This is a genomic window from Alteromonas sp. 5E99-2, from assembly GCF_017368475.1.
In the GTDB taxonomy this organism is placed as follows: domain Bacteria; phylum Pseudomonadota; class Gammaproteobacteria; order Enterobacterales; family Alteromonadaceae; genus Alteromonas_F.
Genome location: NZ_JAFNJE010000007.1, coordinates 115,343 through 173,013 on the forward strand (window position 1 = coordinate 115,343; position 57,671 = coordinate 173,013).

The window sequence follows — 57,671 nt, forward strand, 5'->3', positions numbered from 1 at the left end:
GTCAATGCAGTGAATAAAGAACAAAGGGTTAGTGTTTTTCTCATTATTTTTCACTCTTTTTAATATGCATATAAAGTTATATATCAATATGCGAATAAGTGCGAAGAATCGCTACTCTCTCTATGTCTACCATAGAATGATTACAAAATATTGAATCAACATGGAATAAAACACCTAGCTCATTCGTTAATAGTCGTAATAGCCGGAAATGACATCGGTGATGTGAATGATATGAGAATGAAAAGGGCGAGCAAAGCAACAGAACAAGCCTTGAATAATCAAGGCCTTCTTTCTATGCTAATGCCATCGTTATAACCAAACGTTGAAACGGTTATTACCCGTTTCTTTTAAACGAATTGATGTACCGGGTTCGCCTTGGATTGCTAAATTACACTTACCTAGGTCGTTGCTGACTTGAACTGTCTCGAAATTATTCGCAAGTATATCTATGTACCCATTTTGACAGTACAAACCGGCGGCGGTAAGTTCACCTTCTACCACAGCAACATCCAGCTGATCTCGATTTAGCGTATGTCGCCATGTTTTTCTCTGGTTCAACACCGCATCCACAGTAATCTCTTTACTGTCATCGACCATACGGAAAAGCTCTGCAACTACGTTGTCTTTCGACTCATCAGACAATTTCACCTTTTCAATGTTTTCCATTCGAAAAAAAGTGTCACGGGCATCAGAAAACTGTTTTTTGTGAACTTGATACTTCATCAAGTTATCTATGGTCATTTTGGCTAAATCCCTTGGCAACTTTGAAAGTAAGTTATTCGCCTCTAACAAACTCGCCTCGTATTCACCCCAATCTTGCGTACCGTAGTAGTAGAGGCTATGTAACCAAGCCGATAAAGCGCGCTCGGTTGTATTTTTCATGTGCCGCGATGTCATTTGATCTAGCTCAATACGGGCCTCGTCCAACTTGCCATCAATAATAAGCGCCTTTGCGGCTTCAAAGCGTTTACCGAAAAGTGTGTTGAATCCATCATTAGAATTTGCACTGGTTGCAACGCTGAAATCAACCAATAAAGTAGAAGAAGAAGACACGGTCTCATCACCCAACTTAGCCGGGGAATAATTAATGCCTTTTAAGTATTGTTCACTTTTAAAAACATAATCATCTTCTGAAGCTTCAATAATAACGTTATCAATTTTACCGTTTTTGTTAACAACAAAATCGATATACGCCCAGCCTTCATTTCTAGAAGGATTGGCTCTTTGACTCTTCGGGCCGTATTGATTGTCATCTTCCATTTTTGCAGGTGAAAACACAGGCTCAGAACTAAACGAAGGGAAAGTTAGTGAAGTGAGTAATAAGTAACTAATACATACGAATATATGTTTCATGAAATATCCTTATTGCAAATCATCATAATTAATGTCGTCGTTTAATTAAAATATACCACTTACCATCAACATTAAAGTAAAAGCCTCACTTAAAACGTCACTAAAGTGAGGTTCCTCCTTTCTAGACTCAACACTCCTTCCGTATTAAAGCTTAAATTGACTAACAATTTTCTCTAGTTCATTTGCTTTAACACTTAGCGTTTCAGATGTCAGATTATTTTGCTGAGCGATTTCTTTCAAACCGAAGGTTTCTGTAGATATATCTTCTATACGCTTACCTATATCTTCGCCCACTTCATTTTGTTCTGCTGCGGCGCTCGCAATCTGAGAATTCATATCAGTTATTACTGCTACTGATTCTGCTATATCATTAAGCGCACTTAAGGATTCAGAGACACTTGATTCTGCATTAGCACTACTGGACATACTCAATTGCATAGCTTCTACTGCCGACTTAGAGCCATTTTGCAATTTAACTATCATTTGTTGAATTTCTTCTGTGCTTCCTTGGGTTTTACTAGCCAAGTTTCTCACTTCATCTGCAACAACTGCAAAGCCTCTGCCTTGCTCTCCTGCTCTCGCAGCTTCTATTGCGGCATTCAGCGCAAGTAAGTTGGTTTGTTCAGCTATGCTCTCAATTACTTGTAAAATAGCGCTAATGTTCTGAACGTCATCTCCCACCCCTTTAACAACGTCGTTCGCTTTATTAATTTCTACAATGAGTTCGCTCATTTCTACGCTGCTTTTTTTAACTTTATCCAGTGCAGTCATGCCATGACTGTTCGCAGATTGTGCTGCATCTGCTGCACTTTTTGCGTTACTTAATACCTCGTTGGACGACGACACCATTTCATTAGAGGCAGAGGCAACTAGCTCAATGGCTGACTGTTGCTGGGTACTGACCGATTTAATATTTTCAGCCTGTTTTACCAATAGATTAGTTTCTTCATCCACGTCCACAGAAACCTTGTACACGGCTGATATGTTTCCGTGTAAGGAAGATAATAACCTATTTAGGTTCTCCGCCAATTGGCCCGTTTCAAACTTATCTTGAACTGGAACTCGTTTGGTTAAATCACCATTTCCTTCACTAAGAAGACGAATAGAATCAGATACGGAACTGAGTGGGGTTAAAATGGACTTAACAATAATAACGCTCAGCATAATCATTAGGATAATGAGCGCAATAGACAATACTATAATCGTGGTTATTAGCTTTACACTTACTTCAGTTACGTGCTTTTCAAATACTTGTGCTTCAGTTTCAATGCTATCAATATAGACACCAACACCTATCATTAAATCCCATTTTTCTAGGAAGATTGCGTACGATAATTTAGGATAGGCCGTTTCTTCATTTGGACGCGGGAAGTGATAAGTTACAAAATTATCGCCACTACCCAATTTATTTTCCTTACCGGCTCTAACCAGCTCATTGACAAGATAAACGCCATTGGCATCTTGTAAATTTTTATAACTTTTGCCCACTCCATCTGTTGTGCCTGTACCAAGAAAAACTCTTACCGAATCACTATCATAACCGAAAATATATCCTTCTTTACTAAACCTCATACGCTGAAGTAACTTTACACCTTCCTCTCGCGGAGCCCCAGATTCATACAAAGGTTTAATCGTGTTATATGCAATATCGATCGCATTCTTCAGTTCTGCTTTTTTTGCATCAGTAAGTAGCGTTGTTGCAGATTCCGTTTCGGTTTTCACCAAGGTGTTCAATTGAACATAAATAATTGAAAGTAAAGATAAGCACGTAATAATAAGGGGAAATAATGAAACTATAAATAGTCTCTTTCGAATAGAAAATTTACTGAAAAACGTACTCATACACAGAACCTTATATAATTTAATTTAAAATATAGTAGATGGATTCTGGAATATCGAATTATGTAATTAGTTTTTTAATCATTTAATTAATAAAGTGTAGTTTTTTGCTCAACCAAAAGCCATTACATCAAAAACTATTTTAGGCGCCGCTATTCCTATTCCTGTTATAGAGCCTAGCACTCACCACTTATCCCAACTAGCCACCTATTATCACTTATTCAACTTTTTCAACAAGTTAGAATGGAATACGACATTAGGAAACGGCTATGGTTTAGCACCATTCGATAAATTTAAATGACATTACCAAAATGAAACCAGTCCTCGATTTTGTAAATCAAGCTGAACTCCCACCCCGTTTATTCTTTCTTGATTGGTTGCGTGTAGCTGCCATCGCTGTACTTGTTCTCTATCATACCGCCATGGTGTACGTACCCGAGTGGGGCTTTCACTACAAAGTTCCTATTGAGGCTGATTGGCTAAAGTCAGTCACGCTTTTAACTTCACCGTGGCGTATGGGGTTGTTATGGCTTATCTCTGGAGTTGCTTTTTCTTACATGTGCTTAAGTAAAAGTTTAATTTTATTGGCACAAAAAAGAAGTAACCAATTACTACTACCATTACTCATAGGCATCTTTTTTGTTGTTCCAATACAGTTATTTGTGCAAATGAAACAAGGAGGTGATATGCCTCTTAATTTCTTAGGTTTCGTTCACGCTTTTTATTTTGAGCCTAAAAACTATTTTGATAGTTACAGCTCGGGAATATGGCCGAGATTTGATGTAAATCATTTGTGGTTTATACGCTCGCTATGGCGCTTTAGTATGCTCGCCCTTATTTTTTATCCTTTAATAAGACTAGGTAAACTGACCTTTTTCATAAAAGGCGTCAGTTCTAACCTTTTTTATTTAGTGCTTGTTTTTGCTGTACCAATAATGCTTATTCAAGTTTATGTTGAAGGGGAAGCTGTTCGCGAATGGTACGGCTTTACCTTATTTTTATTGGGCTTTTTATTGGGCAATCAAAATCAGTTTTATGACACTCTCGCGAAGCATAAGTTGATGCTCAGCGGCATTGCGATTTTTGTAATGCTCGGTTTGCAACTTGGCTTCATCTTTATATGGCAAGCCAACTTACATGAACAAAGCCCTTCGCTAAATGTGTTAATTGAGAGCATTTACACCGCAAATAAACTGTTCCCTTTACTAATGATAATGGCATTAGCTTATCACTACTTAAACAAACCCAATTCAGCAATAAAGCGGTTAAATGACTATGTGTACCCATTGTATATAGTCCATCAAACTGTAATTGTGGCGTTGGCATATATTATTGCAACCAATCAGCTAATGGTCTCAACTGAGCCAGAAAATCAATTTCTGTTAAATTTACTATTAAGTCCTTTGGTTTGCCTTATCCTGGTGATAATTATTAGTAAGTTCAATCTATTGCGGGTACTGTTTGGAATGCGTTTACCTGTTAGTGATTCCGTATACAGCAGTAAAAAAATGAGGGGGATTATCTTTGTTATATGCATACCTATCATTTGGCAGCTTGTGGTTTAAGTTTGGCTAACAGAAGCAAACTTTTCAATTTACTCTTTCTTCTATAACGAAACGTATTCATATGTTCTAATTTGAAACCTTCAGCACAGGAGTGTTCTATTTAATATTTAACTTAAGGTCGGAAAGTGACAACCAATGCAATCCAAACCAACGATGTTTCGGCTGTATTAGCTAATGTCAGAGCATGTGAACTGTGTACTAATTTGCCTCTTGGCCCTAACCCTATTGTTCAACTAAACCATAACGCCAAAATACTCATTGCAGGCCAAGCTCCTGGGCGAATAACCCATCAAAAAGGTATTCCATTTGACGACCCATCAGGTGAACGATTGCGAGATTGGATGGGGATCGATCGCAATACATTCTACAACGATACCAATATTGCTATTTTACCTATGGCTTTTTGCTACCCCGGAACCGGTAAAAGCGGCGACCTACCACCACCGAAAATATGTGCTCAACATTGGCGAGAGCAGGTGTTAACTCTGCTGCCGAACATCGAACTCACACTAGTCATCGGGCAATATGCACTGGATTGGCATTTAGGTAATCAACGCAGCAGAACGCTTACCGAAACAGTCAAACAATGGCAGAACCATTGGCCTACTGTTTTACCTCTGCCACACCCTAGCCCTCGCAATAATTACTGGTTCAAGCAAAACCCATGGTTCCCAGAGGACGTGCTGCCCGCACTGAAAAAGCGGGTAAAGATGCTTATTTGTTAATATCTACAAAGGTAATTTTAAGCGTTCACCACCGTCACTTGGGCTTTGCCAATACGTGTGTCAGTGTTGCTCAGGTTGTATTTGAATGGCCAGATACTGAGTCTTCCTCGGCACGAGTGCATTCATCTCACTGAGCAAACGCACCTCTATATGAGGGCCGGAGGCACTGGCAGGGAACAATTGACCATCGCTAGGCTGGTAAACATCAAGCACAGTATTAGCGCTAAATTGATTGAAAACCTGAGCATAAAAACCAATTATTCCTTTGAAATTAGATCCAGCATGAACTTTTCACGTATTAATCACCATGAAAAGTATCTTAAAATCATTTATTTTTATCGTATTTATGGCTTTCGGTTTGAACGCTGCAACCCATAACTTCACGCCCTACAATTGGCAGTATCGACTAGTGCTTGTCAACCTGACATCCGAACCCAATTCAGTAAGGGTTATACGACAGATAAAAGCAAAAAGAACACAACTCATAGAACGGAAGCTTCTGGTATTTGTATTAATGGGTGACAAAGTGAGCGTGTACCCTGAAGGCAAACTCGAAAATACGCTGACACATAAGGCTATTTCCGCTCGTCTCAACGATAACAAGGTATTGTTGATTGGTCTTGATGGGCAAGATAAGCACAATTACCAAAACCTTATCTTGGCGGACGTGTTTCGCGATATAGACACTATGCCGATGCGAATGGCTGAGCTGAATTAGATCAGTTTTTCATATCTGTCATAAGAACATCAAAATGTAAAATTAGAGGGTATTTCTCTGTTACTATTATCTTATATTAACACTTTTGTTAATCGACAAGATATATCGCCATATATGCCGTTAGATTATCTGCTAAACTGTTAATTCACTTAACTCGTACTTACCTTCGTAGCTAGGTAACTCAGCCAATACATCGTCAGGAGATACTTGGAAAAACTCCTTGCGTCCGTTAACGAGATTTACTCTTTTTTCTTCGAATTTATTGTGTAGGTACTTTTCGAGTGAAGGAGCGTCATCAGTAAAAGCAAATGCATGCACGTCAAATACTTCAGGAACTGATGCATCTCCTAATTCTTTAACTCGATCATAAGGGTCTGCTCTCCTAGTCATGCCAATTTTGACCACACCTTCTCCAAATGATGTCTGATTGGAAATAATGTAGATGTATCCAGCACGTGTAAGTTGTGCAAGAGAGATCGCACGTTGTTCTTTTTCCTTAAGCTTTTCCAACTCTTGTTTATGAAGTTCGTACAAAATTCTTTGCTCTTCTGAACTTGACTCTAACTTAACTAGCTCTTCTGCAACAAGCTTTTCCATGAGTTTGCGTTCTTTCCCGGCTTTCTCTAATGCGGCCTGAATTCGTTTCTCTTCTCGCTCAGATTCTCGCTTAATAAGGGCCTCTTCACGCTCTGCTTCTTTCAGGTCTTGCTTTAGATTATTGAGTTCATAGTTCAATCTCAATTCTTCTATTTTCAACTTTAAGTATTGATCTTTTAGGTAAGTTTTTACTATTGAGCCTGAAGCGTTGATGTCGTTAAAAGTATCCTTGGCACGCTGAATAAGGCGATTAATATTATTCCAGTCAACCAATGCTGTTGCAGCCTTAAACTCGTTGTCTAAACAGCGTAAACGAAGCTTAATTTCCCTATTGAATAGTTTTTTAGCTTCTGATTTCTTCCCATTCACTACAACATCATTCCCCATGCTACAAACACAGGCTTTCTTTTCACTTACCAACCGCTTTAAGGATGCTTTAATATCTTGAAGACGATATTCAATGTCTTCTACCGTCTTACCTTTTGTAAGACTCTTATACGATACGGCATCAGTCGTTCCAATACCTAAATAGTATTGAGACAAACGTTTTTCTCCTTTGCGTAAATTGGCAAGCTTGCCTTGGTAACTATCTTGTAATGAGCTGTATTCTTTTTTCAGTACAGATAGCTTCTTCTCTTCTTTTGAGGCTGGCTCATAAGTTTTTTCAATCTCAATGTCTTTTAGTTTGAGTTCGCTAAGCTTAGCGCGAGAGGTTAACAACAAGTAAATTGATGATGAAAAAAGAACTGCTAAGGCAATAGTGATATACATTGGCAACTCCTTTAAATTGAACTAGGCAATTGATTAGATACAGACTGAATATTGGATTGCTCTTTCTCAAACGCTTTGCGAATGAGTAGGCTTTCTCTGAATTCTTTTGCTTCTGCATCAAAATACCAATCACATTCAATATTTAGTTCCTCCATCGCTTTTGCTACCTCTTGGGGTGAGACTCTAAAGAATTCCTTGCGAAGATTTTCTATGTTGACTCTCTTGTCGTTAAACTTCCGATGAAGAACTTTCTCTACTTTAGGCGCATCATCAACAAAAGTTAAAGCGTGAACGTCAAACTTAAATGGCACACTTGCGTCGCCCAGTTCACTAACTCTATCCATCGGTTCAAGGCGTCGGGTCATGCCTATTTTTACGATACCTTCACCGAAGCTACCAATATTTGAGATTACGTAGATATATCCGGCTTTAGTAATCTGTGCCTGAGATGTTGCACGCTCAAACTTACTCTCTAGATTTTCTATTTCCTTTTGCATTTTCGCTATTTTCATTTCCATGCCTGCTGCACTGGCACCATGTAACTGTTGAGCTAATTTTTGAGCTTTTATCAGATCAGATTTGCGATAGTAAATATCATCTTCAAGCTCTTCAGTATCACCCCTTGATTGCTTAGATTGCTCTCGTAATAATGCTTTTTGTTTTTTCTTTTCCTGTTTTAACTCTTCTCTATGTTCAAGCTCACTATGCCAGACATCCAGCTCCTGCAACTTTAAGTTAAAGTATTCTGGTGAAATGGCTACATTAGCTGTTTCACCCAGCTTTTCGAGTTGTTCTTCTAATCGATAAAGTTTATTGATGGCAATGTCATAGCTAGAATGGCGCATTTGTTTCCTGATAACATCAAACTCAGCGTTAAACGCTTTCAATAAAAGGCTTTGGTACGCATTTACCATTTGAGTGCCTTTACTTTTGCTACCAAACCATTCCCAATTGGAATATGCAGTTGTAGCTCCGCCGCGCTTTATAACTTGAAATTGTTGGTCTAGACATTTTTCTATTTGATTTTTAAGGGATTCACGGTCATCAAACCTAAAAGTTGGGGGAAGTAAGCCTACGTCTATATATTTAAGCTTATCGTCATTTTTACTAAGTGTTTGGAGAAGTTTGTCATAGATAGGCTTACCATCACTTAGTCTCCGCTCGACTTCTTCAAAAGACTTTTGAAGTTCCTGAACAATATCGTCTATTGGCTTATCCTTGAGAGCCTTTTCTTTTCTTTCGATTTCAGCGGATAAATTCTTTTTCTTTCGAGAGGTAAAATATGCTGCAAGCAAAGTTGACATAGTTAACATTACTAGTAGCAGCCAAGTTAAATGATGAGGGTCAACTTCCTTTAACATTTATATTCCTTTATCAGACAACATCAATAATGATTTGATTTTCACCTAGAAGCCTACTTCAAACAAAAACTCTGAAGATGTCAAACGAAGGACAGGTAAATTTAATACCTTAGTAGCAATACTAATTGCACTGTCAACTTTTTATTATACAAAATAAAAACCCCTTGAGATTTACCTGAAAGACATGAAAGTCTTAAAAATAAAGCTTCAAGAGGTTCTTTATAGAATTTAACTCTACAAAATTAAATTCTTCTGGAACCTAAAACGGAATATCATCGTCAAAATCAAAATCAGGCTCTGCCATCGGCGGCTTGTTTTGAGGTTGAGCAGGAGGCTGTCCACCTTGTGGAGCTTGGCTAGGTGGCTGTTGAGCATACCCGCCTTGATTACCTTGCATGTTTTGATTTTGCGGACGATTTTGGTAACCGCCACCGCCATTACCATATTGACCTTGACCACCACCTTGACCTTGGTTGCCGCCATCACCGCGACCGCCTAGCATTTGCATTTGGTCAACTATGATTTCAGTTGTGTATTTGTCTTGGCCTTGGTTATCTTGCCATTTACGTGTTTGGAGTTTGCCTTCCACATAAATTTGAGAACCTTTTTTCAAGTATTCGCCAGCCACTTCAGCCAAACGACGGTACATAGTTAGCCTGTGCCATTCTGTACGCTCTTGCATTTGCCCTTGCTGGTCTTTCCAACTTTCACTTGTTGCTAAGCTCAAGTTTGCAACCGCGTTGCCATTTGGCATGTAGCGGACTTCAGGGTCGTTCCCCAAGTTACCAACTAAGATAACTTTATTTACGCCTCTACTCGGCATTGTATTTCTCCTAGAATATATCTTGGTTGATAGTGTAACCCACAAGATAAACGAGTTTAATTGTTTTGTTTAAAAGTCGCTAATTCCGTTCCCAAGTGTGGGTTTAGCACAGGCGTTTAAACAGGCATTAGATGTAATTAATTGGCTTCGTGAAGAATGCGTTGTAACACATCGGAGTCTACGCCTTTTTTGGCATTAACATACAAGGCTGTGTTGTTTGGACTCCATTTAGCGTCTAATACACCTTCTACATTACAAATTTTGGCAAGTACCGATGCAAAATCTAAAGGCGTATTGGTTACTTCCAACACCAACCGTTGTACTTTTTCATTGGTTTTCATTTTTGCACAAACAAGAATAATTACAGCCGTTACCGCAATACCAATTGAAAAGACCCAAGCCGCAGATAAGTATTCAAGTAATAGCCCTGCCGTTGAACCGCCAACAAACGCACCAGAAAATTGAAAACTAGAATACAACCCCATTGCCGAGCCTTTTTCACCTGGCGGCGCAAGCTGAGAAACCGCACTTGGAAAAGTAGCTTCTAAATAATTAAAACCGGTGAAAAACAAGGCACCTACCACAACAACACTTGTCAGTGTTAAAGAGCCGAACGCCAAGGCTGCAAATGCGCTGATCATACAAGCTCCAGCGAGCACAATCGCTTTTGATTCTTTATTCGCGCGGGCAATATTCATTATAAAGCCAAGACCCGCCACAGAAATAACTAAAATCGGTAAATACAATTTCCATTGCATATCCAGTTCATAGCCAACTGACGATAACACCAAAGGAAATGGCACAAACAGTAGGGTGATAGATACGTGAAGTAGAAATACGCCGACATTCAATCGCCACAATTGGGTTTTTGTCGCCAGTGCCCACAAGCCTTGCTTTTTCGGCACAACATCTAAACTTGCTAAGGATTTAGAAGACGTAGGCACTAACAGTAACAAAAGAGGAATACTGATAATTGCACCAATTGCAGTTAACCAAAAAATACCAGACAAACCAAAACTGACTGTAATTAAAGGCCCAATTAACACCGCTAAGTAGAATGAAAAACCAATAGAAATACCAATCAGTGCCATCACAACAGGCCGAGACTTTTCCCGGGAAACATCGGTGGCTAAGGCCATTACAGTAGAAGCGATAGCGCCGCCACCTTGCAAAATTCGACCAAACACTAGCATTAGTAACGTATCGGCTTGAGCGGCAACAATACTGCCTATGGCAAATATGCTTAACCCCACCACAATAATGGGTTTACGCCCAAATTTATCTGATAAGGTGCCCATAGGAATTTGTAAAATAGCTTGCATTAAGCCGTATCCGCCAATTGCAATGCCTACTAGCGCAGGTGCGTAATCAGGGAAATCTCGCGCAGAAATCGCCAGTACGGGTAAAACCATGAACAAACCCAGCATACGAAACATATATATGCTGGCAAGTACTAACGCCGTACGCACTTCTAACGCATTCACTTCAACTTTCTCTCTCTACTGCTATTCGAAAATGATATTAACATAGAAATTTGCCGATCTGTGTAAACAGAACGACGTAACAACCGATATTATTTTTCACTCTGTGGCATAATTCTTTTTTTGGCTTTTCTCGACGTGTTATGGATAAAATAGAAGTACGCGGTGCCCGCACCCACAATCTAAAAAATATTGATTTAACCTTACCTAGAGATAAGCTCGTTGTAATTACCGGCTTATCTGGTTCTGGCAAGTCTTCTCTGGCGTTTGACACACTTTATGCGGAAGGCCAACGCCGCTATGTTGAATCGCTTTCGGCCTATGCGAGACAATTTTTGTCGATGATGGAAAAACCCGATGTTGACCACATTGAAGGTTTATCCCCCGCTATCTCTATCGAGCAAAAATCGACGTCTCATAACCCTCGCTCTACCGTTGGTACAATTACAGAAATATACGATTACTTACGACTGTTATATGCAAGAGTCGGTACGCCCAAATGCCCAGATCACGACTTACCTCTTGATGCGCAAACCATCAGTCAAATGGTTGATAAGGTACTTTCTTTACCTGAAGGCGAAAAACTCATGTTACTCGCGCCAGTGGTTCAAGAACGCAAAGGCGAACATGTAAAAACACTTCAAAACCTTGCTGCACAAGGCTTTATTCGCGCCCGTATCGATGGCAATGTCTGCGATTTATCTGATCCGCCCACTTTAGATTTACATAAAAAGCACACCATAGAAGTGGTTGTCGACCGATTTAAAGTACGAGAAGACATTCAACTTCGTTTATCTGAAAGCTTTGAAACCGCACTAAATTTATCCTCAGGCTCAGCAAAAGTGGCTTATATGGATGATCCTGACAAAGAGGAAATTGTTTTTTCAGCGAATTTTGCCTGCCCAGTCTGTGGCTATAGCATTACCGAGCTAGAACCTCGATTGTTTTCCTTTAATAACCCTGCTGGCGCGTGTCCAACCTGCGATGGCCTAGGCACAAGGCAATTTTTTGACCCAGTACGGTTAATTACTAACGATGAATTGTCGTTGTCGGGAGGCGCGATAAGGGGTTGGGATAAACGCAGTTATTACTATTTCCAAATGCTGCAATCCGTTGCCGATCATTATAAATTTGATTTAACCACGCCATTTAAAGAGCTTGATGAAAACGCCAAAGACATAGTTCTCAACGGCTCTAAAGGTGAAGCCATCGCTTTTAAATACATAAATGAGCGCGGCGATATCATGGAACGTAACCACCCCTTTGAAGGTATCATTCCTAATATGGAGCGCCGTTACAAAGAGACGGAATCCAGTTCAGTACGAGACGAGCTGTCCAAATACCTTAACCACCAGCCTTGCGATACCTGTGACGGCACACGATTAAAAACAGAAGCCCGTAACGTATTTATACAAAGCACGCCACTTCCTGCTATTGCTGAAATGTCTATTGCCCAAGCTTATTCATTCTTTGAGGAATTAGACTTAGACGGACAAAAAGCCCAAATCGCAGATAAAATCTTAAAAGAAATTCTCGACCGTTTACGCTTTTTAGTTAACGTGGGTCTGAATTACTTGTCGTTATCTCGTAGCGCAGACACGCTATCAGGTGGTGAAGCCCAGCGCATTCGTTTAGCCAGTCAAATTGGCGCCGGCTTAGTGGGCGTTATGTACGTGTTAGATGAACCTTCTATTGGGTTACACCAAAGAGACAACGAACGCTTACTAAAAACCCTGAATCATTTAAAGAACTTGGGCAATACCGTTATTGTGGTTGAACACGATGAAGACGCTATTCGCGAAGCGGACTATGTCGTCGACATAGGGCCAGGTGCTGGCGTGCATGGCGGCCAAATTATTGCACAGGGTACTGTAGAAGACATCAAGGCAAGTGAAGACTCACTAACGGGTAAATATTTATCTGGCCGAGAAAAAATTGATGTACCCTCCGTTAGACACAGCGCTAAAAATGATCACTGGATATCGCTAAAAGGTGCCACGGGTAATAACTTGCAATCTGTCACTTTAAATGTGCCCTTTGGCGTAATGACTTGTGTTACTGGTGTGTCGGGTTCGGGTAAATCGACTTTAATAAACGACACCTTTTATCGCATCGCTCATACCGAGTTAAACAAGGCCACAACCTCTGAGCCTGCACCGTATACCTCGATTGAAGGGTTGGATGCACTAGATAAGGTTGTGGACATAGATCAAAGCCCAATTGGTCGTACCCCTCGCTCTAACCCTGCAACCTATGCGGGTATTTTTACCCCCATCAGAGAAATGTTTGCAGGCACTCAAGAAGCCCGTTCTCGTGGATACAAGCCAGGACGATTTAGTTTTAATGTGAAAGGCGGACGCTGCGAAGCGTGCCAAGGCGACGGTGTCATTAAAGTAGAAATGCACTTTTTACCCGATGTGTATGTGTCTTGTGACGTGTGTAAAGGTAAACGCTACAACCGCGAAACCCTTGAAGTATTGTACAAACACAAAAATATTCACGAAGTATTGGAAATGACCATTGAAGAAGCGCGAGAATTTTTCGACGCCATACCTTCTATTGCCAGAAAGCTACAAACCTTAATGGACGTTGGCTTGTCGTATGTGCGTTTGGGCCAAGCAGCCACAACCTTATCTGGTGGTGAAGCTCAGCGGGTTAAATTGGCCAAAGAGCTATCGAAAAGAGATACAGGGCAAACTCTGTATATTCTTGACGAACCCACTACAGGCTTGCATTTCCACGATATCAAACAACTGTTAGCCGTACTGCACAGACTAAGAGATCACGGCAACACTGTTGTGGTAATTGAACACAATTTAGATGTGATAAAAACCGCAGACTGGCTAATTGATTTAGGCCCAGAAGGGGGCAGTGGCGGTGGTCAAATTATTGCTCAAGGTACACCAGAAACAGTGGCTGCATCTGATGTATCTCATACTGGGCGTTTCTTAAAACCTCTACTTTAAAAAACCAGTAGAGGTCTTATTCAAAGATCTCTACTGCTTCACCCGCCATGGTGTATCCCACACTTGCAATATCACCTTGCCAGCCTGATGTAGACAGCTTACCTACAACCCAAACGGCGTCGTACAAATCTTCCAAAGGTATACCTTTTTCAAATCTGACATACACAATTTGATTTGAAGGCGGTGGTGGTACGTGTACACATGCGCCAAAATACGGTACCAATAGAAATTCTGTTGTTAACTCTGCCGAGCCTTCAAGAGGCACGATAAAGCCAGGAATTTTTACATATTGACCATTTAATTCTTCAATAACCGGAGCATTGGGCTGTGCTTGAGCCATTGCGTTATCGTGGTTGAGTAAAGGCAAAGTTAGATTATTGAAGCCTTCTGGGACTAAATCTTCCCAATACACTTCTTTTGGTGTAGCGGCTGACGCAGACACACTAAACAGTAAAAATACGACAAAAAACACTCGTGAAGCCATTAACACTACCTTGAAAAAAGAATGAGACCTGCCCATTAAAACAAAAAAGCCGCTCATTTTATAGTGAGCGGCTTTCATCATACGACAACTTTACAACATTACGCGTTATTGTAACGCTCTACGCTGTCAGTAATTTCTTGTTTAGCCGCTGCGGCATCTGCCCAGCCTTCAACTTTAACCCATTTACCTTTTTCAAGATCTTTATAATGCTCGAAGAAGTGTTCAATTTGCTTTAATAGCAAAGGAGGCAAGTCAGCAATTTCTTTCACGTCGCTATAGATAGTTGTTAACTTATCTACAGGAACTGCAATTACTTTCGCGTCAAAACCAGACTCATCTGTCATTTTCAACACGCCAACAGGACGGCAACGGATAACAGCACCACAAACCAATGGAAACGGTGTTACAACCAACACGTCTACAGGGTCGCCATCATCAGACAAAGTATTGTTTACATAGCCATAGTTAGCTGGGTAATGCATGCAAGTCGCCATAAAGCGGTCAACAAAAATAGCACCGCTGTCTTTGTCTACTTCATATTTAATAGGATCCGCATGTGCTGGGATCTCGATAATTACATTCACTTCTTCAGGTAACTTTTTACCTGCAGGAACGTCATTCAAACTCATTGAATTTTCCTTTTAATCTAAATTAGCGTTAACTGTACGCTAGTATAATAAAGGTCGTGCACAGTTAACAGTTTTGCGGTTCAAAGTGTTGAACTATTTCGTATAAGCTAAACAAGCTTCCACTTCATTTTTAGAGCCAAGTACCGTAGGGACACGCTGGTGTATATCTGTTGGCATCACGTCTAGAATTCTAGTTTCACCTGTAGATGCCATTCCACCCGCCTGTTCAACAAGAAAAGCCATTGGACTTGCTTCATATAACAAACGTAATTTACCCGGCTTGCTTGGATCGCGGTTATCAAATGGATACAAGAAAATACCACCACGAGATAAAACACGGTGTACGTCACCCACCATGGCTGCTACCCAACGCATATTGAAATTTTTACCTCTAGGTCCTTCTTTACCCACTAGTAAATCGGCAACATAAGCTTGTATGTTAGGTTCCCAATGGCGCTGATTAGACATATTGATAGAAAACTCTGCCGTGTCTGCTGGTATCTGAATGTTAGACTCAGTCAGTAAAAAGTCGCCCTGTGTTTTGTCTAGCGTATACACATGGGTACCATTACCAGTAGACATAACTAACATAGTTGATGGCCCATAAAGCACATAACCTGCTGCAGCTATTTGCGTTCCTGGCTGTAAAAAACCAGAAGGATCATCAGCTTGTATACCATCGGTCCCATGAGTAATAGAGAAGATAGTACCAATAAGGCTATTAATTTCTGTGTTTGACGACCCATCTAATGGGTCGAAGCTCACCAAATATTTACCTTCTGGGTTACAGGCTACAACGTCATCTTCTTCTTCTGAAGAAATTGACTTAACGTGCCCAGACTCGATTAACACATCTTTTAGAATCTGATTGGAGATCACATCGAGTTTCTTTTGAGTTTCACCTTGAACGTTTTCACTGGAAGTGGAACCCAAAACACCTGTTAACGCACCTTGGCCAACACGGAACGAAATTTCTTTACACCCTACCATTAGACTTTGAATTAATAATACTAACTCTAAAGGTACGTCATCTTGCTGAAGCTGAGAATTTAAACGTGTCATCCGGTGAATATGCCTTTTTCTACAAATAGATTGTGATGTCTTATTGTATCTATTAATGAGTAAAGTGTGAACGACGAATTACATCTGATAAAGTACGCGCAAGCAAAACAAAGCAAAGCAAACAATTTATATGCATCTTCACATTTTAGGCATCTGCGGCACATTTATGGGTGGTATTGCGGCACTCGCTTCGTCCCTCGGACACAAGGTTACTGGCTCTGATAGCAATGTATACCCTCCCATGAGTACACAACTTGAGAACCAAGGAATTAGCCTTTCCCAGTTAGACGACTTAGCGCAATTTGACACTAACCCCGATCTTGTAGTGATTGGCAATGCCCTATCCCGAGGCCATCCAGCAGTTGAATACGTGCTGAATAACAACATTCCTTACAACAGTGGCCCTGAGTGGTTACGAGAAAACCTACTGCGAGATCGTTGGGTGCTAGCTGTTGCAGGCACTCACGGTAAGACAACCACAACCAGTATGTTAACTTGGATTTTAGAATACGCAGGACTTAAACCTGGATTTCTCATTGGTGGCGTGGCACAAAACTTTAATCAATCGGCAAGGTTAGGTGAATCGCCGTTTTTTATCATCGAAGCAGACGAATACGACAGTGCCTTCTTTGATAAACGCGCAAAATGTGTACATTACTTACCCCGCACATTGATTATTAACAATTTAGAGTTTGATCACGCCGATATCTATGCAAATTTAGAAGCCATTCAAACTCAACTACACCATGCCGTGCGCACAGTACCTGAACATGGTTGTGTTCTTTCGTTTGCCAAAGATGAAGCCGTGCAAGACACGTTAGCCAAAGGCTGTTGGAGCGAACAACGTCAAATAGGTAAAGAGTGGCAAGTAAAAGCGTTGAAGCCCGATTTCAGTGAATTTGAAGTCAGTTATAAAAACTCCGCCCCAGTAAAGTTAGCTTGGTCACTCTTTGGTGAACACAATATGCATAACGGTGTAATGGCCATTGCTGCCGCCCATCACGTTGGTGTGAAGCCCGATATCGCAGTGCAAGGGTTATCAGAATTTATCAATGTGAAGCGCCGTATGGAGCTTCGAGGGGAAGTTAACGGTGTGCGTGTTTACGATGATTTTGCTCATCACCCAACTGCAATAAAAACCTCACTGTCGGGCCTTAAAAAGCGCAATGAGAAAGGCCGTATTATTGCGGTTATAGAGCCTCGTTCGAACACAATGAAAATGGGTATTCATAAAGACGCATTAGACGCCTCGTGGCAAGACGCCGATGAAGTATGGGTAAAAGTCGATCCGTCAATGGCGTGGTTTACGCCAAATACAGACGTGAATGCTTCAACTATAGTTAACACCAGAACCAAAACCGACGATATTGTGTATGAAGTAGTACGCACTGCCAATGCCGACGACACAATAGTGGTAATGAGTAACGGCGGCTTTGACGGAATACATCAAAAATTATTAGAGGCACTATGAATACAACCCAGGGCTTTCACAGTCAGCTAACATTAGCCATAACGGGCGCTTCTGGAGCGCCTTATGCGTTGCGCTTATTGTCTAAATTAACTGAACAAAACGTTCAGGTATTTGTACTTATATCACCCGCAGCACAAGTGGTGTTTAAAGAAGAGTCTGATTTAGCCCTTCCCTCTCACCCAGAAAAAGCGGAAGCCTTTCTAACACAGTATTTCAAAGCAAAGCCCGAACAACTTAAAGTGTATGGTAAAGACAACTGGTTTTCTCCTGTAGCATCGGGTTCTGCGGCACCCAAGCAAATGGTGGTATGCCCTTGTTCAACGGGTACACTTTCGGCTATTGCCACAGGGGCCAGTGATAACTTAATCGAGCGCGGTGCCGACGTGGTGTTAAAAGAACGAGGTCAGCTTATTTTAGTTACGCGGGAAATGCCTCTTTCGACCTTACATCTAGAAAATATGCACAAGCTATCGCAAATGGGCGTAACTATTATGCCTGCGTCTCCGGGCTTTTATCACAAGCCTCACTCTATTGACGACTTAGTTGATTTTGTTGTTGCACGTATTCTTGATCACCTTCAATTAGAACAAAAATTAGTTGCCCGCTGGGGATACAAGCATGAAGAAAAATAATCGCTCATCAAATAAAAAATCCCTCGCTCTATTACTCCTTGCCAGTGTGTTTAGCCAAAACCTCTTCGCTTGGGGACAAACAGGGCACAGAGTCACAGGCGCTATCGCACAGGATTATTTAGACCCTATTGCAGCATCTTATGTAAAGGCTATTTTGCCCAATGAGACCTTAGCAGAAGCGTCCACTTGGCCTGACGAAATGCGCTCTAACCCGTCTGACTTTTGGCAAAAACAAGCTGGCCCTTACCACTACGTAACTGTACCGAAGCAGGCCTACTCCAATCAGCATGCGCCTTCTCAAGGTGACGCTGTTACTGCATTAAATGCTTTTAAGAAAACCTTGTTAAATTCAGCATCTAGCCTTGAAGAAAAACAACTGGCTTTGCGTTTTATTGTACATATTATTGGTGATTTGCATCAGCCATTGCATGCAGGAAACGGCACAGACAAAGGCGGAAACGATGTAAAAGTGCGTTTCATGTGGCAAGACAGCAATTTACATCGCGTATGGGATACAGGTTTAATAGAACATCAAAATTTGTCGTATACCGAATGGAAGCACAAATTAGTCAGCAAGCTTGTCGCTGATGATGTTTCCAAATGGCACAGCACAACTCCCGCAGATTGGATATCCGAAAGTACTAAAATTAGAGATACTGCTTATCCAGAGGATGCCAACAATTTAAGCTGGCAATACGTTTACAAGCACACCCCAGATATTGAATTAAGGTTAACTCAAGGCGGTGTCAGAATCGCTTTGTACTTGAACCAGTTATTTAACGAACTGGCAAAGCAAACAACTTAAGGCGTATTGGCTTAATCTAAATCAAGGGGTTCTGGAGATAGCACTACACCAGTGCTATCTGCATAAATATGATCTTCCGGCAAAAAGGTAACACCTGCAAAGTTTACCGGTATATCAACATCTCCAACCCCTTCGCAATCAGCGTTAACAGGTATGGAGCCTACCGCAAGTATTCCGATATCAATATCGGCTAAGGCATCGACATCTCTAACGCTGCCGTAACAAATAATACCTTCCCAACCATTGTCTAACGCATCTTGGGCGGAGAGCGCATTGATAATTGCTCGACGAGAAGACCCACCGCCATCAATTAGTAGTACCTTTCCTTCACCAGGTTCACTCAGCACTCGTTCAACAAGCCCACGATCTTCATAACACTTCACAGTAGTAATTTCACCTCCAAACGAACTTACACCGCCGTAATGGATAAAAAGAGGCTCAACAACATCAACGCTATCGGCGAACAAATCACATATCTCAGAAGTGTTATAATTCATAATCGGCTACTCGAGCAAAAGTAAAAACGAGGATTCAACCTTACCACACCTTTTGTAGGCTTGTACAAGCCCCTATTTTTGTAACAAATGTGTCGTATTTCTGTAAAAAAGCTTTCATGTTTTCGCTATAACCTTTCGCTCAATAATTGTACTAGCTGGCTAAACAAATAATGAAAGTTCTATACGGAGTCCAAGGCAGTGGAAATACTCCTATTGCCAACGCACGTATTATGGAAAAAGCTTTCTCCCAACGAGACGACATAGACGTAGACTTTGTTTTTTCTGGCCGTGCTATTGGCGCCTACGAAGATATGACCAGCTTTGGCAATGCCCAATTTTTTAAAGGTTTAGACTCTCCCTCTAAGCCCCAAAACACCAATGTTTTGAAAACACTTAAAGACATAAAAAACAGTCAAATTCTATGCAACATGAAACAGCTGAACATTGACCAATACGACTTAGTATTAAATGACGCTGAACCTATTAGTGCATGGGCTGCAAAACTCAAAGGCATCCCTTCGATTTCTATCGGCCACCAAGCGTCATTTAATTTTCGAGTTCCCAAAGTCAAAAACGGCGTTTCCAGTCGGCTGATGTCACACTGGCTGGCCCCCGCTAATATTCAACTAGGCATGCATTGGTTTCATTTCAACCAGCCAATCGTGCCTCCTTTTATCTCAAAACAAATGTCATCTGAAGTATCCAGCAGTAATCAGATCCTCGTATATTTACCATTTGAATCCGTTAATGACATTCGGGAACTACTTGAACCTTTAAGCGAGCAAGGTTTCATTTGTTACCATCCACACATTAAAGATGACATACAGCAAGAACATATAAGTTGGCGCTCACTACTACACACTGATATTGAAAAACAAATTCAACAGTGTTCTGGCGTAATTACCCACGGCGATTTCAACTGGGTAAGCAAAGCCCTTCAATTAGGCAAAAAGTTGCTAATTAAACCTGCAGATGGGCAGTTTGAAGCATTGTCTGATTTACGGGTTTTAGAAAAATTAGCCCTGTGTCACACCCTTTACCATTTGGATACAGACGACGTAGAAGACTGGTTAGCTTACGAAGGAAACGAGCCAATCACCTTTCCTAATGACCCAAATCCGTTAATTGATTGGGTGTTAAAACGTCAATGGAATAACGTAAAACCACTCACTGATCATTTATGGCAACAAGTGTATTTTCCAGACAAAATCAAACAACGCTTATTGTCGCTTGCATTTTAACGCTTTAATGCGATGATACGGCCCATTGAACACGTTTAAATTGGGTTAATCGTAATGGGGCGCGCATCAGTTATTCTATTGGCAGTACTAGCCTTATCATCTTGTGGCTACAGAGGCCCATTGGAGCTTCCACAAGAGCCAGAACAAAGCACACCAGATACCGTTGAACCCGCAGCACAAACGTCCGAGAACCAGCAGTAGGATTTTTAGTGGATTATTTTAATTATAAAGGCGACTCGCTTTTCGCCGAAGACGTAAATGTTAGTGACATAGCGGCCAAGTTTGGTACACCTACCTATGTATATTCAAAAGCCACTTTTGAACGCCATTGGCACGCATTTAATAATGCATTAGCAAGCCATAACCACCTGATTTGTTACGCAGTGAAAGCCAATTCGAATATTGGCGTATTGAATGTACTTGCTCGATTAGGCTCTGGTTTTGACATTGTTTCCGCAGGGGAACTTGCAAGGGTGATAGAAGCTGGTGGCGATCCATCTAAAGTGGTTTTCTCTGGCGTAGCGAAACAAGAAGGTGAAATTAAAGAAGCCTTAGAAGCCGGAATTAAGTGCTTTAATGTTGAGTCTCACCCAGAACTTGATCGCATTAACAGCGTTGCAGCATCAATGGGCGTAATGGCCCCCATTTCACTGCGTATTAATCCCGATGTCGATGCAAAAACCCACCCGTATATTTCTACAGGATTAAAATCGAATAAGTTTGGTATCGCCGCTGAACAAGCTGTTGCTTCTTACAAGTACGCAAAAAGCCTAAGCAATTTGGCAATAACAGGTATGGATTGCCATATCGGCTCTCAACTTACTGAACTATCGCCATTTGAAGATGCGTTAGACAAATTATTAGTATTGGTTGATGAATTAGCCGAACTAGATATCCACATTAAGCATTTAGATTTAGGTGGCGGTTTAGGCGTTAAGTACCAAGATGAAACGCCACCTGATTTAGATGAATATGCAGCAAGACTTGCTAACAAGGTCGCCGGTCGCCCAGATTTGACGCTGATCTTAGAGCCTGGCCGCGCTATTGCCGCAAATGCAGGTATTCTCATTACTCAAGTCGAATTTATCAAGCAAGGCGAAGAGAAACATTTCGCCATTGTCGACGCTGCAATGAACGATTTACTCAGACCGGCGTTATATTCAGCATGGCAAGACATTATTCCGTTAAACAAAGCGTCGAGTGCTGAAAAATCAACTTACGACGTTGTTGGGCCTATATGTGAAACCGGAGATTTCTTAGGTAAAGACAGAGAACTATGTATTGTTCCTGGTGACTATTTAGCCGTACGAAGTGCAGGTGCCTATGGATTTGCAATGGCATCGAACTACAACAGTCGCTGTAAGGCAGCTGAAATCATGGTCGATGGCGCTGTTGCTCATGTTGTGCGCGAACGAGAAACCCGTAGCGACTTATGGCGCGGCGAGTGTACACTTCCAACCAATAATTAGTCGGTTATTATGCAGCTAAACTTTTCAAAAATGCACGGCCTTGGTAACGACTTCATGATGATTGATGGCGTGACTCAAAATGTGTTTTTATCGCCGGATAAAATACGCCAGTTGGCTGATCGCAATTTCGGTATTGGCTTCGATCAACTCTTATTGGTCGAGCCGCCGTACAATCCAGAACAAGACTTTCATTATCGTATTTTCAATGCCGACGGTGGTGAAGTAGAGCAATGTGGTAACGGAGCTCGTTGTTTTGCTAGTTTCGTGAAGATGAAAGGGCTAATTAATCGCAACAAAATTGCGGTAAGCACGAAAGTAGGCAACATCGTACTTTACGTTGAAAAAGACGGCCAAGTGACTGTGAACATGGGTGTGCCTAAATTTGATCCAGCGGCAATTCCCCTGCAAGCTAACAAGGAAGAAAAAACCTATTTGTTGCGCGTAGAAGACAAAACCTTGTTCTTTGGTGCAGCCTCTATGGGCAATCCTCATTGCGTACTAGAAGTTGAAGATACAGACACCGCTGATGTAGAAACAATAGGGCCGTTACTAACAGCTCATGAGCGCTTCCCAAAAGGGGTGAATGTTGGCTTTATGCAAGTTGTTTCCCGCAGTAAAATAAAACTCCGAGTTTTTGAACGCGGTGTGGGTGAGACTCAAGCCTGCGGTACGGGCGCTTGTGCAGCCGTTGCAATAGGCCAAATTCAAGGTAAATTAGACAGAGATGTCAGTGTGACCCTTCCCGGCGGCACGCTCAATATTCGCTGGAATGGCCCTGGCAGCGTTTTGAAAATGACAGGCCCGACAAAACACGTGTTTGATGGACAATTACAATTATGAACGACGCTTTATCGGCGCAAAATATTGCCGAAGATCTTTCAGAAACAGAGGTAAGAAACTACCTTGAGGCAAACCCTGAATTTTTTGTTAAGCACATAGATTTACTCGAAAAATTGCAATTCGCACACCCTCATAAGGGCGCAGTCTCTTTAGTAGAAATGCAAAGCGAGCAATTTCGCAGCCGCATTCAACAGCTAACGAAAAAGTTAAACCAGCTCATTGACGTCGCCAAACAAAACGAAAAAATTTATCGAGTGTACGTGTCACTGTCTTTAAAACTCATGAAGTGCAAAGACGTAAATGACGTACAAACCACCGTTGAACTTGTTATGCAGGAAGAACTTGGGCTGTCTTCAGTTCATATTAAACCTTTTAGCGGTGACAACGCCTTAACCGAGTTACAACAACGACAGTTAATCGACAAACGCTTTCGCACTGGCCCTTTCTTTTTTGGCCGTTTAAGTGATCACGAGAAGCAAGTAGTGTTTAGTAGTAGCATTGCCGAATCTGTTGCCTTGGTTCTTATTGGTGATGAAGCCCCCATCGCAATTTTAGCCATCGGCAGTGACGACCCAACGCATTTTGCGCCCAGCATGGATACCTTAATGCTTAAGCAATTGCAGCAAATGTTGAATATTCTTCTTCACGACTTTTTAAGCTGACACCCAATTATGATTTTCTATCGCTCTGTAACAACGCCAACTGCCATCACCTTTGATTTGGATGACACCCTGTACGACAATCATCCAACTATCTTTCGCGCCGAAGCCCTACTGAAAGAAAAGATGGCGGATCGCTTTCCTAAAGCGGCGAGTATTCCAAGAGCAGAATTAAGCGCCATCAAACGCCGTTTTATTCAAGACAGCCCAGAGTTAGCATCGGATATGAGTAAGCTTAGATTACTCACACTCAACTATATCCTAGCCGATGAAGCAAAAGACAATGTAGAAGAAGCTGCAACCGAGATGTATGAGTTCTTTTACAACGAAAGAAGCAAAGTGCCCATAAGTAATGAAGTACTTACTACCTTAAAAAACTTAAGTAAAAAGGTTCCTCTTGTAGGCATTACTAATGGTAATTTAGACACTGAACAAGCCGGTTTAAACCCTCACTTCAAAACCATTTTACACGCCAGTTCGAGTCGTCCAGCTAAGCCTCATAGGTGTATGTTTGATGAAGCTGCGCAATACTTATCTATCGCGCCAAAGAAGATATTACATGTTGGCGATAGCTTAATTAATGACGTATTTGGTGCCTATCAAGCGGGATTCCAATCTGCATGGTTTGCGTGTAATCGGCCTATGCTTTTATCCAAAGAAAAAACGCTTGTGCTGCCCGATGTAGAGCTGTCAAAACTCGATGACCTGTTTTCGTTGTTAAGGTAAATAACTTTAACTTGATAGTGCCATTGATAATCTTATTGTTTATCGTGCAGTACGTTTTGATCCATGGACTGGCAAGGTTTGTTGCAACGAGGTTTACCTACTACTTTCGCCGGCACACCTGCGACCGTTACGTGGGACTCAACGTCGTTCAAAACAACACTACCCGCGCCCACTTTGGAACCACGACCAATCTCAATATTTCCAAGTATTGTCGCGCCAGCTCCGACCATCACATTCTTTCGAATTTTGGGGTGACGGTTACCAGATTCATTACCTGTGCCACCTAATGTGACGTTTTGCAGAATAGAAACATTGTCTTCAATGACTGCGGTTTCACCCACTACAATACCCGTTGCGTGATCGAACATAACCCCTTTACCAATTGCAGCCGCAGGGTGAATATCAACACCAAATGTTTGAGAGTTTCGGCTTTGCAAAAACAAAGCAAGTTGATGACGGCCGTTCTTCCATAAGTAGTGCGCTAGCCTATGTACCTGAATAGCTTGAAACCCTTTAAAGTACATTAGTACGGTTAAATGTTCGGTTACTGCTGGGTCTCGCTCGAACGCTGCTTCTACATCGGCGATAGCAGATTCAACAATAGCAGGGTCAAGTAAATAAGCTTGGTCAAAGACTTCTCGAATTGCGATAGCTGGCATTACATCGTCAGCCAATTTATTCGACAAAATAAAGCTAAGTGAAGACTCAACATTAAAATGAGTGAGAATACAGGCATGGATGTAGCTTGCTAATAGGGGTTCTTTTTCAGCAATACACTGAGCTTCTTGCTTTAATATTGCCCAAAAATTTCTACGAATTACCATGTAGCCCTCACTCATATTGAAGCTAACTTAACTAACTGACAATTGTGGTATCTCAAATGAATAAATCAAGGGGCTAGCGTTAATCCCACTGATTTATTTGTTTAATTGCACACCCTCCAATACTATTTATATGAAAACACATAGAGCAGCCCAGCTAAGGAAGCTCTATGTGTTTTCAATTAAGAATCATGGTCAAATCAAGGCACTAACGTGATTCAGCAGAGTTTCCCCTTCTTCGCTCGGATACAGCCGGTTAATCTGCTTTTGTACTCTAACCGCCTCTTGATAGTTTTTTTGACGCATATAACTTGCAAATAACAAATCGAAGTTAGACTTTTCTGGTTGTGTTCCCTTTGTTTCATGGGATGCGATTAGTTCATTTAGTGAATTAATTGCCTTTGAATAATCTTCCAATTTGAAGTGAGAAATTGCGGTCAAATACAAGATAAATGCTTTATCGGTTCCATCATCAGCCAATGCAAACCATTTTTCAGAGTAATCCTGTTGTTTACGCCACTCACCTAAATGAGCACTAAAAGAAACAGCCATCCTCAAATTATAAAGTGCATCGTTTTTATCTATGTGATCAGTCAATCCAATAGCTTTATCTAGAAAAGGTAGAGCATCTGCACTTTTGCGATCATTATGCATTAAATACATTCCATGAGTTCGCCAGATCATAGCCTGATCAACAGCACTATAACGCTCAATGTCTTTTTCAGCTTCCGATAATAACTTTTCAACTTCAGAAAAATCCTTGCTATGCCATGCTTCGAATATCTTGTTTATCCCAATATTGATATTCGACTGTTCCGCTGTTGATTGTACTTTTGCTGTGGCATTAGAATAACCAACCCAGCCTGTGAGTGATACAAGCGTTGCGACCACTATTACGTAACGTTTTTTCATTTTATGTTCCTCATTAAGTTTGTGTATGCGCTGTAAGTTAAATGCCTTAGTCCCACTTATAGCCAATGCAGTTGACTTCGATTGCGCGTCTTGCCGTTTATTTGCTTCTAGCGTTAATTCCATTAGATGTTGCTTATAGCTACCTTTAGGTAAATAGGCTTTACACTGTTCATCACAGCTTAATTCAATGTGATTTCTCCCATAGTTCGCTGTATACCGAACAATAGGATTCCACCAAAATAAACATTGAATGAAATTTATTCCCCACAACCAATAGGTATCGCGCTGACGAATATGGATGAGTTCATGGAGTACGATAGTGCGTATTTTGTCTTCGCAACGCTGGTGATCTCCAATCCAAATAATCGGTTTTAAAAAGCCTGTAACCATGCCCGGTACTTGCCCTTTAATTCGTCGAATATCGCAACAACGTTTTTCTATGCCGACGATGTTCCACACAGCGTTATCGTTAGTAGAGTTCTGTATCCATCGGGCATGTTGCTTTCGATAGCTAACTGCATCTTTGACAAACAATGCGGCGCCAATCAGGAGCCCTACTACCCAAAACCAATAATTAGGCAATGTAGGAAGAGTTAAAGCTTGGCGGCCTTCACTTTCTATTGCGACTTGCTGTTGCTCTGAGGAATTTAAGTTAAATAACGCAAATTCGCTAACCAAATTTACAGGTAATGTGAAACTGGTTTGCTCAATCTCAAATTGTAAATACTGCCATGGGAACAACCAACTAGACAGCAATAAAATACAAACATAAAAACGCACACGGGCAGGTGCACCAGCTAAGAAGAACAGTGCTGTAGCGCACATTGCGCTAATAAATAATGAAATAGCAAAATACGTGATCATAATTTACTTACTCGTTATTTTTAGCTTTATGCTTCGCAAGCATAGCTTCTAATTGTTCAATCTCATCATTATTCAGCTTCTCGTTTGCCAGCAATTGCGCCACCATTTTTTGAGAGTCTCCGGCAAATATCCTCTTGAGAAAGCCTTTTAATAAAGGCTCTGAAACATCTTCTCTTTGAATAGCAGGAGCGTAGTAAATGGTTCGGCCTTTTTGATGAGCTCGAAGCACGGCTTGTTTTTGCTCAAGCCTGTCGACTATTGTTTTAACTGTCGAATAGCTCACTTCCTTATCGCCTTTCACCTTTTCATGTATGTCAGGAGCAGAAGCTGGACTTTGCTGCCAAAGTATATTCATTACATCGAGTTCAAATTCACTCAGTTTTATATCGTTTTTCATTACTATCTCTACATATGTCGCGATAACATCTACAAATGTAGAGATTATTATTTATGCTGTCAACAACTTTGTATGAAAAAACTACGATAGTGCACTAATCAACATTTCATGCTGTATAAATGCACAGCTTAATGGCATACTCGCAAGTATTAAAATAGCGACCGCAAATACATATAAGAAAGCCCAATGGACGTATCTGAATTACTCGACGATTTAAACGACAAACAACGCCAAGCCGTTGCTAGCCCTCCGCAAAATACATTGGTGTTAGCCGGTGCAGGAAGTGGTAAAACCCGAGTATTAGTGCATCGCATTGCATGGCTAATGAACGTCGAAAATATCGCGCCTTACAGCATTCTGGCAGTGACTTTCACCAATAAAGCCGCAAGAGAAATGCGTGGTCGCATTGAAGCTGTGATGAACCGTCCTCTAAACACTATGTGGATTGGCACCTTTCATGGCCTAGCCCACCGTTTATTGCGCAGCCACGCCCAAGAAGCTGGATTGCCCGATAACTTTCAAATATTAGATTCAGACGACCAATATCGTTTGGTAAAGCGCATCATTCGCTCATTGAATTTAGATGAGAAACATTGGCCGCCAAAGCAAATACAATGGTACATAAACGGCAACAAAGACGAGGGTCTTCGTCCTCATCAAATTGACACCCATAACGACGCAACGCAGCAAAAAATGTGCGAGATATATCAGGCTTATCAAGAAGCGTGTGATCGCAGTGGTTTACTCGATTTTGCTGAATTGCTTCTTCGCGCTCATGAACTGCTATTAAAAAATCCCGATGTATTAGCCAACTATCAACGTCGATTCCGCGCCGTGTTAGTCGACGAGTTCCAAGATACCAACAACATTCAATATGCTTGGCTACGCCTGTTGTGCGATACCGACAACCATATAATGATAGTGGGCGACGACGACCAATCTATTTACGGTTGGCGTGGCGCAAACGTACAAAATATCCAACATTTTTTACGTGATTTCGACGACGTAACCACAATACGTTTAGAGCAAAACTACCGTTCAACTCAAACCATTCTAAAGGCCGCCAATGGAGTTATCGACAATAACCAAGGCCGATTAGGCAAAGAACTATGGACAGAGGGCGATAAAGGCGAGCCCATATCAATTTACGCCAGTTTTAACGAATTAGACGAAGCTCGCTTTATTGTGAGCCAAATTCAAGATTGGTTACAGCAAGGCAACAGTCTGCAAGATACCGCCATTTTATACCGCAACAATGCGCAATCCCGAGTACTGGAAGAAGCATTATTACAGCGTTCTATTCCCTATCGGATATACGGGGGTTTGCGCTTCTTTGAACGCCAGGAAATTAAAGATGCCTTGGGTTATTTGCGATTGATTAATTTACCTCATGATGACGCTGCATTTGAGCGAGTCGTCAACACCCCCACCCGCGGTATGGGCGACAAGACATTAAGTATCATACGTGAGCAAGCACGTGAAAATAACGTTTCTATGTGGCAAGCAGGTCAGTTATGTATCGACAAAGGGTTACTCACTGGACGCGCAGCCAATGCACTAAAAGCGTTTTGCAGTTTAATTGTAGAGTTAGAAACCAAGGCATTAGACAAACCTCTGGAAGAACAGGCTAAAACCGCCATACACCAATCGGGTTTATATGCCATGTATCAAGCTGAAAAAGGCGAGAAAGCCCAAGCTCGAGTGGAAAACTTACAAGAATTAGTCACCGCGTGTAAGCAATTTGAAGTGCCCGTAGAAGAAGACAACCTCACGCCTTTGTCGGCGTTTTTAACCCATGCATCCCTAGAAGCTGGGGAAACTCAAGCGGACTCTAACCAAGACGCTGTGCAAATGATGACAATACACACAGCGAAAGGCCTAGAATTCCCCTTGGTGGTTATGGCCGGCGTCGAAGAAGGTATGTTTCCTAGTCAAATGACTAACGACGAACCCGGACGCATGGAAGAAGAAAGACGTCTATGTTACGTAGGTATGACCCGAGCGATGAAAAAGCTCTTCATCACTTATGCCGAAAGCCGACGCGTGTACGGACAAGACAAATACCATACGGCATCGCGATTTATTCGTGAAATTCCCACTGATTGCGTTGAAGAAGTGCGATTGAAATCCACCGTATCCCAGCCGGTAAGTAATCGTTTCAGCCCTGCAACCTCTCATCAAGCATTCGAGAACAGTGGCTTTCAATTAGGTCAGCAGGTTATGCACAGAAAATTCGGCCAAGGTGTGGTATTGAACTATGAAGGCAGTGGAGAGCACGCCAGAGTACAAGTCAATTTTGACGATTTTGGCAGCAAATGGCTGGTACTCAGCTTTGCAAAATTGGAACCCTTATAAAGTAGCCAGCATGGGGAGATAGTATAATATCTCCCCAACAGAGTATGTGAGCATTCACTACAACTGCTTTTTAATCCACTCGTTAACGGTATCTTCAAGTACCGCAATAGGTAAGGAACCTTGCCCAACTAATACATCGTGAAAGGCTCTAATATCGAATTTTGTCCCTAATTCTGATTCTGCTTTTTGACGCAAAGCTTTAATGCGAAGCTCGCCAATTTTGTATGACAAAGCTTGTCCAGGCCAAGAAATATAACGATCAATTTCACGGTTAACGTCTCGCTCGCTAAGGGCTGTATTAGACAACAAATACTCTACTGCTTGCTGACGAGACCAGCCAAATGCATGCATTCCGGTATCCACAACTAACCGACATGCTCGCCACATTTCATAGGTTAAGCGACCAAAATCGCTGGTTTGGCTTTGATAAAAGCCCATTTCTTTACCTAAACTTTCTGAATACAGCGCCCAACCCTCGCCATAAGCTGAATGGTATAAGGTTTTGCGAAACTCAGGCACATCTAATTCTTGAGCAATTGTGCCTTGTAAATGATGACCGGGCACAGCTTCGTGGTAAGTTAAGGCTTCAAGGTTATACAAGGGCTCCGACAAATAGTTATTCGCCCCCACAAAATAGGTTCCTGAAGTTTTCCCATCACCAGCACCTGCAACATAATATGCGCCCCCTCCCGGACTCGCTTTAATACTATAAGTCCCTTGAGGTAAACGACTAAACCACTTAGGTAGCTCCCCTTCCATACGTTTTGCAAAGTAGGATGCTTTTTCTAACAAATCTTGTGGATCAGACGCATAGTTTTCAGGGTCGTCACGCAAAGACGTTAAGAACTCTCTAAAGGTGCCTTTAAATTGCAGTGCTTTCACAATTGCCTGCATTTCTTGCTTTATTCTTTTTACTTCTGATAACCCAAGTGCGTGAATGTCCTCAGCCGACATACTGGTTGTGGTATAAAAATGAATGAGATAATCGTAATATTCCTTGCCATCAGGCACCTGCGTAATGCCTACATTTTTGCGACAATTCGGCATATAGGTTTGAGTGAAAAAAGTAAAAAAGTGTTGATACTCAGGAATAATCACATCGCTAATTAAACGTTTTATCTCTTTTTCGTAGTGCGCTTTTTCTGTGCTAGAAAAAGAGGAAGGAAAGCGATTAACGGGCTGATAAAATTCACTTTTAGTGACATCTTCAACAATAGAACGACCAATGGTGCGTTCATAACCTTGAAAGCTACCGCAATAATGAGTTAACCCCTTATCTACAGCTATGTTTAGAGTCTTAATAAATTCTTGATTGTAACGATTGAAGTCGGCCAAGCTAATTAGGTAATTGTCGTAGTCCTCTCTCGATAAAAAAGACATTTTAGCCGGTGCTTCAGAAAAGTAGGTATGAAAGCCCGCGTATATATTCATTGGAAAGTAGCGATCGAGTTGCTCATAACTTTTAGCCTCGGTTTCTCTTTCGTAGCGAAACAATCGATAGCTCACCTGATCAGCGGGCGACAACTGCGCGCTATCGATATCTGCCATTTTTTCGAGCATGAGTTGATTAAACGCTTTTCTTCGCGCTATGCCCTTATCACTAAAATCTGGCAACACCCCATTCATGCGAAAAACATCGGGGTCTCTGCGAAAAAACACCTGTTCTTTTTCTACGTTCGTCCAATGTTCTTCAAGTAAAGAGGAGAATTTGTTTGTTTCGCTTCCATAAGAAAACGCTGTAACACAACACACAATACTCATGATGAGCGTTTTAAATGTATTTTTAATCACTATTAATGCCTTAAGACTCGAACTTTTTCGCTGAAATAAGCTATATTGCTAATATAAAATGAAAATACAGTGTATCGCCCGACCTGTCTAATGATTGATATTACTGTTTTATCTGAATAAAAAATAGAAACCACGCATGCAACACGACGTATTGATAGTTGAAAGTCACCCCCGCACCGCCACTATTTTGGCCCGTTTGGTCGAACAAGCGGGGCTAAACCCTATTCGAGCTTATTCATTACACGATGCGAAAAACACCTATTTTGACGGCGTTCCTGAAGCTTTACTTTGCGTGTTAGCTAGCCACATGCAAGTAGATGCATCTCCTTTCGAAGCCATCGATTTTTTTACCTCTATGTCTATGCCAACCATAGCCTTATCAGCTTCAATGCAAAGCGATATTCGTAAGCACGTATTGCAATATGACATCGTTGACTATATCGGGCTAGAAAACGCACAAACGGCTGACTACCTTCAACGGCTACTTCAGAGGCTAAATAAAAACAAGCATATTGGCGTAATCTTACAGTCAAATAGCAATAAAACTGTTTCCATGACCAACCCCTTGCTTCAGCGTCATGGGTTCAAGGGTTACATTTCACAAAGTGAACAACAAACACAAAAATTACTGGCCGATAACCCCGAGATTCAGCTAATCATGTTAGATGCAGATTGCGAAAATGACTTATCTGAATTTATTGCAGATATTCGCAAAGGGTCTCCAAAAGACGAATTAGCTATTGTCGGTATTTCTTATAAACCTTCAGATTTTACTGCTGCTCACTTTATTAAGTGTGGTGCGACTGACTTTTTCAATTTGCCCTTTGGCCATGAAGAATTCTTGCTTAAAATAATGCAAATGTTAGAAGCTATCGAACATGTAGCGGTTATTCGACAAACGGCTAACCAGGACTATTTAACTGGCTTACCTAACAGGCGTCATTTTTTCTACGCTATTAACAAACTACCTGCCATTAAAAAACAACGACAAGCGTTAGCGCTGATTGACTTAGACCATTTTAAAAATATTAACGACACCTATGGTCACGATGCTGGCGATGCCGTGCTAAAGCATATAGCGAATATACTTCTAACATCATTTTCCCATGCCCAAATTGCACGTTTTGGCGGTGAAGAATTCTGCGTTTACTTAAATGATATGGAGAACGATGACGCCGTAACTGAAATTGAACGCTTGCGAAAAACAATAGAGCAATCTCACATAAAGTGGAACAATGACAAACTCTTTATTACTGCAAGTATTGGTGTTGCGTTTGGCGCACAACTAGAAGTCGAGACGCTCCTTTCAGCCGCTGATGACTTATTGTACAAAGTAAAACGAGAAGGTCGCAATCGCGTTTACTGCACCAATTAAAGTGCAATAATTTAACTTTTTATTCCTTTTGTACAGTGATTCTAATCACTAAAATCCGTACACTATACCCATGACAGCACTCACTTCCTCTACACCTAGTTTATCTGCGTTAAAATCGATTTTCGGATACGATTCATTTCGCGATGGTCAGCAAACAGTTATCGACCAAATTATCGCAGGTAAAGACGTACTGGTACTGATGCCCACTGGTGGGGGTAAATCATTGTGTTATCAACTACCCGCGACCTTGCTAGATGGGTTGACCTTGGTAATTTCTCCATTAATTTCCTTGATGCAAGATCAAGTGGAACAAGTTACTGAACTTGGTGTAAAAGCTGCTTTCTTGAACTCGTCTCAATCCTCTGAAACTCAACAAGAAATTATCGAGGCCATTCAGAATAGAACCTTAGATTTACTTTACGTTTCACCTGAAAAAGCGCTGCAATACAGTTTTCGTTCGCTATTGGCATCGAATAAAGTGGCTTTAATTGCCATAGATGAAGCCCATTGTGTATCTCATTGGGGTCACGACTTTAGAGCTGACTACCGCGGACTGCATCAGTTAAAACAACATTACCCCAAGGTGCCGATGATCGCGCTAACCGCAACCGCAGACACCTCAACGCAAAGTGACATTGTGCAACAATTAGGGTTAGACGAGCCTTATATCTATAAAGGTAGTTTCGATAGGCCCAACATCCACTACCGCGTTTTACAAAAATACAAACCCTTTGAACAAGTGGCTAAGTACGTTGCGCAACAAGACAGCAGCGGCATCATTTATTGTAATAGCCGCGCGAAAGTCGACGATATCGCCGACAAGTTGAAAAAAAGAGGCATTCGCAGTGCGGCTTATCACGCGGGTATGGACAATGACGAACGGGCTTGGGTACAACGTCAATTTTTAACCGATAGCATACAAGTCGTAGTTGCTACCGTTGCCTTTGGGATGGGAATAAATAAATCCAATGTGCGCTATGTCGTTCATCACGACGTGCCTCGTTCTATTGAAAATTATTACCAAGAAACCGGTCGAGCAGGCAGAGATGGCCTGCCCTCTGAAGCCTTACTGCTATTTGACGAAAAAGATGCAGCGCGTGTTAAACAATGGATAGAACAAGGTGAAAACAACGAACGCCTTGCAGTCTGCCTGCAAAAATTTGAAGCGATGGAAGCCTTTGGAGATGCACTAACTTGCCGACGCATGGTACTGCTGAATTATTTCTCAGAGTTTGCCAATAAGTCATGTGGAAACTGCGATATTTGCTTAGATCCGCCCACGCTTTTTGATGGTTTAGAAACCGCACAAAAAGTACTTTCTTGTATTTTTCGATTAGGCCAATGTGCGCCCACCCAATATGTAATAGACATTATCAGGGGCAAGAAACATCAAAGACTAAACCCTGAACATGTTGAATTAACCACTCACGGCATTGGTAAAGACAAGCCTGATGCCTATTGGCATAGCATTATAAATCAGCTCATTCACAAAGGGATCATTCGCGTTGACCTTGAAGCCCATGCAGCCTTAAGGTTGACAGAAGCCGCCAGGCCAGTACTAAAAGGCGAAGACGCTATTCAATTGGCCCTGCCAAGATTGGATGTTAAATCAACCAAAGCTGCTGAAACTAAAGAATACGATAAAGCGCTGTTTGCACGAATGAAACATCTGCGAAAAGCCATTGCCGATGAACACAATGTTCCTCCTTTTGTTATTTTTAGTGATGCAACCCTTATCGATATGGTACAAAAGTTACCTATGAGTAAGCGTGATATGCTTAGCGTATCGGGCGTAGGCGAAACCAAGCTAGAACGCTATGGCGCTGCGTTCTTAACCCTTATTGAAGAATACGCTGCAAGCTAATACTTTCAAACTGGACCCAATTATGCCGATTAAACGTTACTTTGCCGATGCACTTCCTGACGCGGTATCCGCTGTTGCGCCAAGCCCATTGTCGAACATGAAGGGACAACTTTTTAATAGCGCCCTTGCCGACACCTTGTCATTGCCCGAAAGTATGCAATCAATGGAAAACCTAGTCCCTAGTGTATTTTCTAGTGATTCAACTATTGCAAAAAATGCGGTAGCACAAAAATACGGTGGCCATCAGTTTGGTTCATGGAATCCAGAACTCGGTGACGGCAGAGGTTTATTGTTAGGAGAAGTGCTTAACAATAAAAACCTATTGGTCGATTTGCATTTAAAAGGAGCGGGGCAAACCCCTTATTCTCGATTTGCTGATGGTCGTGCGGTTTTACGCTCTACATTAAGAGAATACATTGGCGGTGAAGCACTCCATGCGTTAGGCATTCCTAGTACTCGCTCTTTGTGTTTAATAAGCAGCGAATCAAATGTAAGGCGGGAAACCATTGAACCTGCTGCAATGATGATCCGCACAGCACCAAGCCACATTCGCTTTGGTCACTTTGAGTATTTTTATTACGCTGACAAACCCGAAATCTTAGACCGCTTAATGACATTTTGTTTAACCCATCATTTTCAGTCGTGTAGTGAAAGTGAATCACCTCACAGTGCACTGCTTAGCGCTATCGTAAAACGCACCGCACGTTTAGTTGCCTTGTGGCAAGCCTATGGGTTCATTCATGGCGTCATGAACACCGACAATATGTCAATTCACGGGATCACCTTCGACTACGGGCCCTACGCATTTCAGGGTGCGTTTAAACAAAATGCAGTGTTAAATCATTCTGATCATCAAGGGCGGTATGCTTTTGACCAACAACCTAATATCGGTCTATGGAATTGCTATGCTTTATCAGAAGGTTTTAGTCGCTATATAGATAAACCCACTCGCCAATCAATTTTAGATACCTATGAGCCGATTATGGTTCAACAATACCGCTCTTCTATGCTTGATCGTATGGGACTTGGGTCAGACGAACATAGTATTGATAAAAGCTGGCCCATTGCATTGTCATTCTTACAAGCCATAGCAGCTCAATCCCTTGATTATAATCAAGCTTTTGCATGGCTTAGCCAAGCGAGAGCTACAAATGATTTTAAAGTGTTACGCAATAACCTAAACGATATTAAATCGTTAGATGAATGGTGGCCTACCTATCACGACGCTTCAACTGACACATTTAGCAGTATGAAAAGCGCGAACCCTTTACTTATTCCAAGGACGAGCCATTTAGATAAATTAATCGCTATGGCTGAGGGAAATGATTGGGAAACAGTTCAAAAAGTAGTTAATTGTTACTCTCAACCTTTTATTCAACCGTCTGATGATATGAACTGGTTAACCGACATAGAAGCCTCACAAAATTCACAACTGTCGTGTAGTAGCTAAAAGTTCAATAGACATAAGCTCTGCATGAAGGTATAACTCTTAGTACTCTCTAGGTGAATGGACTTTAGAATGAGGGCTCAACACGTAGTTTACGGACTAATCATTGCGCTTTTTTGGTCGACTTTCGCGTTCTCACAAGATGAACACTCAAATACCCCGTTAGCTTCCGTTGTCATAGATGACAATTTTGAAAGCCTAAACGTAACGAATACTGCTTTGCGTGTATACGCCGCTGAAGGGGTTGCGTTTTCGTCTGTGCAAGCCCATATTCATCAATGGCTGCCTATAGTTTCGTTATCCCCTCTACCGAGTGACGCTAAAATATGGGTGAAATTAACTGTTACTCACTCTGGACAGCATAATAACAACCTAACATTATTAGTATCCAGCGCACATGCAAGTAAAGTAGAAGGCTATGTTGTCGAGCCTCAGCGCTCTATTCGTCGTATTTATAACGATAATGACAAGCACCTTAATGGTCACCCTATCGAATTTAGCCTCTACCCTGGAGAAACCATTGATATCTTTGTGGGTGTTGAAAGTACTGGCACCGCTTATTTGCCTTTGTCACTTTGGAAAACAAGTGAATTAGTAAAACACAACGATGATCACAATACTCAGCTCAATATTTTCACTGGGGTGATCGCTTGTTTAAGCTCATATTTTCTATTTAGCTATTTTCTACGTAGAAACGCTGCGAGATTTTGGTTTACGATCACCTGTGTAGGTGTGCTGCTGTTTCTTTTTCAGTTTACTCAACTAACACGCTACGATTTAAACCTCTGGATTGGTTTAAACCAATTGCCCTTTATATGTATAGCTTTAGCCTTATACTCCGGAGCCAAAATAACGCGAAACTTACTTCCAAGAACAAGTATTCTTCTTAGATATATTAGCTATTCTTTACCCCTTATAGGTCTTACATTTACGCTACTATGTAATAGCTACACCTGTTGGATCATTAGCATAGCTATTGTTTTAATGTGGCTAGGCTTACAGCTTTATCTCTGTGTAGTTTATCGAGACAGAAGGCTTCTCCTACCAGCATGGCTATACGGTAGTGGTTTATCTGTTTTAGGTATTACTTTTATTACTTATATTTGGTGTTTTGTTATAGAAACCCCTCCCTACGGCAACCTTTTTCTCTTTGCAATATTTGCGATCACAACTGGGTTGATACTATGTGGAAGCGCAATTGAAATCAGCGAGCACGGTATTCATATTAGGGAGTTTTCCCATCAAGAAAAACGCATCGCAAATTTACGTCAATTTTACGATTTGTTTAAAGCATCAGCAGAGGGCTTATATACAGCATCACTCGACGGTAAGTTATTAAGTGTTAATGCGGCCATGTGTCAGCTTTTCGGATATAGCAACGAGCACAGTATGTTAGAACAATCGTCAGGAACACCATCGTTCTTTGCGAACAGGGAAGACCAAGAGCTTTTGTTGCAAGAGATACTCGAAAAAAAATCGGTTCTTGGCAGAGAGTTTACAGGCAAGCGCCGAGACGGTAGTGAATTTTGGTTTTCCATTTCTTGCCAAGTACAAGGCACAGAAAGTCGCGAGTTTTTATATGGATCTATTGTTGATATAACTGAAAAAAAACAATCCAGCCTTAATTTAGAATATCTTGCCACTCATGATTCTTTAACTGGAATATTAAACCGCCGAGAATTCGAACGACAGTTACAACAGCTTTTAGCTGGGAACGCAGACAGTACCGAAATCAACCTTCTCTACATAGACTTAGACAGGTTTAAACTCATTAATGACGTTTGTGGTCATGAGTCTGGCGACGAATTGTTAAAAAATATAGCTAAGCTGATTTCTGAAATCGCTGGAAATAAAAATAAATTGGCTCGTCTTGGTGGCGACGAATTTGTCATCCTTTGTGACTCTATCGATATCAACTCAACAAGTTTACTTGCAGAGAAGTTACTTCATGGCATTAAAAACTATCGTTATTTTTGTAGTAATCGATTTTTCACTTTAAGTGCGAGTATTGGTTATTTGCATACTATTGATGTATCACTGTCACCTGAACAAATGATTTCTATGGCTGATGCAGCCTGCTTTATTGCGAAGGAGCAAGGACGGAACCAAATACATCAATATTCTCCAAATGACAAAAGCGTGCGACGATACGAGAGTGAACTTAGTTGTTTAGAAAAAATAAACAACGCTATACAAAGCGATGAATTTATATTGTACTGCCAACCCTATAGGCCATTAGATAAAGTAACTGACCAATTATATATTGAAATATTGTTACGTATGCACGACGAAGAGTACGGTGTATTACCCCCTAGTGAATTTTTACCTACCGCAGAACGCTATAATTTAGGCGTAAAAATAGACCAATGGGTAATAGAAAATACGTTAAATTGGTTAAGTAACAACCCTGATATCTTAGATAATTTGGCCCGCTGTAACATAAACCTAAGTGGGCAATCATTAGCTAATAAAGGGCTAAAAAGTGCTATTTTAGAGGTTTTTAATAAAACAAATATCCCTTTCAACAAAGTTTGCTTTGAAATAACCGAAACAATGGCAGTCATCCAGTTAGAAGAAACACTCGATTTTATCAAAACCTTCCAAGATTTAGGGTGTTACTTCGCATTAGATGATTTTGGTAGCGGCTTTTCTTCCTATAGCTACCTTAAAAACTTACCTGTAGATTGCATTAAAATTGACGGCGCTTTTGTTCAGGAGCTTCTAAATAACCCTATTAATCAAGCCATGGTAAAATCGATACACGACATTGCTAGTGTGATGAAAATGACCACAGTCGCTGAATTTGTAGAAGACGATGCAACATTGATTCAACTAGGAAAGCTAGGTATAAACTATGCGCAAGGATACGCTGTATCTAAACCTTTTCCTCTAGAAGATTTAGTCTCGGAGATTTAACTAGTTATACTACTTGTTTTGTCGAATTTTGCCCCAATTTACCTTGAGTAATAAATGTCGAGGTTGAAATAGATCATGCAAGGCCCCTATCAGTATATTAGCTCTGCCAAACTGCCTACTCAATTTGGCGAGTTTATAATCCACGCCTTTGTGGAAAAAAGTGGACAAGAGCATGTCGCACTGTCATTTGGCAAGTGGACAGAACAAGACACTATTCCCATTCGAGTACATTCTGAATGTTTAACTGGAGATTCTCTATTTAGTTTACGTTGTGATTGTGGCTTTCAGTTAGAAAAGGCAATGCGGACCATTGCATCAAACGGTGCTGGCGTGTTGCTTTATCTACGCCAAGAAGGCCGCGGTATAGGCTTAGTAAACAAAGTTAGAGCCTATGAGCTTCAAGATACTGGGCTGGATACAGTTGAAGCAAATGAACACTTAGGTTTTGATGCAGATTTACGCAGTTACGATATTTGTAAAGTCATGCTAGACAAACTAAACGTAACACGGGTGTCGTTAATGACGAACAACCCAAAGAAAATCAAAGCACTAGAAGAGCTAGGTATTAACATTGTAGAAAGAAAACCGATAGATCAAGGCATTACCGAGCACAATCAAAAATATATCGAAACCAAGCGTGACAAGCTAGGCCATAGATTTAAATCGTCGCTTTTTGACGATTAATATTAGATTCAGGTTCTGTTAATTGAAAAATCCACATACTGGTAACGTACTCAATATGTGGAGAAAGAAAGATGAAACGTATTTTAATAGTGAGCTTTATTCTTACTGCTTCTTTTTTAAATTTATCAAACGCCCATGCATTTAGCGGCCACAACAGCTCTAAATTTGAACAGAAACTTAGTTCAGCGTATCAACATCCTAACCAGTTTTCTGCCGCAATAAATTGGCGCTTGAACAACCGCCATATAGACTTAGGTAAGCAGGTTCAAACACTGAAGAAATTCGGCTGGCACCCTAGTGTAGTTGCAATCATTAGCAATCCACAACTATTCAACTATGCTGTGAACCAAAGGACTCAACCTCGCCGTTTACAACAAAGCTACGCGCGTAATCAGTGGGATGGAAAACGTAACTCTAGAAACAGTTACGATAGAAAAAGCCAAAAGACGTACAGATAACTAGCAAACGGGTCAAGGCTTGGCCCGTAGCTTTCCATTTACTACCTTATTTAAGTCGACTTTTAAGCGCTTCTTAGTCCATCCATGTTTGTTATCTCCAGCTTCGACATACACATACCGAGCGTCTTTAGGAATACCCACATTGGTCAATGAGCGTGTAAAAGGTTGTTCTTGTTGGTGAGGGTGTTGTAAAACACGAATGGCAAGTTGCAGCCCTTCTTCGTCGACAATGCGCCAACGATCAGCATAGTGATTCCAGCCTTCATCATTGTGTTTCAAAGTAACACTCACACGCCATAAACCATTTTCTTTACGTTCAAAGTTAGCAGAGTGAATAGCGACATCACCGGCATAGGCTAGAAAAGAACTACACCCAAAAGACAATCCGATACAAAGCAAATAAAAAGCGCGTTTCAAAATGGAATTATTATTATTCAGCATTGAATCGAAAAATTACTCTAATTTGCTTAAAACGGAAGGAAGCCAATATTTTTTTTCTTTAGGGATAGCATCTAATGTTAAAGTAGGGTTGTCGATTTCGATGAAAAATCTTTTCTTCAAATTCGCTTTATCAATATGATCTTTGTGCCAACGATAAAATATCTCATCAAATTGGCCATTATCTAACATAATTTCCAATCCCTTAGTCAATCGCTCCGCCAGAACCGGAGCTTGTTTGGATACAAAAATATAAGTAGGAGTATTAATGTATACACCTATGTTTGGTACTACTGCGTACTTTTCACCATTAGGATCATCGATATTAAGCTCAGTAAAGACTTCATTGGTTCCTCGCATAGTTAAATCGTAACGATCTGCAGCAAGCATTCCAAACAATCGTCCAGAATCATTCACAGGTACAACATCGAAACTATTTCGTTTCAAAATATCCGTCGTCACCCAAGAATCAACAAGTCCAAACTTAAATTTCCGCAATTCATCTAAGGTTGTAAGTTGGCTGTATTTCACTTCGTCGCTTTTTTTTGCAACTAACAATCGATAATTTAGCAGCCCTTTACGCAAAGGTATTTTGACAGGAATATACATCTTTTGCCGTTCATCACTTGCTACGCCAATCCTAACGTTAACCAGCTCGCCTTTCTGGAGCTCTGCGGTGTGCCTTTCATTACCAATCACTTCCTTGTACAAGCGAATATCATATTCGCCATACTCTTTAGCTGTGATTTCTAACGCTTCACGCACCAACTCATCCCAATAACCGGTGACATAATGGCTATTGACCAGCATTTTAAACGTGTCTTTAGAATACGCCTGATTACAAAATATAAATAGTGAGAAAAAACAAACAATCAGCTTCATTATGGATGTAACTTCATTGAGCATATGATAAATATTTTTATATGATAACAATATAGGACAAATTTTGCGCATTATCTTTTAGTTTTTCTACTTTTTTCAAGTTCTAGTCTGTTTATCCAAAAACCACTGCATTACGCCAAAATAACCAACCATAATCGCAATTATAATAGTTGCAACGATCCCTTGAATAGTCGTGATCCACAGACCAAAAATGACGAGTGCCAAAGAGGTAATCACCCAAAGCATATCTCCAAGACAAAAATAAACCATTAACCATTTTTTTATGCGCTGCCGTGTTGATGACCAAAGTAAATGGATACCATTCAGCACCAATATTAATCCAACAACCTTAAGAACCATTAGTGGGATAGAGTTATCAACGGTAAGAAAGTTCGCTATCGTACTCGCGTTAAAAATAAATATTCCACCAAAACCGATACAGCTAATTCCGTTCGCGGCCATGATATTTTTTAAACTTAACATTATCCCATCTCACGTGTATACTCAGTTGACATTAATTTTAAATACAGAAAACTCAAATGTCAACCAAGTTTACACATAAGAATATCCCAATGGTCGACTCTCAATCCTTAAAATTATTGCAAAGCACAGTGAAGTTAAATGATGTAATAACTAAAACAATTTCGAGTCATCTTCTCGAAAAAGGATATACCTCTATAACACCCTCGCTTTTGTCATTTCTTAGTATTTTAGAGTGCGGGGTAAATTATGGCTCGGAGATAGCCAGAAAATTAGATGTATCTAGGCAGATGGTGGCAAAAACAGTAAAGGCTCTTTGCGCCTTAGGATATCTTGAGCAAAAAAGCGGTATAGGTAAGCAAAAAGAAATACACTTTACCGAAAAGGGTGAACGGTTAATATCTGATGCTAGACAAATGCTATCTGATATCGATTCCTTAATTTTAAATCACCTAAACATCATGCAGCCTCAGTATATAATTCAGGACCTAACAGTAATAGCTGAAGCCATTGATCAACATACGCCTTAGTTAAGAGCAGAAAACCAATTGCGTGAAAATTTTTATTTTAATCATTTGCTATAATGTGACTAATTTAGATCATCAGCGTTTTAAAAATACGTAGTTTGCGAATTGCATTTTGGTTACCCTTTAAATGAAAAACACAATAATAGAAAACACCTTTTCACTAGATAGCCTACCATCACATATTTTTAAATACTCTTCTGATGGTGTCATGTTGACCGATAACAAAAGCAACATTCTCGACATAAATACTAAATTCGAAGCTATCACTGGTTATTCTAAAGCTGACGTCATAGGAAGAAACCCCAACCTTCTTTCATCCGGCATACATGATAAAAGCTTCTACGATAAGATGTCCCTGTCGTTGAAGGAAAGCGGTAATTGGACTGGCGATATATGGAACAAACATAAAAATGGCGAGGTTTATTTAGAAAACCTATCAATCACCGTTATCTATGATGAAGATCATAGACCTATGTTCTACTTAGCAATAATAAGAGATATTACGGCACAACGGCTACTAAGAAACAAATTAGAATATGATTCGTTATATGACTCCTTAACTCATCTACCCAATAGGCGGTTGTTAGCCGAGACTTTAAAAAAGTCCATGCAACAAACCAAGCAGCAAGAAAATAAACTATGCGTATTTTATTTGGACTTAGATGGATTCAAAAAAATTAATGATGAGCTTGGCCATTACGTAGGAGATAAAGTACTTGTTGAAGTATCGAAAATATATTCACTTTGCATTGGAAACAATGGCATAGTTTCAAGAATAGGCGGTGACGAATTTGCAGGCATTATTTTTAATAACGAAAGCGGCTTGTGCTGCTTTACCATCCTAAATAATATTTTAGATTTAGTTTCAAAAATCAAAAAGATAAATGAATACGACATTGTGCTATCAGCAAGTATAGGAATAACTTTTTGGTCGAGAAATAATGAAATTAACCATGAAACCCTATTACAACAAGCTGATTTTGCCATGTATCAAGCAAAGCGAAACGGTAAAAACAGATTCGAAATTTTTGACAAAAACCAACAAAATCAGCCATGTTAAAAGAGGATATTAGTACCCTCTCTGAGTCTCCAAGTAAGTTGCAAAGCTTCCTAACCAATGACTTCCCATGTAATGCAAATCATTAATTACCGAGTTGATACCGGCCTGTTTGTGGGCCTTTGCAGCATTGAAAATAGCCGCTTGCCTTGGATCTTGTGGATTCAAAGCAGACGCTATGCCTTCCAGCATCCACGCTCTGCTTAAGTTCAATCCATCTAAATGAGCAAGCTTACCATCACTGGCATCGGTGACAACTGCCGGTGTTACCCAGCTGCCATCGCCATTAGCAGGTATAGACGGTAAAAATTTAGACAACCAGTTCCCATACTCTTTCTTGGGCAAAATTCGACGCATTAAATCCGCTTCAGCCAAACAAGGCGATAAGAAGTCTTGACCTGAAGGTTCATAAGCCAACGGACAATTCACGTCGTCGCCATATAACCTTGTGATGTTACTTTCCAATAAATCATGGAAAACATTATCCTTGGCTACAACACTCCAATCTAGCATCAACCCGAAGGAAAATGCAGTTTGGCTATGCTCCCCCACTCGAATAGGAAACGCTAATTTAGGCAACCAATCACTCACATTTGCCACGATTTTTGATTCCAGCGGCGCTAAAATATCTAGCCATATTTTTGCCTGAGGGTCATTCCACTGGCGCAGCTCAGTAGTCAATTGTAAAAACCAAGCTAGACCATAAGGGCGTTCAAAACTCGTTCCGGTATCTTCACGATTAAAATACGCCAACTCACCCTGAATGTTTTCCTTAGTAAAACTTTGATTAAGAGTATTTATAATGTCTTGGTGATGAGCCGAGTCAGGATACTGACTTACAATACGAGTAAGTAACCAATGTCCATGCACAGAAGAATGCCAATCGAAACAACCATAGAATGCGGGGTACAGTAGTTTCGGCGTTTTTACATCATCATCGCTGTTCATCAGATGCTTAACAATATTGGGGTATTCTTTGTGAACACATTCCAATGCAAGTTCGGAAAAACGGTTGATGACATCGGCTTGAGACGGCGTAGCCGTTTTTACTTCAGTTTCAGCAAATAAGGAACTAGAGAACAAACAAAACAATAAGCTAACAGCTTTAATTTTCATTTTGGGATATCGTCAATTAAATAATTTTGGAGTGTGAATATCGTAACGATTTTAGAAATGTGTGACAAGAAGAATTAAGCCTATTTCAACGCCATCCAAAAGTATTTGAAAACCGCGTATTAATAGCCATGGTTTCGACTTGTAACAATCCCCAGCTATGGGTAACTAATGATGCTGGAAGAAAGGCAATATCGACAAAAGGTATGTTGGTAAATCCTACCCATATCTGTGAGAACGCCGACATAAAACGAGCCCTGATAAAAGTAGGCTTAGTTATTTAACAATATTTTTTCTGCCAAGGTGCACACATTAATATCCGTAAGTTATTAATGCAAAGAAAATAGGCAATATTCCGCTAAAATTTGGAAAAAAGCCTGTTATTACGCCAAGAATTTGATGATCTAGGGTTCTAAATCATTAGTTGTCTAATTTACGCTACATTTCTTAATTAAGACCTAAACCACCTGCCCAGCTGCCCAACCACTACTCCAGGCCCATTGGAAGTTATAACCACCTAACCAGCCCGTTACATCTACCACTTCACCAATAAAATAGAGGCCTTCTACGTTTCTGGCCATCATGGTTTTAGACGATAATGCTTGGGTGCTTACTCCACCTAGGGTTACTTCTGCGGTTCTATAGCCTTCTGTGCCATTGGGTTTTATGTTCCAGCTGTGCAAAGTTGTTGCTATTGCCTTTAGCTCTGAGTCTTGATGTTGGCGCATGGGCTTGTTTTCCCATCCGTGTCGGGCCACTAGCATTGCACTCATGCGTTTGGGGAACACTTGAGACAAACAGGTAGTGAGCAGTGCATCTTTGTTTTCATTTCGCCACTGTTGAACAAGCTGTTCGGTATCGTGATTGGGGAGTGTATTGATGTGAATGGCCTCTCCGGCCTGCCAATAACTTGATATTTGCAGCATAGAAGGGCCGCTTAGCCCTCTGTGGGTAAACAGCATATCTTCTTTAAATTCAGTATCTGCAGTACCCACATTCACTTCTAGGGAGACACCACTGAGTTCGGCGAAGTCGGTTTTATCGTGGTCGTGCAAAGTAAAAGGCACCAGAGCCGCTTGTGTTGGCTCTACAGATAAACCAAATTGTTCCGCTATTTTAAAGCCAAATGGAGTCGCCCCCAACTTAGGCATGCTTAGGCCTCCAGTTGCGATGACTAGGGATTCACACTGGTACAGACCTTGAGAGGTTGTAAGAGAATAACCATTCTCATATTTTTCTACCGCAATAACCTCGCACTGAGTCGTAATCAGTACACCTGCGTTATCACATTCTGAAGTAAGTAATTTGACGATGTCTTTTGCCGAATCATCACAAAACAACTGACCTAAGGTTTTTTCGTGATACGCAATACCGTACTTTTCAACTAAGGCGATAAAGTCCCATTGGGTATATCGGCTTAGCGCTGATTTACAGAAATGGGGGTTTTGACCTAAGAAATTTTCATGACTGGCAAACATGTTAGTAAAATTACAGCGACCACCACCAGACATAAGTATTTTACGTCCAATCTTTTTAGCGTGGTCGATAACTTCTACTCGTCGCCCTCTGGCACCGGCTTGAGCTGCACAAAACAAGCCAGCAGCACCAGCGCCAATAACAATAACATCACGCTGTTTTGGCGCGTTAACTGAGTTTGTATGTTGCAATTGCGTTTTTATCTATAGTGAATCAAGTAAGGTTTTAGCATCGCTGACTTCAAAGCGGCCGGCATCATCTATATTTAGAATTTCCACTTCGCCATCGTTAACTACCATAGAATAACGCATGGAACGCTCGCCACCGAAAATACCTGTGTCCATTTCCATGCCAATAGACTTAGTGAAGCTACCGTTGCCGTCGCTTACCATTAAAATACCTTCAGCGCCTAGGGCTTTGCCCCATGAGTCCATAACGTAAACGTCGTTTACCGATAAGCAAATAATGCGATCAATACCTTTGCTTTTTAACGCACTAGCCAGCTCAATGAAGCCCGGCAAGTGAGTTTGAGAACAAGTTGGTGTAAATGCGCCAGGAACGGCAAAAAAAGCCACCTTTTTACCACCGAATAAATTTTGCGTTCTGGGGTTAGTCATTTTGCCATCTTCCAAAACGCTAAATGTCATTTCGGGTAAAGTTACTCCAACTTCAAGCATAATCGTCTCCTGTTTAGCCTGTTAAATACACGTCGAATCTGTGTTTTTTACTGTCTATTGTTAAGTTAGGCTTTTGGTTATCAAGTGGCTCAGCAGTGTTGGGCCGTTTTACTACCACCCGCTTTTTTGCCACTTTCATCGCGGCATTGAAAAGCACATCGGCATCGGGATCATGCCCGAGCAATCGCTGGAATAATTGCATTTCTTTTTTTACCAGCGCCGATTTTTTCCTGTGCGGGAACATAGGATCTAAATATACAACATCTGGTAAATTTAGCCCTTTATTCTTCAAATCTTTTTCGTTTAACGTGTGAATACTGTCATCGCAATAAAGACTGAGGTTACTGCGTAAATCTGACGAAAGTTGCTGTAATTGACGTAAACCGTCAGCCAAAATAACGGCCACGGCCGGTGACCGTTCCAGCATAGTCACCTGACAACCAAAATTCGCCATAACCATTGCGTCTCTGCCTAAACCAGGGGTTGCATCGATAACATTACATGGCCCTTGTTTGTTGCCAATAGCCCGCATGATTAACTCAGATTTAGCACCACTTTTCTTTAATCTATATTGCATTTCTGGCGATACAAATTCGGCTTTTACTGGCGCTTGTTTAGGGCTGGAAGTGTCACACAATCCCGCACCGGAATTATCTATATTTAAGTAAATTCCTGTATCTGGCAACTCAGGCAAAAGCGCAATGTTAAATTCTGCCGCCATACCTTTAGAGGCGTCACGAATATCCGCATTTGCTGAGTTATGAATAAACATGCCACGAAATACACTAGGCTTGTCCATATTGTTCCTTTGCTCCAATCCAACGTTGTATAAGTGCTTCAGCTTTAGGTTTATGATTTTGCCACATTGATTGCGCGATTGACTGGGACATAGGGATAAGCTCAGTGTCGCGGACTAAGTCAGCAATACGCATATCCGCTAAGCCCGTTTGCCGGGTACCCATTAGCTCACCCGGTCCGCGGATTTCCAAATCCATTTGAGCTATGTAAAAACCGTCAGTGGAATCCCGCAACACACCTAACCGCTTAGTTGCAGTTTTGGATAACGGGCTTTGATACATAAGCACACAATGGCTTTCTGTAGCTCCTCGACCTACACGGCCTCTTAGCTGATGTAATTGCGCAAGCCCTAAACGTTCAGGGTTTTCAATAATCATTAAGCTGGCATTGGGCACATCAACGCCCACTTCAATGACAGTTGTCGCCACAAGTAAATCCAGTTCGCCAGACTTAAAGCTATCCATCAAGGTTTTCTTTTCGTCTGCTTTTAACCTGCCGTGCACTAAACCTATTTTGCAATCAGGTAACGCCGTAGCCAGTATGGTTGCGGTGTCTTCAGCAGCTTGGCTTTGTAAGAATTCTGATTCTTCTATTAATGTGCACACCCAATAGGCTTGTCTTCCTTGCCCTTTACACGCTTGATGAACACGCTCAATAACATCGCCTCTTCGGCTATCTGGCAGTGCCACTGTAGTCACTGGCGTTCTGCCAGGAGGAAGTTCATCAATGATTGAGGTGTCTAAATCTGCATACGCAGTCATGGCTAATGTTCTGGGGATCGGCGTGGCAGTCATAATAAGCTGATGGGGATAACACCCTTGCTGTTCGCCTTTATCTCGTAAAGCCAGCCGTTGATGTACTCCAAAGCGATGCTGTTCATCTACAATGACTAGGGCTAAATTTTTGTATTCCACCGCGTCTTGAAATACCGCATGGGTTCCCACTAAAAGGCTTATATCACCTTCTTTAAGGGCTTTTAATGTTTCTTTTCTAGTCGACCCTTTTTGTTTCCCCGACATCCACCCCACGGTGACCTGTAATGGGTTAAACCAATCTTCGAAATTCTTTGCGTGTTGTTCTGCCAGTAACTCAGTAGGCGCCATTAATACCACTTGATAACCCGAAGCAATAGCATGCAATGCTGCCATTGCCGCAACCAATGTTTTACCTGAACCCACGTCGCCTTGTACAAGACGCATCATAGGGTAGGGTTTGGCTAAATCCGTTTGAATATCTTGGGTAACTCTTTGCTGTGCACCTGTTGGGGAAAAAGGTAATGAATCTAAAAAACGGTTCAACAGGCTGCTATTCTTTGTATCAAGTGCAAAGCCCGGTTGCACTTTCACTTGGTCCCTTAATTTCAACGTACTCATATGATGAGCCGCAAGCTCTTCCAGAATCAAACGTTGCTGTGCAGGATGCCTACCTTCTTCGAGCAAAGACAAATTAACATCAGGTTGGGGCCTGTGTACCGTGGTGAGCGCATCGATAAGTGACATTTGAGTATCGTACATTCCTTCGGGAATAAGATCCTGTAAACGACCTTTGGCTAACATATCAAGCGCTTCTTCAGTGAGCCCTCTTAACGTCCCTTGCCTTACCCCTTCTGTGGTTGGATAAACCGGTGTTAGGGATTCTTCAACATGCTGATTAGCATCGTCGAGCAAACGATACTCAGGATGCATCATTTCTAAACCATTTTTGCCTGTTTTTATTTCACCAAAGCAACGTATTAAATTGCCTGGCGTCATGGCTTCTCGTTGTGGTTGGCCAAAATGAAAAAAACGCAACGTAATGGCACTCGACCCATCTTGCAAACGCACAACTAACATACGGCGTTTTCCGTATTGAATATTCGCGCTAGTAATTTCACCTTGAATAGTACAGTGCATACTCGCACGAGTATCGTTCAAAGTATAGATTCGGGTGCGATCTTCATATCTGGCAGGTAAATGAAATAAAACATCCTGCACAGTAAAAAGATGTAATTTTGCTAGTTTTTCAGCAACTTTAGCACCCACTCCCTTTAACTGAGTAACGGGCGCTCGTGCAAGATATTGAGACGGGGGCACCGACTATTTCAGCGCCTTTGCAGCGGCAAGAATGAGAGTCTCAGAGGGTCTTTGTCTGTAGTTTGGATTAACATAGCTGAAATTTACTGTGCCAGCTTTGTCTACAATAAAAATTGCTGGCGCAGGTAATACTGCTTTTCCGTCGCTGTTAAGCGTTAAGTTAAAACCGCGTTCACTGTACCGTGATGAAGTAGCATCATCTAAGGTAAAACCTACTCCAAAACCTTGAATTGCTTCTAGGTTTTTATCTGAAATTAATGTTACTGCAAATTCAGTTTCTAGTTTTTGTTGTTGCAAACGCTCCGGCGATTCAGGTGAAATAGCTAATACTTGATAGCCCAAATCAACCAGTTCTTTCTCGATAGACTTTAAACCTGCAAGCTGACGGTTGCAGTATGGGCACCAACCTCCTCGGTAAAACAACACGATGGACGGCTTTTGCATTACTAAGCCTTGTAAACTAACCGGTGTACCATCAGCCAACGCCACATTTGCATTGGGAATTTTACTTCCATCGAGTATAGGCGTAACGCTTTCGCTAGAATCCGCTAGTTGAGTTCTATCTATCGCCAATGCTGAACCACAGACAAAAATTGACAATATCAATGGCAAAAGCACGGTTTTATATGTCATTTTACTTTCCTTTTCGTGTATTAGGGTTTTGGGGTACGCAAACTTGACCACCAGCTTTCACTTGCTTCAATTTCACCTTCGTCATTAATATAAGGGTAAGGTAAGTCATTTTCTTTGCACAAATGCGCCAATCTAGGATACCCACCTTCAAACAATATACGCTGACACTCATCTTGATCAAGTGTTGATTTATCGTACAGACCTGCATTTTGTCGCTGTCTTTGGGCCTCATATAACACCAAAGCTGCAGCAACAGATACATTTAACGACTGAACCATACCCACCATAGGAATAACGATATCTTGATCCGCTGAAGCAATGGCGTTTTCCGTTGCTCCATGCTTCTCTTGTCCAAGCAGGATAGCTGTTGGTTTGGTGTAATCTATTTCCCTGAAATCTACTGCAGTGTCTGATAGATGCGTTACTAGCACTTGCATATTCTGTGCTTTAAAGTCGGCTACAGCGTCTTCAATAGTGTTATGAGTTGAGCAATTTACCCATTGCTGGCTGCCCATAGCAATATCACCCGGCAAGTGGTATTTTTCATCCCAAACAGCATGAACATTGTGTACACCTATGGCGTCACAGGTACGCACAACAGCAGACATATTATGTGGCTTATGCACGTTTTCTAGACACACAGTTAAATCAGTTTGTCGTTTTGCCAACATGGATCGGATTTTGGCATTCCGTTCTGGCGACATAGGATCAAGTTACTCAGGTAATTCCATTACGCCGTCAATTTCAACTTGCGCCCCTCTAGGCAACTCACTGATCCCCAACGCAGCACGAGCTGGATAAGGCTCAGAGAAGTATGTCGCCATAACTTCATTCACAGTGGCAAAATTCGATAAATCAGTTAAGTAGATATTAATTTTAACTAAGTCACGCATAGTACCGCCAGCAGCAGTGCATACCGCATTAATGTTCTCAAACACCTGCTTAGTTTGTTCAGCGAAATCGTCGCTTACCATCTCCATGGTTTCAGGCACTAAAGGAATTTGACCAGAAAGATAAACTGTAGTGCCAGCTTTTACGGCTTGGCTATATGTTCCAATAGCAGCAGGTGCCGAGTCAGTTTGAATAATAGACTTAGACATAATGAACCTTAAATATTTTAGTTTGTTCGTGTTTTGCTATGGCGAGATACTTTTTGCACCTCAGGCATAGTGCGGATACGTTTTGTAATTCTCGCTAAATGTATGCGGTTAAACGTTGTAAGTTCCATATCGACAAAATAGATATTACTTTCTTTTTCATCAGTTTGGAGATTAATGATATTTGATTCCATTGAAGAAATCGCATTTGTCAGCGTTGCCAAAGTACCTTGGTGATTAATCAACTCTATGCGAACAGAAGCTTTAAATTCACCTTGGGGGTTATCGTCCCAAACCATAGGTAACACACGCTGAGGCTCTTCTTTGGACAACTTTCGAATATTGTTACAGCCAATTTGGTGAATAGCCATGCCCCGTCCAGGGCTAAGTACAGCGACAATTTCGTCATCAGGAATAGGGTGGCAGCAACGAGAATAGGTAACCAATAAACCTTCGGTTCCCTTAATGGCTACATGGCCTTTTTTCTCTGGTAATTCTGCTTTTTCGCCTAACAAGCGACGAGCAACAATGGCACTTAATTCATTGCCTAAACCAATGTCGTTAAGCAAGTGCTCAAAGTCGTCATGTTTAGTTTCTTGCACCACTCTGTCTATTTCACTTTGTGGTATTTCGTCTAGCTTCACTATACCGAGCGCATGACGTAATAAACGATTGCCCAAGTTAACGGCTTCTTTGCCCCGTTGTTTTTTCAGGTACTGACGAATATGTGTACGAGCTCGGGACGTGACAACAAAATTCAACCAATTCGCATTAGGTTTAGCCCTTGGCGAGGTAATGATTTCTATTGTTTTACCGTTATCTAGTGATGCATTCAAACTCGAGTTTTTACGCTCTACTCTTACTCCAACACAGGTATTTCCAATATCACTATGCACAGCATAGGCAAAATCAACTGCGGTAGCGCCTACCGGTAATTCGATGATCCGCCCTTCTGGCGTGAACACATAAATTTCATTGGGAAACAGGTCGGTTTTTACGCTTTCAATAAATTCAAACGACGACGACGCACTTTGTTGTAATTCTAATAAAGACTGCATCCATTTACGGGTTCGGCTTTGCGCTGTAGTGTCGGCGTCATCTTGTTCTTTGTATTGCCAATGTGCAGCAACACCTTTGTCTGCCATTTCATCCATCGCTTCTGTGCGAATTTGAATTTCCACAGGAATACCATGAGGACCAACCAATGAAGTATGAAGCGATTGGTAACCGTTTAATCTTGGAATAGCGATGTAATCTTTGAATCGATTTTCAATGGGTTTATAAAGCCCGTGCATTGCACCTAGTGATCGATAACAGCTATCTAGATTGTCTACCACAATACGGAACGCATAAATGTCCATTACTTCATTAAAAGACAATTCCTTGTTACGCATTTTTAAATAGATAGAGTAAAGGTGTTTTTCTCGCCCTGTAACTTCCGCTTTTATCCCTAACGACTCCAATCGAGTAACCAGCTCAGTGCGAATGTTATCTACAATTTCTTTGCGATTACCACGGGCTTGTTTTACCGCGGATTTGAGAGCTCGATGGCGCATGGGATACATGGCTTCAAAGCCCAAATTTTCCAGCTCATTTTTTATTTCGTGAATACCTAACCTATGAGCAATAGGTGCATAGATTTCTAACGTTTCCAACGCAATGCGCCGGCGTTTATCTGGTCGCAAAGACCCTAGCGTTCGCATATTGTGAGTGCGATCAGCTAGCTTAACCAAAATGACGCGAATATCTTGGACCATCGCCATCATCATTTTACGGAAGTTTTCTGCTTGGGCTTCTTGTTTATTAGAAAAAGCAATTTTTTCTAGTTTACTTACGCCTTCAACGATTTCGGCAACAGGTCTACCAAACGCTTTTGCTAGGTCATCTTCACTGTAATCAGTGTCCTCTATTACGTCGTGTAGCAAGGCAGCCATGATAGTTTCATGGTCTAAATGCATGTCAGCTAATAAGCTTGCAACTGCAACAGGATGAGTTATATACGGGTCGCCACTCGAACGCATTTGGCCGTCATGGGCATCTTTTGCCAAGACATAGGCGTCTTGTACCTGTTGAACTTTGTCTTCAGGTAAATATGCAGATACTTTTTGTTTTAGGCCTTCAAATAGATACACGTAAATAAATTAGTTGTTGAACACACTAGTAGAATACGAGGATTAGCGCTTATTTACCAATGGAATTCGCACAGTCAGGTGAAATTTGACTGTGCGTGCTGAATTTTTATTCAGATAGGATGTTTGCAACAGAAGCAAAGCTTGCTTCTTCTTGCTGTTGTTGGTCGCGAATTTCATCTTGTTCAATAGATTCAGCGTCAACCAAGCCTTGTTCAATTTCTCTTAGCGCCGTTACCGTAGGTTTATCGTTACCCATATCGACCTTAGGTTCTTTCCCCTCAGTGGCCAATTGGCGCGCACGACGAGCTGCAACCAAAACCAAATCGAAACGATTGCCTACCTGATCTACAGCATCTTCAACTGTGACTCGTGCCATTGCTTACTCCAGCATAAAACTTGGTTAAAAAAAGAGCCGCATAGTATAGGTGAATTTTGCGGCCGATCATAGATAAAATTACGTATTCGATGCTGAAGTCTTAATAAAGGGGGAATATGGCGCTCTTTCGGTCTCATCAACTTGCAGCGAAAACACATCTGGACGAGCATAATGTCCCGTTGCATCCATGTCGTATCTCGCTTTGATAATGTCTTGCATATCAACAGTTGCAGAAATCACCCCTTCTTTTTCATAGATAGGTCCAGCAAGCACTTCGCCCATAGGGTTCATGATCACAGTTCCGCCTCGAATAAGCGGTTTACCTTGTGGCCATTGACTGTCTCTTTGGCTGTGGTTTTCCGGATACCCTTGATATTGACATGCACTCACTAAGAAGCTTCTCGCTTCATAGGCAATATGGCTCATGCTGGATTGCCAAATCGGTCTGTCGTCTACAGTGGGCGCGCACCAAATATCAATGCCTTTTGCGTAAAGCGTTGTGCGCAGTAACGGCATGTAATTTTCCCAGCATATCGCTGCACCAATATTCCCCACAGGTGTATTAATAACCGGTAACGTGGAACCATCACCTTGGGCCCAAATGAGCCTTTCTAAGGCCGTCGGCATTAACTTTCGATGTTTGCCTAAATAAGTGCCGTCTGCGCCAATAAACACAGCAGTACAATATAAGGTTGCGCCTTTTCCTTCTGCTCGTTCGATGACCCCAACAACCATAGCCGTGCTGTTTCTTGCGGCTAATTCTTTTAAAGCTTGTATTTCTGGTCCATCGATATCTACGGCTTGCTGCCAATATTCTAAGTAGTCTTCACGGCCTTGGTCTGTGCGATAACCTAAGCGCGTACCAAAATCAGACCCTTTGGGGTACCCTCCCAGTAGCGCCTCAGGCAAAACAATTAAATCACAGTTACTGTCTTTTATTTGTTGCTCAAAGGACAATATTTTATCTAAGGTCGCCGCTGTGCCTGCGCTATCTGAACCAATTTGCAATGCCGCTAATATACGTTTACTCATGCTTTATTCTGTTCCTATATCTTCGTTCCACAGCTCAGGCTTAGCCGCAATAAAATCATCCATTAACTGCTTGCATGTGCTGTCATCAAGTCTCTCCAGCTCTACTCCACGAGATTCAAGCAAGGTTTCTTCACCCATAAAGGTAGTGTTTTCACCAATAACAACTTTTGGGATGCCATATAATAAAATAGCGCCAGTGCACATAGAGCAAGGCGATAACGTAGTGTAGATAACAGAATTTTGATAAACACTGGCAGGTTGACGACCCGCATTTTCCAGTGCATCCATTTCTCCGTGCAATGTTGGGCTTCCGCTTTGTACGCGGCGATTATGACCTCGTCCAATAATTTTGCCATCGTGAACCAAAACCGAACCAATAGGGATACCGCCTTCATCAAGGCCTTTTTTAGCTTCCTCTATTGCCGCTAACATAAACTTGTCCATCATCATTTCTCATTGTTTGACACTAATAACTTGATAATAACTCCGAGGCCTTGATAATTGGAACCTCTATTCATCGAATGATTTATATCAAAGGCCGATTTTGAGCTGGATTTTCTTTACTCTTGGCGCGGTTGTTATGCAAACCTTGCGAAATGCACTGCAAAGCCAGTTAAGTAATAATGTCAGTACCGCGGGCGTTACCTTAGCTCGGTTTTTATTTGCACCTCCTATAGCATTGGTATATCTGCTCGCATTAAATTGGTTTTCACCTCTAGAGATCCCCCATTTTAGTCTGTTATTTATCATCACCGTATCTGCGGCGGCGTTACTGCAAATTTCCGCTACAGCACTTATGGTGCTGTTATTTAAACAGAAAAATTTTTCTGTGGGGGCGGGTTTAGCCAAAAGCGAAGCTCTAGTCGCAGGTGTATTAGGCACGTTATTTTTCGGCAGCCAAATGAACCTTTTTGGGTGGTTAGGGATTCTAATAGGTGGATTAGCGGTTTTTATCTTGTCTGGTGGCGGTAAGAACGGCACGTTAAGTTTGAAAACCGTTATTATTGGTTTAGCCTGTGGCAGTTGCTTTGCATTAACATCGCTATTTGTTCGAGAAGCCAGTTTGATGCTGAGTGTTCCCTTTCCTCACAGCGCTGCTTGGGTCCTGTTGTGGGTGTTGTGTATTCAAACTGTGCTGCTATCAATTTATATATTCATTACTGATAAAAGTACTTATGTTGCACTTAAGTCAAATTCAAGAACAACAATTCTTACTAGTGTAACCAGTTGTTTTGGTTCTATATGTTGGTTTAGTGCAATGGCACTACAACATGTTGCCTATGTAAAAACACTGGGGCAGTTAGAAGTTGTTTTTACTATTGTTTTAGCAACATTCTGGCTTAAGCAATCGGTAAAAAAACACGAGATTATTGGGCTTTTTCTTATCGCTGGGGCCGCAATTTTAGTTATGCTGGCATAATTAAGAATATAAATTCTTTTATTGAAAGTCCGTTATGTAGCGTAATATAACGGCATTGAACTTTTTCAATCTACTAACCGTTAGGGTGATATAAAATGAGTAATACAGCTAGGTTTAAAGGTACTGAAGTATCCTTGTCAGGAACATTTCCATCAGTTGGTGATACGGTAAAAGATTTTACAGTTGTTGGTGCTGATTTATCAGAAATAAAACTGTCTAGTTTGAAAGGGAAAAAAATCATTCTTAATACCTTTCCAAGTATCGACACACCAGTATGTGCATTACAGTTAAAACAATTTAGCCAAATGGCTGCGGGCAACGACAATGTGGTTTTGGTGTTTGTCTCTCAAGATCTTCCATTTGCATTTGGTCGATTCTGCGCAGCTGAAGGTATTGAAAATGCCCTTACGACATCAGATTTCCGTTATGGTGAAGCTGCTGAAAGCTTAGGTGTACTTATCAAATCAAGTGTTGTGAGTGGATTACTTGCTCGCTCAGTATTGGTTTTAGATGAAGAACAAAACGTAATACATTCTGAGCTTGTTGCTGAAATTACCGAAGAGCCAGATTATAAAGCGGCTCTAGCGGCAATTTAATCGTTCTTTCTAATCAGTCATTTAGCAAAGCTTGTATGAGCTTTTGATGCTTAAGTGACTGATTTTTTGTTTTATGGGCGCAACTGACAATAATCCGATAAAAGTCCTCTAATGTTTCCGCAAAGTCGTCGTTTACAAGTACAAAATCAAACTCATCATAATGAGACATCTCATCAACGGCTTTTTGCATTCTTTTATCAATGACGTCTTGTGAATCCTGACCTCTACCGGTTAAACGGGATCTAAGTTCTTCAATAGACGGTGGCA

57 protein-coding genes (2 of these 57 running past the window's edge) are annotated in these 57,671 nt (G+C 41.2%); 25 read left to right on the forward strand and 32 right to left on the reverse strand.

The window, feature by feature from the left end; all coding sequences use genetic code 11:
• Positions 1-44, reverse strand: partial view of an endonuclease gene (locus J3L16_RS09225; protein WP_207612679.1) — the start only. The gene continues 1,585 nt to the left of window position 1, outside the view; 44 of the gene's 1,629 nt are visible here — the first part of the coding sequence; it begins with the start codon at positions 42-44; the stop codon falls past the left edge of the window.
• 106 nt (positions 45-150) lie between these two features.
• Between J3L16_RS09225 and J3L16_RS09230 the strand changes: the two genes are divergently transcribed.
• Positions 151-315 (forward strand): hypothetical protein, encoded by a 165-nt coding sequence (locus tag J3L16_RS09230; protein ID WP_207612680.1) that lies wholly within the window; start codon positions 151-153, stop codon positions 313-315.
• Here the strand turns inward: J3L16_RS09230 and J3L16_RS09235 are convergent.
• The gene (locus tag J3L16_RS09235) at positions 310-1,353 is read right to left on the reverse strand and encodes a hypothetical protein (RefSeq protein ID WP_207612681.1); all 1,044 of its coding nucleotides are present in this window, start codon (positions 1,351-1,353) and stop codon (positions 310-312) included. The two genes, J3L16_RS09230 and J3L16_RS09235, sit on opposite strands and share 6 nt — an antisense overlap.
• 144 nt (positions 1,354-1,497) lie before the next feature.
• Positions 1,498-3,195 (reverse strand): methyl-accepting chemotaxis protein, encoded by a 1,698-nt coding sequence (locus tag J3L16_RS09240; protein ID WP_207612682.1) that lies wholly within the window; start codon positions 3,193-3,195, stop codon positions 1,498-1,500.
• 308 nt (positions 3,196-3,503) lie between these two features.
• Between J3L16_RS09240 and J3L16_RS09245 the strand changes: the two genes are divergently transcribed.
• The 3 genes from J3L16_RS09245 to J3L16_RS09255 all read left to right on the forward strand — a co-directional run bounded on the left by J3L16_RS09245 (position 3,504) and on the right by J3L16_RS09255 (position 6,200).
• Positions 3,504-4,757: an acyltransferase family protein gene (locus J3L16_RS09245; protein ID WP_207612683.1), complete on the forward strand. Its 1,254-nt coding sequence runs from the start codon at positions 3,504-3,506 to the stop codon at positions 4,755-4,757.
• 125 nt (positions 4,758-4,882) lie between these two features.
• Positions 4,883-5,482, forward strand: a complete 600-nt coding sequence (locus J3L16_RS09250; protein ID WP_347564655.1) for a uracil-DNA glycosylase family protein — start codon at positions 4,883-4,885, stop codon at positions 5,480-5,482.
• Between the two features lie 307 nt (positions 5,483-5,789).
• Positions 5,790-6,200, forward strand: a complete 411-nt coding sequence (locus J3L16_RS09255; RefSeq protein WP_207612684.1) for a DUF4174 domain-containing protein — start codon at positions 5,790-5,792, stop codon at positions 6,198-6,200.
• A 132-nt stretch (positions 6,201-6,332) separates the two neighbouring features.
• Here the strand turns inward: J3L16_RS09255 and J3L16_RS09260 are convergent, their stop codons facing one another.
• The 4 genes from J3L16_RS09260 to J3L16_RS09275 all read right to left on the reverse strand — a co-directional run bounded on the left by J3L16_RS09260 (position 6,333) and on the right by J3L16_RS09275 (position 11,236).
• Positions 6,333-7,568, reverse strand: coding sequence for a DUF4041 domain-containing protein (locus J3L16_RS09260; protein WP_207612685.1), 1,236 nt, complete (start codon positions 7,566-7,568; stop codon positions 6,333-6,335).
• Between the two features lie 11 nt (positions 7,569-7,579).
• The gene (locus tag J3L16_RS09265) at positions 7,580-8,929 is read right to left on the reverse strand and encodes a DUF4041 domain-containing protein (protein ID WP_207612686.1); all 1,350 of its coding nucleotides are present in this window, start codon (positions 8,927-8,929) and stop codon (positions 7,580-7,582) included.
• Between the two features lie 259 nt (positions 8,930-9,188).
• Positions 9,189-9,752, reverse strand: a complete 564-nt coding sequence (locus tag J3L16_RS09270) for a single-stranded DNA-binding protein (protein ID WP_207612687.1) — start codon at positions 9,750-9,752, stop codon at positions 9,189-9,191.
• Positions 9,753-9,889: 137 nt separating this feature from the next.
• Complete coding sequence (locus J3L16_RS09275; RefSeq protein WP_207612688.1) at positions 9,890-11,236, reverse strand: MFS transporter; 1,347 nt, start codon at positions 11,234-11,236, stop codon at positions 9,890-9,892.
• Between the two features lie 140 nt (positions 11,237-11,376).
• Here J3L16_RS09275 and uvrA point away from each other — a divergent pair, with 140 nt between their 5' ends.
• Entirely contained in the window at positions 11,377-14,199 is a 2,823-nt protein-coding gene (gene uvrA, locus J3L16_RS09280) for an excinuclease ABC subunit UvrA (protein WP_207612689.1), read from the forward strand.
• Between the two features lie 16 nt (positions 14,200-14,215).
• On the opposite strand, the gene J3L16_RS09285 is transcribed toward uvrA, so the two are convergent.
• The 3 genes from J3L16_RS09285 to J3L16_RS09295 form a co-directional block, all read right to left on the reverse strand.
• Positions 14,216-14,683 carry a DUF3299 domain-containing protein gene (locus J3L16_RS09285; RefSeq protein ID WP_207612690.1) on the reverse strand — a complete coding sequence of 156 codons (468 nt, stop codon included), beginning with the start codon at positions 14,681-14,683 and terminating at the stop codon, positions 14,216-14,218.
• 98 nt (positions 14,684-14,781) lie between these two features.
• Positions 14,782-15,312 carry an inorganic diphosphatase gene (ppa, locus tag J3L16_RS09290; RefSeq protein WP_207612691.1) on the reverse strand — a complete coding sequence of 177 codons (531 nt, stop codon included), beginning with the start codon at positions 15,310-15,312 and terminating at the stop codon, positions 14,782-14,784.
• 93 nt (positions 15,313-15,405) lie between these two features.
• Complete coding sequence (locus J3L16_RS09295; RefSeq protein ID WP_207612692.1) at positions 15,406-16,374, reverse strand: class 1 fructose-bisphosphatase; 969 nt, start codon at positions 16,372-16,374, stop codon at positions 15,406-15,408.
• Between the two features lie 130 nt (positions 16,375-16,504).
• On the opposite strand from J3L16_RS09295, the gene mpl reads away from it, so the two are divergent.
• The 3 genes from mpl to J3L16_RS09310 are packed head-to-tail and all read left to right on the forward strand — an operon-like array spanning position 16,505 to position 19,282.
• A complete protein-coding gene (mpl, locus tag J3L16_RS09300) occupies positions 16,505-17,845 on the forward strand; it encodes a UDP-N-acetylmuramate:L-alanyl-gamma-D-glutamyl-meso-diaminopimelate ligase (protein WP_207612693.1) in 1,341 nt (446 codons plus the stop codon).
• Positions 17,842-18,477 carry a flavin prenyltransferase UbiX gene (locus J3L16_RS09305; protein WP_207612694.1) on the forward strand — a complete coding sequence of 212 codons (636 nt, stop codon included), beginning with the start codon at positions 17,842-17,844 and terminating at the stop codon, positions 18,475-18,477. The genes mpl and J3L16_RS09305 overlap by 4 nt, the downstream gene beginning before the upstream one ends.
• Positions 18,464-19,282 (forward strand): S1/P1 nuclease, encoded by an 819-nt coding sequence (locus J3L16_RS09310; RefSeq protein WP_207612695.1) that lies wholly within the window; start codon positions 18,464-18,466, stop codon positions 19,280-19,282. Before J3L16_RS09305 ends, J3L16_RS09310 begins: the two co-directional genes overlap by 14 nt.
• 11 nt (positions 19,283-19,293) lie before the next feature.
• Here the strand turns inward: J3L16_RS09310 and rraA are convergent, their stop codons facing one another.
• Positions 19,294-19,779 (reverse strand): ribonuclease E activity regulator RraA, encoded by a 486-nt coding sequence (gene rraA, locus J3L16_RS09315; RefSeq protein WP_207612696.1) that lies wholly within the window; start codon positions 19,777-19,779, stop codon positions 19,294-19,296.
• A 170-nt stretch (positions 19,780-19,949) separates the two neighbouring features.
• On the opposite strand from rraA, the gene J3L16_RS09320 reads away from it, so the two are divergent.
• From J3L16_RS09320 to J3L16_RS09345, 6 genes are read left to right on the forward strand one after another with little or no spacing between them, the layout of a single operon-like run.
• Positions 19,950-21,020, forward strand: a complete 1,071-nt coding sequence (locus J3L16_RS09320) for a glycosyltransferase family protein (RefSeq protein ID WP_207612697.1) — start codon at positions 19,950-19,952, stop codon at positions 21,018-21,020.
• Positions 21,021-21,074: 54 nt separating this feature from the next.
• Positions 21,075-21,221, forward strand: coding sequence for a lipoprotein (locus J3L16_RS09325; RefSeq protein ID WP_207612698.1), 147 nt, complete (start codon positions 21,075-21,077; stop codon positions 21,219-21,221).
• Positions 21,222-21,229: 8 nt separating this feature from the next.
• Positions 21,230-22,489 carry a diaminopimelate decarboxylase gene (gene lysA / locus J3L16_RS09330; protein WP_207612699.1) on the forward strand — a complete coding sequence of 420 codons (1,260 nt, stop codon included), beginning with the start codon at positions 21,230-21,232 and terminating at the stop codon, positions 22,487-22,489.
• Positions 22,490-22,498: 9 nt separating this feature from the next.
• Positions 22,499-23,329 (forward strand): diaminopimelate epimerase, encoded by an 831-nt coding sequence (gene dapF / locus J3L16_RS09335; protein WP_207612700.1) that lies wholly within the window; start codon positions 22,499-22,501, stop codon positions 23,327-23,329.
• Positions 23,326-23,991 (forward strand): DUF484 family protein, encoded by a 666-nt coding sequence (locus J3L16_RS09340; RefSeq protein WP_207612701.1) that lies wholly within the window; start codon positions 23,326-23,328, stop codon positions 23,989-23,991. Before dapF ends, J3L16_RS09340 begins: the two co-directional genes overlap by 4 nt.
• A gap of 9 nt (positions 23,992-24,000) precedes the next feature.
• Complete coding sequence (locus J3L16_RS09345) at positions 24,001-24,714, forward strand: HAD-IA family hydrolase (protein WP_207612702.1); 714 nt, start codon at positions 24,001-24,003, stop codon at positions 24,712-24,714.
• 32 nt (positions 24,715-24,746) lie between these two features.
• Here the strand turns inward: J3L16_RS09345 and cysE are convergent, their stop codons facing one another.
• The 3 genes from cysE to J3L16_RS09360 all read right to left on the reverse strand — a co-directional run bounded on the left by cysE (position 24,747) and on the right by J3L16_RS09360 (position 27,708).
• Complete coding sequence (gene cysE, locus J3L16_RS09350) at positions 24,747-25,538, reverse strand: serine O-acetyltransferase (RefSeq protein WP_207612703.1); 792 nt, start codon at positions 25,536-25,538, stop codon at positions 24,747-24,749.
• Between the two features lie 192 nt (positions 25,539-25,730).
• On the reverse strand, positions 25,731-27,311 hold the full coding sequence (locus J3L16_RS09355; protein ID WP_207612704.1) for a M56 family metallopeptidase: 1,581 nt from the start codon (positions 27,309-27,311) through the stop codon (positions 25,731-25,733).
• A gap of 7 nt (positions 27,312-27,318) precedes the next feature.
• A complete protein-coding gene (locus J3L16_RS09360) occupies positions 27,319-27,708 on the reverse strand; it encodes a BlaI/MecI/CopY family transcriptional regulator (protein ID WP_207612705.1) in 390 nt (129 codons plus the stop codon).
• Positions 27,709-27,894: 186 nt separating this feature from the next.
• Between J3L16_RS09360 and uvrD the strand changes: the two genes are divergently transcribed.
• Complete coding sequence (gene uvrD / locus J3L16_RS09365; protein ID WP_207612706.1) at positions 27,895-30,063, forward strand: DNA helicase II; 2,169 nt, start codon at positions 27,895-27,897, stop codon at positions 30,061-30,063.
• A gap of 57 nt (positions 30,064-30,120) precedes the next feature.
• Here uvrD and J3L16_RS09370 read toward each other — a convergent pair whose 3' ends face one another.
• Positions 30,121-31,854 (reverse strand): DUF885 domain-containing protein, encoded by a 1,734-nt coding sequence (locus tag J3L16_RS09370; RefSeq protein ID WP_347564656.1) that lies wholly within the window; start codon positions 31,852-31,854, stop codon positions 30,121-30,123.
• A gap of 136 nt (positions 31,855-31,990) precedes the next feature.
• Between J3L16_RS09370 and J3L16_RS09375 the strand changes: the two genes are divergently transcribed.
• From J3L16_RS09375 to J3L16_RS09400, 6 genes are all read left to right on the forward strand, one after another.
• Positions 31,991-33,229: a diguanylate cyclase gene (locus J3L16_RS09375; RefSeq protein ID WP_207612707.1), complete on the forward strand. Its 1,239-nt coding sequence runs from the start codon at positions 31,991-31,993 to the stop codon at positions 33,227-33,229.
• 70 nt (positions 33,230-33,299) lie between these two features.
• On the forward strand, positions 33,300-35,093 hold the full coding sequence (gene recQ, locus J3L16_RS09380; RefSeq protein WP_207612708.1) for a DNA helicase RecQ: 1,794 nt from the start codon (positions 33,300-33,302) through the stop codon (positions 35,091-35,093).
• 22 nt (positions 35,094-35,115) lie between these two features.
• On the forward strand, positions 35,116-36,543 hold the full coding sequence (locus J3L16_RS09385; RefSeq protein WP_207612709.1) for a protein adenylyltransferase SelO family protein: 1,428 nt from the start codon (positions 35,116-35,118) through the stop codon (positions 36,541-36,543).
• Positions 36,544-36,612: 69 nt separating this feature from the next.
• Positions 36,613-39,456 carry an EAL domain-containing protein gene (locus J3L16_RS09390; protein ID WP_207612710.1) on the forward strand — a complete coding sequence of 948 codons (2,844 nt, stop codon included), beginning with the start codon at positions 36,613-36,615 and terminating at the stop codon, positions 39,454-39,456.
• A 75-nt stretch (positions 39,457-39,531) separates the two neighbouring features.
• Entirely contained in the window at positions 39,532-40,140 is a 609-nt protein-coding gene (gene ribA / locus J3L16_RS09395; protein ID WP_207612711.1) for a GTP cyclohydrolase II, read from the forward strand.
• Positions 40,141-40,211: 71 nt separating this feature from the next.
• A complete protein-coding gene (locus J3L16_RS09400) occupies positions 40,212-40,598 on the forward strand; it encodes a hypothetical protein (RefSeq protein WP_207612712.1) in 387 nt (128 codons plus the stop codon).
• Positions 40,599-40,610: 12 nt separating this feature from the next.
• Here J3L16_RS09400 and J3L16_RS09405 read toward each other — a convergent pair whose 3' ends face one another.
• The 3 genes from J3L16_RS09405 to J3L16_RS09415 form a co-directional block, all read right to left on the reverse strand.
• On the reverse strand, positions 40,611-41,039 hold the full coding sequence (locus tag J3L16_RS09405) for a hypothetical protein (RefSeq protein ID WP_207612713.1): 429 nt from the start codon (positions 41,037-41,039) through the stop codon (positions 40,611-40,613).
• 12 nt (positions 41,040-41,051) lie between these two features.
• Positions 41,052-41,918: a transporter substrate-binding domain-containing protein gene (locus tag J3L16_RS09410; protein ID WP_207612714.1), complete on the reverse strand. Its 867-nt coding sequence runs from the start codon at positions 41,916-41,918 to the stop codon at positions 41,052-41,054.
• A gap of 96 nt (positions 41,919-42,014) precedes the next feature.
• Complete coding sequence (locus J3L16_RS09415; protein WP_207612715.1) at positions 42,015-42,401, reverse strand: hypothetical protein; 387 nt, start codon at positions 42,399-42,401, stop codon at positions 42,015-42,017.
• 56 nt (positions 42,402-42,457) lie between these two features.
• Between J3L16_RS09415 and J3L16_RS09420 the strand changes: the two genes are divergently transcribed.
• Positions 42,458-42,928 carry a MarR family winged helix-turn-helix transcriptional regulator gene (locus tag J3L16_RS09420; protein ID WP_207612716.1) on the forward strand — a complete coding sequence of 157 codons (471 nt, stop codon included), beginning with the start codon at positions 42,458-42,460 and terminating at the stop codon, positions 42,926-42,928.
• 124 nt (positions 42,929-43,052) lie between these two features.
• Positions 43,053-43,985, forward strand: coding sequence for a diguanylate cyclase (locus J3L16_RS09425; protein WP_207612717.1), 933 nt, complete (start codon positions 43,053-43,055; stop codon positions 43,983-43,985).
• A 9-nt stretch (positions 43,986-43,994) separates the two neighbouring features.
• Here J3L16_RS09425 and J3L16_RS09430 read toward each other — a convergent pair whose 3' ends face one another.
• The 13 genes from J3L16_RS09430 to J3L16_RS09490 form a co-directional block, all read right to left on the reverse strand.
• Positions 43,995-45,098, reverse strand: a complete 1,104-nt coding sequence (locus J3L16_RS09430; protein ID WP_207612718.1) for a DUF2891 domain-containing protein — start codon at positions 45,096-45,098, stop codon at positions 43,995-43,997.
• An 85-nt stretch (positions 45,099-45,183) separates the two neighbouring features.
• Positions 45,184-45,342: a hypothetical protein gene (locus tag J3L16_RS09435; protein ID WP_207612719.1), complete on the reverse strand. Its 159-nt coding sequence runs from the start codon at positions 45,340-45,342 to the stop codon at positions 45,184-45,186.
• Positions 45,343-45,553: 211 nt separating this feature from the next.
• Positions 45,554-46,762, reverse strand: a complete 1,209-nt coding sequence (locus tag J3L16_RS09440) for an NAD(P)/FAD-dependent oxidoreductase (RefSeq protein WP_207612720.1) — start codon at positions 46,760-46,762, stop codon at positions 45,554-45,556.
• A gap of 12 nt (positions 46,763-46,774) precedes the next feature.
• Positions 46,775-47,248, reverse strand: coding sequence for a peroxiredoxin (locus J3L16_RS09445; RefSeq protein ID WP_207612721.1), 474 nt, complete (start codon positions 47,246-47,248; stop codon positions 46,775-46,777).
• A gap of 13 nt (positions 47,249-47,261) precedes the next feature.
• Positions 47,262-48,047 (reverse strand): class I SAM-dependent methyltransferase, encoded by a 786-nt coding sequence (locus J3L16_RS09450; RefSeq protein ID WP_242698773.1) that lies wholly within the window; start codon positions 48,045-48,047, stop codon positions 47,262-47,264.
• Positions 48,034-50,118: an ATP-dependent DNA helicase RecG gene (recG, locus tag J3L16_RS09455; RefSeq protein WP_207612722.1), complete on the reverse strand. Its 2,085-nt coding sequence runs from the start codon at positions 50,116-50,118 to the stop codon at positions 48,034-48,036. The genes J3L16_RS09450 and recG overlap by 14 nt, the downstream gene beginning before the upstream one ends.
• A 3-nt stretch (positions 50,119-50,121) precedes the next feature.
• On the reverse strand, positions 50,122-50,751 hold the full coding sequence (locus J3L16_RS09460; RefSeq protein ID WP_207612723.1) for a peroxiredoxin-like family protein: 630 nt from the start codon (positions 50,749-50,751) through the stop codon (positions 50,122-50,124).
• Between the two features lie 20 nt (positions 50,752-50,771).
• Positions 50,772-51,455 carry a tRNA (guanosine(18)-2'-O)-methyltransferase TrmH gene (gene trmH, locus J3L16_RS09465; RefSeq protein WP_207612724.1) on the reverse strand — a complete coding sequence of 228 codons (684 nt, stop codon included), beginning with the start codon at positions 51,453-51,455 and terminating at the stop codon, positions 50,772-50,774.
• Between the two features lie 9 nt (positions 51,456-51,464).
• The gene (locus J3L16_RS09470; protein ID WP_207612725.1) at positions 51,465-51,851 is read right to left on the reverse strand and encodes a RidA family protein; all 387 of its coding nucleotides are present in this window, start codon (positions 51,849-51,851) and stop codon (positions 51,465-51,467) included.
• 17 nt (positions 51,852-51,868) lie between these two features.
• On the reverse strand, positions 51,869-53,980 hold the full coding sequence (spoT, locus tag J3L16_RS09475; protein ID WP_207612726.1) for a bifunctional GTP diphosphokinase/guanosine-3',5'-bis pyrophosphate 3'-pyrophosphohydrolase: 2,112 nt from the start codon (positions 53,978-53,980) through the stop codon (positions 51,869-51,871).
• Positions 53,981-54,086: 106 nt separating this feature from the next.
• The gene (gene rpoZ, locus J3L16_RS09480; RefSeq protein WP_207612727.1) at positions 54,087-54,356 is read right to left on the reverse strand and encodes a DNA-directed RNA polymerase subunit omega; all 270 of its coding nucleotides are present in this window, start codon (positions 54,354-54,356) and stop codon (positions 54,087-54,089) included.
• A 78-nt stretch (positions 54,357-54,434) separates the two neighbouring features.
• Entirely contained in the window at positions 54,435-55,388 is a 954-nt protein-coding gene (locus J3L16_RS09485; protein WP_207612728.1) for a carbon-nitrogen hydrolase family protein, read from the reverse strand.
• Positions 55,389-55,391: 3 nt separating this feature from the next.
• Positions 55,392-55,832 carry a nucleoside deaminase gene (locus J3L16_RS09490; protein WP_207612729.1) on the reverse strand — a complete coding sequence of 147 codons (441 nt, stop codon included), beginning with the start codon at positions 55,830-55,832 and terminating at the stop codon, positions 55,392-55,394.
• A 100-nt stretch (positions 55,833-55,932) separates the two neighbouring features.
• Between J3L16_RS09490 and J3L16_RS09495 the strand changes: the two genes are divergently transcribed.
• A complete protein-coding gene (locus J3L16_RS09495; RefSeq protein WP_207612730.1) occupies positions 55,933-56,808 on the forward strand; it encodes a DMT family transporter in 876 nt (291 codons plus the stop codon).
• A 95-nt stretch (positions 56,809-56,903) separates the two neighbouring features.
• Positions 56,904-57,404, forward strand: a complete 501-nt coding sequence (tpx, locus tag J3L16_RS09500; RefSeq protein ID WP_207612731.1) for a thiol peroxidase — start codon at positions 56,904-56,906, stop codon at positions 57,402-57,404.
• A 13-nt stretch (positions 57,405-57,417) separates the two neighbouring features.
• Here tpx and gmk read toward each other — a convergent pair whose 3' ends face one another.
• Positions 57,418-57,671, reverse strand: the final stretch of a protein-coding gene (gmk, locus tag J3L16_RS09505; RefSeq protein ID WP_207612732.1) for a guanylate kinase. The gene runs 382 nt beyond the window's last position; 254 of the gene's 636 nt are visible here — the last part of the coding sequence; its start codon lies beyond the right edge, outside the window; the stop codon is at positions 57,418-57,420.

Excerpts from the sequence above, each read along its gene's own strand:
- J3L16_RS09320 (WP_207612697.1), top strand. The coding sequence starts at position 19,950 with ATGAAAGTTCTATACGGAGTCCAAGGCAGTGGAAATACTCCTATTGCC.
- rpoZ (WP_207612727.1), bottom strand. The coding sequence starts at position 54,356 with ATGGCACGAGTCACAGTTGAAGATGCTGTAGATCAGGTAGGCAATCGT.
- J3L16_RS09245 (WP_207612683.1), top strand. The coding sequence starts at position 3,504 with ATGAAACCAGTCCTCGATTTTGTAAATCAAGCTGAACTCCCACCCCGT.
- J3L16_RS09305 (WP_207612694.1), top strand. The coding sequence starts at position 17,842 with ATGAATACAACCCAGGGCTTTCACAGTCAGCTAACATTAGCCATAACG.
- J3L16_RS09295 (WP_207612692.1), bottom strand. The coding sequence starts at position 16,374 with ATGACACGTTTAAATTCTCAGCTTCAGCAAGATGACGTACCTTTAGAG.
- J3L16_RS09285 (WP_207612690.1), bottom strand. The coding sequence starts at position 14,683 with ATGGCTTCACGAGTGTTTTTTGTCGTATTTTTACTGTTTAGTGTGTCT.
- cysE (WP_207612703.1), bottom strand. The coding sequence starts at position 25,538 with ATGGTAATTCGTAGAAATTTTTGGGCAATATTAAAGCAAGAAGCTCAG.
- J3L16_RS09470 (WP_207612725.1), bottom strand. The coding sequence starts at position 51,851 with ATGTCTAAGTCTATTATTCAAACTGACTCGGCACCTGCTGCTATTGGA.
- mpl (WP_207612693.1), top strand. The coding sequence starts at position 16,505 with ATGCATCTTCACATTTTAGGCATCTGCGGCACATTTATGGGTGGTATT.
- uvrD (WP_207612706.1), top strand. The coding sequence starts at position 27,895 with ATGGACGTATCTGAATTACTCGACGATTTAAACGACAAACAACGCCAA.
- J3L16_RS09240 (WP_207612682.1), bottom strand. The coding sequence starts at position 3,195 with ATGAGTACGTTTTTCAGTAAATTTTCTATTCGAAAGAGACTATTTATA.
- J3L16_RS09435 (WP_207612719.1), bottom strand. The coding sequence starts at position 45,342 with ATGTCGGCGTTCTCACAGATATGGGTAGGATTTACCAACATACCTTTT.
- J3L16_RS09405 (WP_207612713.1), bottom strand. The coding sequence starts at position 41,039 with ATGCTGAATAATAATAATTCCATTTTGAAACGCGCTTTTTATTTGCTT.
- recQ (WP_207612708.1), top strand. The coding sequence starts at position 33,300 with ATGACAGCACTCACTTCCTCTACACCTAGTTTATCTGCGTTAAAATCG.
- ppa (WP_207612691.1), bottom strand. The coding sequence starts at position 15,312 with ATGAGTTTGAATGACGTTCCTGCAGGTAAAAAGTTACCTGAAGAAGTG.
- J3L16_RS09255 (WP_207612684.1), top strand. The coding sequence starts at position 5,790 with ATGAAAAGTATCTTAAAATCATTTATTTTTATCGTATTTATGGCTTTC.
- J3L16_RS09265 (WP_207612686.1), bottom strand. The coding sequence starts at position 8,929 with ATGTTAAAGGAAGTTGACCCTCATCATTTAACTTGGCTGCTACTAGTA.
- J3L16_RS09490 (WP_207612729.1), bottom strand. The coding sequence starts at position 55,832 with ATGGACAAGTTTATGTTAGCGGCAATAGAGGAAGCTAAAAAAGGCCTT.
- J3L16_RS09420 (WP_207612716.1), top strand. The coding sequence starts at position 42,458 with ATGTCAACCAAGTTTACACATAAGAATATCCCAATGGTCGACTCTCAA.
- rraA (WP_207612696.1), bottom strand. The coding sequence starts at position 19,779 with ATGAATTATAACACTTCTGAGATATGTGATTTGTTCGCCGATAGCGTT.
- J3L16_RS09390 (WP_207612710.1), top strand. The coding sequence starts at position 36,613 with ATGAGGGCTCAACACGTAGTTTACGGACTAATCATTGCGCTTTTTTGG.
- J3L16_RS09270 (WP_207612687.1), bottom strand. The coding sequence starts at position 9,752 with ATGCCGAGTAGAGGCGTAAATAAAGTTATCTTAGTTGGTAACTTGGGG.
- J3L16_RS09450 (WP_242698773.1), bottom strand. The coding sequence starts at position 48,047 with ATGGACAAGCCTAGTGTATTTCGTGGCATGTTTATTCATAACTCAGCA.
- J3L16_RS09430 (WP_207612718.1), bottom strand. The coding sequence starts at position 45,098 with ATGAAAATTAAAGCTGTTAGCTTATTGTTTTGTTTGTTCTCTAGTTCC.
- J3L16_RS09415 (WP_207612715.1), bottom strand. The coding sequence starts at position 42,401 with ATGTTAAGTTTAAAAAATATCATGGCCGCGAACGGAATTAGCTGTATC.
- uvrA (WP_207612689.1), top strand. The coding sequence starts at position 11,377 with ATGGATAAAATAGAAGTACGCGGTGCCCGCACCCACAATCTAAAAAAT.
- J3L16_RS09310 (WP_207612695.1), top strand. The coding sequence starts at position 18,464 with ATGAAGAAAAATAATCGCTCATCAAATAAAAAATCCCTCGCTCTATTA.
- J3L16_RS09355 (WP_207612704.1), bottom strand. The coding sequence starts at position 27,311 with ATGATCACGTATTTTGCTATTTCATTATTTATTAGCGCAATGTGCGCT.
- J3L16_RS09260 (WP_207612685.1), bottom strand. The coding sequence starts at position 7,568 with ATGTATATCACTATTGCCTTAGCAGTTCTTTTTTCATCATCAATTTAC.
- ribA (WP_207612711.1), top strand. The coding sequence starts at position 39,532 with ATGCAAGGCCCCTATCAGTATATTAGCTCTGCCAAACTGCCTACTCAA.
- J3L16_RS09410 (WP_207612714.1), bottom strand. The coding sequence starts at position 41,918 with ATGAAGCTGATTGTTTGTTTTTTCTCACTATTTATATTTTGTAATCAG.
- J3L16_RS09235 (WP_207612681.1), bottom strand. The coding sequence starts at position 1,353 with ATGAAACATATATTCGTATGTATTAGTTACTTATTACTCACTTCACTA.
- J3L16_RS09360 (WP_207612705.1), bottom strand. The coding sequence starts at position 27,708 with ATGAAAAACGATATAAAACTGAGTGAATTTGAACTCGATGTAATGAAT.
- J3L16_RS09425 (WP_207612717.1), top strand. The coding sequence starts at position 43,053 with ATGAAAAACACAATAATAGAAAACACCTTTTCACTAGATAGCCTACCA.
- trmH (WP_207612724.1), bottom strand. The coding sequence starts at position 51,455 with ATGTCGCCAGAACGGAATGCCAAAATCCGATCCATGTTGGCAAAACGA.
- J3L16_RS09345 (WP_207612702.1), top strand. The coding sequence starts at position 24,001 with ATGATTTTCTATCGCTCTGTAACAACGCCAACTGCCATCACCTTTGAT.
- J3L16_RS09375 (WP_207612707.1), top strand. The coding sequence starts at position 31,991 with ATGCAACACGACGTATTGATAGTTGAAAGTCACCCCCGCACCGCCACT.
- dapF (WP_207612700.1), top strand. The coding sequence starts at position 22,499 with ATGCAGCTAAACTTTTCAAAAATGCACGGCCTTGGTAACGACTTCATG.
- J3L16_RS09340 (WP_207612701.1), top strand. The coding sequence starts at position 23,326 with ATGAACGACGCTTTATCGGCGCAAAATATTGCCGAAGATCTTTCAGAA.
- tpx (WP_207612731.1), top strand. The coding sequence starts at position 56,904 with ATGAGTAATACAGCTAGGTTTAAAGGTACTGAAGTATCCTTGTCAGGA.
- J3L16_RS09385 (WP_207612709.1), top strand. The coding sequence starts at position 35,116 with ATGCCGATTAAACGTTACTTTGCCGATGCACTTCCTGACGCGGTATCC.
- J3L16_RS09485 (WP_207612728.1), bottom strand. The coding sequence starts at position 55,388 with ATGAGTAAACGTATATTAGCGGCATTGCAAATTGGTTCAGATAGCGCA.
- J3L16_RS09325 (WP_207612698.1), top strand. The coding sequence starts at position 21,075 with ATGGGGCGCGCATCAGTTATTCTATTGGCAGTACTAGCCTTATCATCT.
- J3L16_RS09400 (WP_207612712.1), top strand. The coding sequence starts at position 40,212 with ATGAAACGTATTTTAATAGTGAGCTTTATTCTTACTGCTTCTTTTTTA.
- J3L16_RS09460 (WP_207612723.1), bottom strand. The coding sequence starts at position 50,751 with ATGACATATAAAACCGTGCTTTTGCCATTGATATTGTCAATTTTTGTC.
- J3L16_RS09445 (WP_207612721.1), bottom strand. The coding sequence starts at position 47,248 with ATGCTTGAAGTTGGAGTAACTTTACCCGAAATGACATTTAGCGTTTTG.